Genomic DNA, 54,794 nt, shown 5'->3' with positions numbered 1-54,794 from the left:
GTTGGAGCCAGGTTTTGAAGGCCGGGTGGACAAACTGGGCAACCTCTTGGTGGAGCGCACAGCATGAACTTGAAAAATGCGAAATTGGGCATGGTCATTGTCGACTTGCAAAACGATTTTCTGGCCCCCGACGGTGCGTATGCCCGGGGCAATACCCTGAGCGCCGAAGCGGTGAAGTTGCCCGAGCGCATGGCACCGGTGGCGCGTGCCATCAAGGGGCGCGGTGGGTTGGTCACGGCCAGCCTGTTCACCCTGTGGCCAGATGCCCAGGGCGAGCCCATGATTTCGGCGCACCTCAAAGAGCGCCGCCCGTTTTTGCGTCAAGGCGACTTTGCACCGGGCAGCCGGGGCCAGGCCAATGTAGACATGCTCGCGCCCTTGGTCGATGTGTCGGTGTTCAAGGTGGCGTATTCGGCCTTCTTCAACACGCAACTTGATTGGGTACTCAAAAAATCGGGCATCGACACCTTGGTGGTGTGCGGCATCGTCACGAACGGCGGCGTGGCCAGCACGGTGCGTGATGCGCATGTGCGCGATTACCACGCCATTGTGTTGTCGGACGGTTGTGCGGCCTTCAGCGAAGCCGCACACCAAGCGGCTCTGGCCGACATGGCTTCGGTGGGTGATGTGATGGACAGCGCCACTTTTTTGAAGCATCTGGGCTGAAGGCATGGACGCGCCGTTGCCGCAAGTTCGCCCGGCTGCTGAACTTTCAGCCCATGTGCATGCCGACGACCACACACCGGTCGTGATCGTGGGTGCTGGCGCTTGTGGTCTGACCGCTGCGCTGGCTTTGCACCGCTTGGGTGTGGCCTGCGTGGTGCTGGAGCGTGACGCATTTGCCGCTGGATCCACGGCTTTGTCTTCGGGGTTCATTCCGGCGCCTTGCACACAGGCGCAAGAGGCCCAAGGCATCCAGGACAGCGTTGCAGCATTTGCCGCCGACATTCAGGCCAAGGCCCATGGTCAGGCTGCGCCGCATTTGGTGCAGGCCTATGCCCAGCACATCGGTCCGGCCATGGATGCTCTGGCCACCCACCACGGTCTGCCCTGGCAGGTGCTGGACAACTTTTTGTACCCCGGCCACAGCGCCCACCGCATGCACGCCGTACCCGAAAAAACCGGTGCTGGATTGATGAGTCGCCTGCAAGCGGCGGCCGATGCGGCAGGCGTGGTGGTTTTGACGCAAGCGCAGGTGACCGAGCTGTGGGCCGATGGTGTGCAACGCCTCCACGGGGTGGGTTTTGTGCGTCCTGATGGGCAAACCGAGCGCATCCGCTGTGATTTGGTGTTGCTGGCCTGCAATGGTTTTGGCGGGGCCACCGCGATGGTCCAAGACTTGTTGCCCGAGATGGCCGAGGCCACCTATGCGGGCCATGTGGGCAACGACGGCAGTGCCATTGCATGGGGCCAACAACTGGGCGCACGCCTGGCTGACTTGGGCGCGTACCAAGGGCATGGCTCTTGGGCGGTGCCCCAAGGCGCTTTGATTTCGTGGGCGCTCATCATGGAAGGTGGCGTGCAGATCAACGCCCAAGGCCAGCGCTTTCACGACGAAACCCAGGGCTACTCGGAAGCAGCCGTGCAGGTGCTGGCGCAGCCCGGTCGTGTGGCTTGGAATGTGTTCGACGGTGCACTCTTGAATTTTGTGCAGGAGTTCCCCGATTTTGTGGCGGCGCAAAACGCTGGTGCGGTGCAACATTCAGCCGATGCGGCTGAGTTGGCTCAACTGATCGGTTGCCCTTTGGAAGTTTTGCAGGCCACATTGAACGCAGTGAAACCGGGCACCGACACAGCCACGGGCCGCACATTCAAACGTGCACTGCAAGCGCCGTTTCATGCCGTCAAGGTGACCGGCGCTTTGTTCCACACCCAAGGCGGCCTGGACATTGACGCACAAGCCCGCGTGTTGCGTGGAGACGGCACCCCACTGCCCAATTTGCTGGCCGCAGGCGGCGCGGCCCGGGGCGTTTCCGGCCAAGCGGTGTGGGGCTATTTGTCGGGCAACGGCTTGCTCAGCGCCGTGGCGGGCGGGCATATCGCGGCGCACACCGCACAACAACTTTTGAAGGATTCGCCGCCATGAGCCAGCCCCACAATTTGGCCCAATGCCTTTTGGCCCAGCGCTTGCAACAAGAGCAGGCCTTGCTTGCGCCAGGTGTGTACGACGCGCTCACCGCGTTGGTCGCGCAGCAGGCGGGTTTTGAAGCCTTGTACCTGTCGGGCGCATCGATTGCTTACACACGCTTGGGGCGTTCAGACATCGGCCTGACCACCGCCACCGAAGTGGCGCAGACGCTGGCCCACATCACCGACCGGGTCAGCATTCCGGTCATCGTGGACGCGGACACGGGCTTTGGCAATGCGCTCAATACCCAGCGCACCGTGCGTGATTTTGAGCGGGCTGGGGCCGCGATGATCCAGATCGAAGACCAGACTTTCCCCAAACGCTGCGGCCACCTGGACGGCAAAGGTGTGGTGCCGGTGGCCGAGATGCAGGGCAAGCTGCGTGCAGCGCTGGATGCCCGCCATGACCCCAACACCTTGATTTTGGCCCGCACCGATGCGGTGGCTGTGGAAGGTCTGGACGCCGCCTTGGAGCGGGCCGAGCGCTATTTGGAATGCGGCGTTGATGCCTTGTTCATCGAAGCTTTGCGCTCGGATGAGCAGATGAACAGCGCCTGCGCACAGTTTGCCAACCGTGTACCGCTGTTGGCCAACATGGTCGAGGGCGGCAAGACGCCGGTGCAAAGTGCGGCCGAACTGGGTGAGCGCGGTTTCAAAATCGTGATCTTTCCCGGTGGCACAGCGCGTGCAGTGTTGCACATGCTGCAAGGCTATTACGCCAGCTTGCACACACACCAGACCACACGGCCTTGGCAAGCACAGATGCTGGACTTTGATGGCCTGAATGCGGTGATTGAAACGCCGCAGCTGCTGGCCTTGGGACAACGCTACGAAAGCGGGAACAATGCATGACCTCCGGCCTTGTTTTGCGTGGCCTCCAAGTGGGCGACATCGGCTGGATAGCCCACCGCCAGGGCATTTTGTATGCGCAGGAATACGGCTGGGACAGCACGTTCGAGGCCATGGTGGCCGAAATTGCCGCGCAATTTGTCAAAAACTTCGAGCCGGCCAAGGAAAACGCTTGGATCGCCGAGTGCGATGGACGGGTGGTGGGTTCGGTGTTTGTGGTCAAGGTTTCAGACACAGAGGCCAAGTTGCGTCTGTTGTATGTGGAGCCCGAGATGCGCGGCACTGGTTTGGGCCGGCGTTTGACGCAGACCTGCATCGCATTTGCCAAAGACCACGGCTATCAAAAATTGAGTTTGTGGACCAATGACATCTTGCATGCGGCCAGGCACATTTACCAAACGGCAGGTTTTGTCTTGCTGTCTGAAGAGCCGCACCATTCGTTCGGACACCATTTGGTGGGTCAGTATTGGGCGCTCGAACTTTAAATTCAACGACAGGAGACTTCCACGACATTCCCTTCACTTCGCCATGGTCTCAGATGGCTGATGGGCTTCACGGCCTTGGTGGTCATGGCTGCGTCGCAAGCCCAGACAGCTGTGTTTTACCCCACGCAGCCCATCAAAATCATTGTGCCTTTCATGCCAGGCAAAGGCATGGACACGATTGCCCGTGCCGTGGCGCCCCGGCTGAGTGAGCGTTTGGGCCAACCGGTGGTGGTGCAAAACCAGGCAGGTGCCAGCGACAATATAGGCTCGCATGTTGTGGCCAAGTCGGCGCCTGATGGCACACCTTGTTGATCACGGCCAACACCATGCTGATGGCCACGCAAATGACCGCCAAGAGCAGTTACAACCCGATCACCGACTTTGCACCGATTGGCATGACGGCCTAAGGTACCTTGATGTTGGTGGCCCATCCCAAAACGGGGATCAAATCGGCCAGCGACTTGGTGCGCATGGCCAAGGCGCAGCCTGGTCGTCGAGATGCGCCAAATTTTGGACAATTACAAAAAAATCATTGAATTTTCCGTGGAGGCTTTGACAAGCGCTCGTTGAATCTTGAGTTCACCGGTGCTGTCACAAGCGTGTGAAATGGGCACTGACCAGTTTCATTGGCCGGCTGGGCACCAGCCCATTTCAAGCCAGTGCGCATAGCCTGGCTTGAAATCCCAGGCGGTGTGCTGGACCGGTGTGCCCTTGGGCAAGACATGCTCGGTCAGGTGGTCCAGACAGGGGCTGATGGCCCCCATGCGATGCAGCCAGGTTTGGGCCGAAGGGCTGTCCATGGCCACGGGGGCAAGACCCTCTTGGGGTAATGGCAGTGCACCTTTGGGTGCGCAGCGCCCTGACATGCGGTCATGCACACTGCCCCATGCCACCGAGCGCATGTTTTTTTGAATTTGGTACAACTGCCACTCGACACTCGATAAATCCGGTCCTGTGAAGCGCAATTGCCCCAGCACATTGTCAAACCAGAAGAACGCATCGGAATGGGCTTGCACCAGTTGAGGAAGACGGGCCAGGCCATCGCCTGTGTGCATGTGCAATGCCACCCCAAGGTGCTTCAACGTGGTGCCATGGCGCCATCGAAACAAGGGCGCAGCCAAGGGGTCAATGTCCCAGGCGTGAATGGTTTTGAATTGTGCAAGCCAGGCCGTGGGCATCATCCACCCGGCGCTCGCACCGATCAGCACCAGTTGTTGGCGCGGCATGGTTTGCGCCAGCAGCCACGCTTCGATGTGAGCCGATGCCGAGGCCCAGCGCTGTTGAGATCGCCATGCGCGCCAGTGCCAGTGCCATCCACCTGTGAGGTTCATGCGTTACTTGAAATGCTGGGGGTCGTCTGCAACAAACAACTCAAATGATCTTGCCTCGACGCCACCAACCCATCGCTCCACCGCAGGCGACCAACAGCATGCCCAAAAGGGCACACAAAGCAGACACTTCTGTGAGGCGGTGTTTTTTGAGGACAATTTGGGTGCTGATCGAGTCGTAAATTTGCTTCAATTCTTGGGAGCTTTGGGCGCTGAAATACTCTGCCCGTGTGATCTCGGCGATCTTTTTCAAGGTGTCTTCATCGAGCTTGACACGCATTTGCATGCCTTGGGCTTTGAGGACTGTGCCTTGTGTTGTGCCCACACCCACGGTGTACACACGCACACCCAAATCGGCAGCCACTTTGGCCATTTTCAGGGCATCCGGACCGATGTTGCTTTGGCCATCGCTGAGCAAAACAATGGCCGCTGAGGTGTTGGAGCCTGGGGGCACTTTGGGCAAGGCAGGGTTTTTTTTCGTTTTTTCTGTCGCTGACGCAGAGCCACCCGCTGAACCGCCCAAGGGGGTACCGGTGTTCTCTGCGCGGTTTTCACCCTCGATCAGGCCAGGCACATCCAGGCCCGAGCCTGGCAGCATGGCTTGCAGTGCAATCACAATGCCACTGCCAATGGCAGAGCCCGGTTGCAAACTCAGGCTGTCGATGGCCTGCAGCACCAAATCGCGTTGATCGGTGGGCGCTTGCACCAAAGCCGCAGCGCCTGCCACACTGACCAGGCCCAATTTGACTTGGCCTGTTTGTCCCAAAACAAAATTCCTGGCGGCCGCTTGCGCCGCCTCGATCCGACTCGGTGGTACATCGCCGGCGCGCATGCTGCCAGAACTGTCGATGGCCAACATGACGGTGTCCATTCGGCTGGGCAACAACAAAATGGCTTGAGGCCTGGCAATGGCCACCAACAAGATTGTCAACCCCAGCCATTGCAGCGCCGCTGGGGCATGGCGGCGCCAGTTTTTGGCGCCTGTGACTTGGGCATCCAGGCCAAGCCAAGCGCTGGTGGGGCGTCTCTTATTTCGCAGCCAAGCCAGGTACAGTCCCCAGACCACCGGCATGATGGCCAGTGCCCAAAGCAGGCGGGGCCAGACAAATTGGACCGAGTGCCATTCAGGCATGCAAGCCCCCAGGGTTGCGTGCAGCCCAATCTACCGCGCCCGCAGGTGCCATGGCTCCCGAGCTGACGCTTGCGTTCACGCCCGCGCCCATTTGGCTGACGCGTTTGCGCAGTTGTGCAAACCGCAGCAAGGACAGGTCCAGCGCCTCGTCTGTGCGCAGCACCAAACCATCGACACCGGCTTGGGCCAAGCCCATGCGCAGCGCAGCCTCTCTTTTTTGGGCCAAATCGGCAAAGCGCTTGCGAAAACCGGCATCGTTGGCATCCACCAACAATTGATCACCGGTTTCCGCATCTTGTAACCACAGCATGCCCACATTGGGCAATTCCAGCTCCAAGGGGTCTTGCAAGCGCAGCGCCACGACATCATGGCGCCGTGCCAACATGGCCAGTGGTTTTTCCCAGCCGGGCTCGCTGATGAAGTCAGAGACCACAAACACCACCGAGCGACGCCGCACCACCGACAGGGTTTGTGCCAACCACAGGGACAGTGCGGAGCACTGTGCAGAGGTCGATGCATCCTTTGACGGGGTGGTCTTGAGCAAGGTGTGGACCAGGTGCAGCAGGTGACGCCGCCCGCTTCGCGCTGGCAACACGCAGTGGGCTTGGGTTTGGCCATTGAAGACCAAAGCGCCCACGCGGTTGCCATGCCTTGTCAGCATCTGGCCTAAAAGGGCCACCGCTTCGCAGGCCCGTTCGCGTTTGCTGGTGCCGCCGGAGCCGAAACTTGTCGATCCCGACAAATCCACCACAAACCAAGCCGCCACTTCGCGGTCTTCTTGGTGCTCTCGGACATAGGGCGTTTGCATGCGCGCGGTCACGTTCCAGTCGATGTGACGCACATCGTCGTGAGCTTGGTATTCACGCAGATCGGCCAATATCAAGCCTGTACCGCGAAAGAGGCTTCGGTAATCGCCTTGCAATTGGCCATCCAGCCGCTTGAGCACCGTCCATTCCAGCCTTTGCAGCCATTGCGTGGCATCAGACATGGCCGCAAGCCCCGATGGGGGGGTCCCCTGCTGCCCAGCGGTCTTGGGCGGGGTGGGCGTTTCAGTGCGTTTGCGAAACAGGAATTTGAACATGGCGGTCCAAAGGTTTCTCGGGTGCAGGCACAGCCTGCAATATTTTCAGAATCAGTCCATCGGCCGTCATGCCTTCAGACAGTGCTTCATAAGACAGCACCAAGCGATGACGCAGCACGTCAGGCACCAGGTCGATCAGGTCTTGTGGCAAGGCGTAAGGTCGCCCACGCAAGAATGCCAATGCCCGTGCCCCTTCAATCAGGCTGATGGTGGCGCGCGGGCTGGCGCCAAAGGTCAAGTAAGAGGCCAATTGCGGCAAACCGCAGCGCACCGGATCGCGTGTGGCCGAGACCAGTTTGACCGCGTACTGCACCAAGGCGGGGTCCACATAACCTTGACGGCACTGGGCTTGCAAGGCCATCAGCTGGTCGGTGTCGACCACCGCGGCGGCTGTCGCCGGCATGCCGGTGACGCGTTGCACGATTACAAACTCCTCTTCTTCAGTGGGGTAGCCCACCAGCACTTTCATCATGAAGCGGTCCACCTGCGCTTCTGGCAAGGGGTAGGTGCCTTCGGTCTCGATCGGGTTTTGGGTGGCCATGACCAAAAAAGGCCGTGGTACAGCGTGGGTTTCGCCGGCAATCGTGACCTGTCTTTCCTGCATCACCTCGAGCAAGGCGCTTTGCACTTTGGCGGGGGCGCGGTTGATCTCGTCGGCCAACAGTAAATTGGCAAAAACCGGTCCTAAAACGGTGCTGAACTCGCTGGTTTTTTGGTTGTACATGCGCGTGCCCACCAGATCAGCCGGTAGCAAGTCAGGGGTGAACTGGATTCTTTTGAAGCTGCCGCGCACGGCCTTCGCCAGGGTGTTGACGGTCAGGGTTTTGGCCAGCCCGGGCACCCCTTCGATGAGAAGATGCCCCTGTGCCAAGATGGCCACCAAGATCCTTTCCAAAAACGCGTCCTGGCCGACCACCACGCGTTTGACTTCGTAGAGCACACGCTCCATGAGTGCAGCATTCACGCTGGAAGTGGGGGGCGTCTGGCCCTGGTTCCAAGCCAATTCAGAGGGGTTCATGCACAAGGCCTTTCAAGATCGGGGGGTTGAGAAGGGTCATCCATCGGGGCGATCAAAATGGGGGAATGCCCAGGCTGGACCCCGCGCTTTCAATGGTGGCCGCAAACACAATGCCGATGAAAGTGCGGTCCGATGTGGGGTTCAAGATGGCGGTGACAATGCCCACCACTTCGCCGGCCATGTTGATGAGGGGGCCACCGGAATTGCCCGGGTTGGCTGCGGCATCGGCTTGGATCAAACCGCGCATCATGGTTTTGCCTTCCGAGCCGAATTGTCGGTTCAGGCCCGAAACCACGCCGGCCGACACCGAAGGGCCAATACCAAATGGAAAACCAACCGCCGCCACTTCGTCTCCCGGCTGCAGATTTTGGCTGCTGCCCAAGGTGGCGGGCTGCAAGTCATCGGGCAGGCGACTGGCCTTGATCACGGCCAGGTCGTTGTGGGGTTGAACGGCGATCACCTGTGCATCCGACTCCAGACCATCGGCAAAAGTCACTTGAATGCGCTTGGCCCCTTGAACCACATGCAAGTTGGTCAGGATGATGCCTTCTTCAGAGATGACCACGCCCGAGCCGACCCCGCTGTCTTGCAATCCACCCTGTGGATTTTTCTTGTCTTCGTCTTGCGTGCGCACGCGCACCACGGCAGGTGCGATCCGCAGCGCTGCGCGGGCTGCGCGGGAGGGCAACTCTTGCGTGTTCAAGGTGTGCAATACCGCGGCATGGATGTCGTCTTGCGTGATGGCCTGTGCAGGTTGGGCAAGGCGGGTCAAGGCCCAGGTGAGCACGGCCGAGACCACCGCCATCCAGAAAAAAGCCACCCACAAAGGCAAACGTTGAATTGTTGCTGCATGCCAAAACGACTTGGGCAGGGCAGCGGACCCTTGGCCGGTCAAGGGTGCAGGGGGTGGTCGGCTGTAAAGTGCGGCGCGTTTCATGGGTGGCGTGGCCTTCGGTGATACAGTGACAAATCTGCATCCATCCTGCCACACAACATGCACTTTATCTGGCCCGAGGGGCTTTGGCTATTGCTGTTGATCCCCCTGTTGGTGGCGGGGTACATCTGGGCTTTGCGCCGCCAACGTACCGTGACGGTGCAGTACCCGAGCTTGGGATTGATTCGACCCGCATTGGGTGCCAGCAGCCGGATTCGGCGACACATCCCCCCTGCGTTGTTGCTCGTCGCATTGACCCTTGTTCTTTTAGGGGCAGCCCGCCCCAGTGCGCGGGTGAGTTTGCCCGCCGATTACATGACGTTGGTCTTGGCCATGGATGTCTCGCGCAGCATGCGGGCCGAGGATGTGCCACCGAGCCGAATTGTGGCGGCACAACAGGCAGCCAAAACGTTTTTGCAAGATTTGCCTGCCCATGTGCGTGTGGCCGTGGTGACTTTTGCGGCCAATGCGCAATTGGTGCAATCGGCCACGGACCAAAAAGAAAGTTTGTTGGCGGCCATCGACGGTTTTCAGCTGCAACGGGGCACGGCCACCGGCAGTGGCTTGCTGGTAGCGCTCAACACCTTGTTGCCCGAATCGGCCATTGATCTGGAGACGGTGTTGTACGGTGCCGAGTTCAAGTTGGGGCAATTGCGTCCACAAGGCGGCCCAGGTGCAGGACGTTCATTGGACCAACGCTCAGACAAAGCAGCGCCCGCCACTGACAAACCAGCGCCGGTCGGCTCGTACACCGCGGGGGCGGTGATTTTGCTGTCAGACGGACGGCGAACCGTCGGTCCAGACCCTTCAGAGGTGGCCAAGTGGGCCGCATCCAAAGGGGTGCGTGTTTACACCGTGGCCTTTGGCACCCCCAATGGTTTCATTCCGGGTTTGGAGGGTTTTTCTTTTTATGCCAAGGTGGATGAAGAAGCCCTGCAAGATGTGGCTGCCACCACCGGCGCAGAGTTTTTTCGGGCCACCAACGCCAGTGAACTTGCTTCCATCTACCAGCATCTCTCCTCCAAATTCACATTGGAGCGCCGTGACACCGAAATCACCGCCTTGTTCGCTGCTTTGGCCTTTGCGTTGACCCTGTTGGCGCTGGCCTTGTCCATGCGGTGGTTCCGCCACTGAGTTCGTTGTCAAGCAGTCATGTGGGTGACTGGAAGGGCTCAGCCATGCGGTTAACTTTGTCGCTTCTTGCCAACCCCATTTCCTATAGATCAGACGCTCCCATGACCGAAAGATTCACCCAAATTGCCTACGAATCCTTGGCGCCTGAGGTGCGGCCGTTGGCCGATGACATTTTGCGGGTCTCCAGTGCTGGCTTGGGTGGGCCCTACAACGCTTTGTTGCGCAGCCCCGAAATGGCCAGGCGTGCCTTTGATTTTCTGGATTACTTGCGTTTCAAGACCTCGGTCAATCTGCGCCTGAACGAATTGGCGATCTTGATTCAGGCACGCATTGCCAATGCGCAATTCGAGTGGTGGGCGCATGAGCGAATTGCCCGCAAAGCCGGCTTGTCCGACGCCTTGATGCGCGAATTGCAGCAATGCCAACGCCCCCAAAGCATGCAGGCCGATGAGCGCCTGGTGTATGACTATTGCGTTCAGTTGTCGCTCAACCACCGCGTCCCCGACGATCTTTGGCAAGAAGCCGTGGCCCAGATGGGTGAACAAGCTGTGGTGGACCTGACGGTGTTGTCGGGCACCTATGTCATGGTGTCCATGTTGCTCAATGCCACGCAGGTGGGCATTCCGGATGGCAACGCCGAGCCCTTGCAGGTCTTGAGCCCGCTGGAAATTCGCCAGCGCTTGCTGGCTTGAACAGACATGTCGATCGTTTCAAGGGAAAAGGAGACCCCCATGGGCATGCGTTTCATTCGTTCGGGTTTGGCCTTTTTGCTGGCCGCCAGTGTCTTGCAGATTTCGGCGCAGGACTTTCCAAGCCGCGCCATCACCATGGTCATGCCCTATGCCCCGGGTGGACCGGGTGACACCATCACCCGCGTGTTTGCCGGGGCCATGCAAAAGCATTTGGGCCAGCAAATTGTGGTGGACAACACCGCAGGCGCATCGGGCTCGATCGGAACGGCCAAGGTGGCCCGTGCCAAACCCGACGGATACACTTTGCTGATGATCCATGTAAGCCATGCCACCAACGTGGCCATGTACAAAAGCCTGCCCTACCACCCGGTGGATGACTTCGACCCGATTGGTCGGGCCACCAGCGGCCCGATGGTCATTGTGACGCGCAACGATTTCCCTGCCAAAAATCTCAACGAGTTTGTGGCCTACGTGAAAGCCAATGGTCCCAAGGTCAGCTTGGCCCATGCGGGTGTGGGATCGGCTTCGCACCTGTGTGGCTTGATGATGATGAACGCCCTGAACGTCAAGCTCAACGAAATTCCCTACAAAGGCACAGGTCCAGCCCTCACCGATTTGATGGGCGGGCAAGTGGATATCTTGTGTGATCAAACTTCGGGCACGGTGCCTTCGGTCAAAACCGGCAAGATCAAGGCTTATGCTTCGGCGGGCAAAGCGCGCCTGCCGCAATTGCCAGATGTGCCGGCCATTTCAGAAGCGGGCGTGGAGGGCTTTGACATCAATATTTCTTTTGGCTTGTACGCCCCCAAAGGTTTGCCCAAACCTGTGATCGAGCAGTTGACCTCGGCTTTGCAAAAGTCAGTGGGTGATGCCGAGGTGCGTCAGCGCCTGGAGGCCATGGGCATCACGGCGGTGAACCTGGACCAGGCCAGACCCGATGCGCTGAGGGCCCATTTGAAATACGAAATCGATACCTTGGGAGGCTTGTTGGTCAAGGCGGGCGTCAAAGCCAATTGACAGCCCGCTCAGTGGTTGGGGCCCATGGGTGTGAGTCTCGCTTGTTCAGGAGATGAAACGATGAAAAACTGGTGGCCCTTGCTGCTGACTTTGGTGATCCAGGCCATGGTGGCCATGGCCTTGCTGACTTTACCGGTCATGGCCCCTGTGGTGGCCCAAGCCCTGGCGGTGTCGCCTGCGCTGGTGGGCTTGTATGTCTCGGTGACCTATGCCGGGGCCATGGTGGCCACCTTGATGGGCGGTGCCACGGTGGCCCGCATGGGGGCGATACGTGTCAGTCAGTGGGGCTTGGTCTTGTGCGCTTTGGGCTTGATTTTGTGTGCTGTACCTTGGCTACCCGCCATGTTTTTAGGAGCAGTACTGATCGGTTTGGGTTACGGCCCGATCACCCCGGCCAGCTCGCACTTGCTGGCACGCACCACGCCCAAGAACCAGATGTCGCTGGTGTTTTCGATCAAGCAAACGGGCGTGCCACTGGGCAGCATGCTCGCGGGCGCAGTGGTGCCGCCTTTGGCCTTGTTCATCCAATGGCAGCTGAGCATGGTGTTTGTGGCAGCGCTGTGCCTGGTGTGCGCTGCAGTGTCACAGTCTTTGCGGCTTGAACTCGACAGTGACCGTCAAGCCGGGGCAACCATCCATTGGGGCAGTTGGATCCAGCCCATTCGTTTGGTGGTGGCGCACCGCGCTTTGTTCACCATGGCGTCTTGCTCGTTCATGTTTGCCATGGTCCAGCTGTCTTTGACCACTTACCTGGTCACTTTTTTGCATGAAGACTTGTCATATGGTTTGGTGGCCGCAGGTTTGGCCCTGTCAGTGACGCAGTTGGGCGGCATTGGCGGGCGCGTGGTGTGGGGTTATGTGGCCGACCGTTGGCTGGGGGCAGGGCGCATGCTGCTGCTGTTGGCCAGCATGATGGCTTTGGGGGCCATGGCCTCGGCATTTTTGACCCCCGATACACCGCAAAGCGTGGTGGTCGCCATTTTGGTGGCTTTTGGCGCTTCGGCCATCGGCTGGAATGGCGTGTACCTTGCCGAAGTGGCTCGCCGTGCGCCTGCAGGACTGGCCAGTATGGCCACAGGCGGCACATTGGCCTTCACTTTTTTGGGCGTCGTTTTGGGTCCGCCCATGTTCGGGGCTTTGTCGAGCCTGTTTGGCACTTACCGTGCGGGTTTTGTCGGTCTGATGGTGATGGCCTGCATCAGCGGCACCGTTTTGTTTTGGACTCAAAGACCCGCTCGCCTGGCCCTTTAGCCGGGCCAGAGGTTCGCTTGGCCAGCAAGGTGCTGGGCCTAGACCGAAAAATGCATGCTGACTTGACCCAACTCCCCGAAGTCCGCCTTCGCCGAGTCTGCGGGGACCAACTCCAACGGGACCATGCAGGTGCCCGTGGTGACCACATGCCCTTTTTCCAAGGTGATGCTCAAACTCGAAAGTTGGTTCGCTAGCCAAGTCAAGGCGATGCGCGGATCACCGAGTACCCAAGCGCCGGAGCCTGTTCGGCTGTAACGAACGTTTGCGCCTTGATGGACTTGTGCCTCAACCGCATGGGTGCTCAAGTCCAACTGGCGCCAACTCTCCGGTGCTGGAGGACCCAGCACGAAATGACGGGCACAGGCATTGTCGGCCAACAATTGGGCTTCTCCCGCTTCTGTGAAGGGCGCGAGTCGCGAGTCAGGGATTTCGATGGCCGGGTGCAGTGTGGCCACAGCGGCCATGACTTCAGGCAGGCTGAAAGGGGTGGTTTGTGGCAGCAAATCTTGCCCCATGGTGAAGGCGAACTCCGGTTCGGCCACGCGCATGCGGTTGCCCGCTGAAGGCACGGTGGCACCGCTTTCAAACACTTGGCCTGACAACAAGCGCCCCGCCAAAGGGCCGCTGACGTTGATGTGGGCTTGCCCATTGCGGCTGGTGGCAGCGATTTTCCAACCGATGACCTGGCGGCCCGACACAGCAGGCAAATGCGCCTGCGCTTGGTAGCCTTGCATCGGCGTCAAAGGCCTGCAGTTTTCTGGAAAACTGGGGAAGACCTGCTCTGACTGCCATTGCGCCCAAACCATTTGGGCCGCTTGTTGGCTTGGAGAGGCGGCACTGGATGTCGGATTTGTGGGTGTTGTCATTTGTGTATTGTTGCGTCTTTCAAAGAAAGGCGCACTGAATTTTGTGTATAATTTCGGGCTTGGTGACGCTGGTCATCCACTTCAAACAATGGGTTTGAAAGTGAACAGTTCTTGGTGATATAGCTCAGTTGGTTAGAGCGCAGCATTCATAATGCTGATGTCGGTGGTTCAAATCCACCTATCACCACCAAATCAAAAGCCCACAGTTTTGCGACTGTGGGTTTTTTGGTTTTTGGCCTTTGCCAGAATGTCTCAACGGTTGACAAATTGTGGCGCGCGTTTGTTCAAAAATGCGTCCATGCCTTCTTTTTGGTCGGTCGTGGCGAACAAGCCGTGAAACAGTCGGCGCTCAAACATCACCCCATCGGTCAGTCCGCTTTCAAAGGCGCGGTTGACGCTTTCCTTGGCCGCCATCACCGACAGTTGGCCGTAGCCACAGACCATCAGGGCGGCACCCAGGGCTTCGTCCATCAATTTGTCCAGCGGCACCACGCGGCTGACCAAGCCACCGCGTTCGGCCTCGGCGGCGTCCATCATGCGGCCAGTCAGTACCAGGTCCATGGCCTTGGACTTGCCCAAGGCCCGCGGCAAGCGCTGCGTACCACCTGCGCCGGGAATGATGCCGATTTTGATTTCCGGTTGACCGAACTTGGCGTTGTCGGCAGCGATGATGAAGTCGCACATCATGGCCAGTTCGCAGCCGCCACCCAGTGCGAACCCACTCACGGCCGCGATCACAGGTTTGCGGATGCTGCGGATGGTTTCCCAATTGCGGGTGATGAAGTCTTGCTTGTAGACCTCGTTGAAGTTGTACTTGGCCATGGCCGAGATGTCGGCCCCAGCGGCAAAGGCTTTTTCACTGCCTGTGATGATCATGCAGCCAATCGCCTCGTCGGCGTCGAAGGCCTTCAGTGCGCTGCCCAGCTCGTCCATGAGCTGGCTGTTCAGGGCATTGAGTGCCTTGGGACGGTTCAAAGTGATGATGCCGACTTGGCCGCCTTCGGTGCGGACTTCGATGGTTTCGTAGCTCACGGACTTCTCCAAAAAAGGATTTCAAATTCAAAAGCCACTATAACCAGAGCACAGGCCGCGTTGCTGTCAAACAAAGCGCAGTCCAGGGCTCAAAAAAGTGGCCCACTAGGGGAAAACATTAGCCAACCGATCGGTCGGTTAATGGTAAATTCACCAGCTAAGGAGAAATGCCATGACCGAATCTGCGATGCCCACTGTGCTGTACGAAGAGCGCGGTGCTGTTGCCGTGATCACCTTCAACCGGCCCGCAGCGCTCAACAGTTTCACGCGCCAGATGCACAAGGACCTGTGGGCGGCCTTGGACAAGGCCGAAGCCAATCCTCTTGTGCGCGCCGCCGTGATCACGGGTGCTGGTCGTGGTTTTTGCGCAGGTGCTGATTTGTCGGACTTTGATTTCACGCCCGGCCCCGATCGTGTCCAACGGGCCGATCCTGGCCCCATCATCGAGCAGGCCTTCAACCCGAGCACACGCCGTTTGCAATCGCTGCGCATGCCCACCATCGCCGCCGTCAATGGTGTGGCCGCAGGTGCGGGCGCTTCAATGGCCATGGCGTGTGACATCGTGGTTGCCGCGCCAGGTGCCAGTTTCATTCAGGCCTTCAGCAAGATCGGCTTGATTCCCGACGCGGGGGGGAGTTGGCTGCTGGTCGAGCGCTTGGGCCTGGCCCGCGCCATGGCGCTGGCCATGACAGGCGACAAACTCACAGCTGAAAAAGCCAAGGAGTGGGGCATGATTTGGGAGGTGGCTGACGACGCATTGGCGGCCAGTTTGGCGATGGCCGAGCGCTTGGCACAAATGCCCACCAAGGCCTTGGTGGCTACTCGCGCCCTGCTGCAATCGGCCACCACCCGCACGCTGTCCCAGCAGTTGGATGCTGAGCGGGACACCCAGTCAGACTTGGGCCGCACACACGATTACTTTGAGGGGGTGCAAGCCTTCCTTGAAAAGCGTCCGGCTCAATTCAAAGGCGAGTGATGAGCGACCCCAAAGCACTGGCCCAGTTGGTGGGCGAGACCATGTTCGCGGTGGACGTGGCTTCCAAGGACACCATGGGCATGGAACTGCTGGCCTGCGAGCCTGGCCGCGCTGTGATCCGCATGGAGATCAAAGCACTGCATCTGAACGGGCATCAAATCTGCCACGGCGGCTTCATCTTCACCCTGGCCGACTCGACCTTTGCCTTCGCCTGCAACAGCTACAACAAGAACGCGGTGGCGGCGGGCTGCAGCATTGAGTTTTTGAAGCCCGGCAAGCTGGGCGACGTGTTGACCTGCGAAGGCAGGGAGCAGACCCTGAGCGGACGCCACGGCATTTACGACATGAAAGTCACCAACCAAAACGGCGAGGTGATCGCGATGTTCCGTGGCAAGAGCGCCCAGATCGCGGGCACTGTGGTCCCGCAATAAACCCATCAATTGGAAGTCGGGTGTCCAGCGCCGTCTTTCGCTGATCAAGTGGAGTGTTGAATGAGCCCCAAAGCTTTCCCCCTGGAGCCGATTGAAAAGGCCAGCATCGACGAGTTGCGCAGCCTGCAGCTCAAGCGTCTGCAGCAGACCTTGCAGCACGCTTATGCCCATTCGCCGGTGTACCGCGCCAAGTTCGACGCGGCAGGTGTGCACCCGAGTGATTGCAAAACGCTGGCCGATATCGCCAAGTTCCCTTTCACCACCAAGTCGGATCTGCGTGACAGTTATCCCTTTGGCATGTTGGCCGTGCCGCGCGAAAACTGCGCCCGCATTCATGCCTCGAGTGGCACCACGGGTAAGCCCACGGTGGTGGCTTACACCTTGAAAGACATCGACACCTGGTCAACCGTGGTCGCCCGCAGCATCCGCGCTGGTGGTGCCAAACCGGGGGACATGGTCCATGTGAGCTATGGCTATGGCCTGTTCACGGGGGGCATGGGCGCGCACTATGGCGCCGAAAAACTCGGCCTCACGGTCGTGCCCTTTGGCGGTGGCCAGACCGAACGCCAGGTTCAGTTGATCCAGGATTTCAAGTCCAACATCATCATGGTCACCCCCAGCTACATGCTGGCCATTGCCGATGAGTTCGAGCGGCAAGGCATCGACCCCCAGACCAGTTCGCTGCGCATCGGCATTTTCGGGGCCGAGCCCTGGACGAACGACATGCGCACCGCGATTGAAAAGCGCATGGCCATTGATGCGGTGGACATTTATGGCCTGTCTGAAGTGATGGGCCCAGGTGTGGCCAGTGAGTGCATCGAGACCAAAGACGGCCCGACCATCTGGGAAGACCATTTTTACCCCGAAATCATCCACCCCGAAACAGGCGAATCCGTGGCCGACGGCGAGATGGGGGAGTTGGTCTTCACCAGCCTCACCAAAGAAGCGCTGCCCATCATCCGCTACCGCACGCGCGACCTGACGCGCCTTTTACCCGGCACCGCGCGCACCATGCGCCGCATGGAAAAGATCACCGGCCGCAGCGACGACATGATGATCATTCGCGGCGTGAACGTGTTTCCCAGCCAGATTGAAGAACTGATCTTGAAGCGCATCGAACTGGCCCCGCACTACCAGTGCGTGCTCACCCGTGACGGACCGATGGACGATCTGAGGGTGCTGGTCGAGACCAAGCCCGGCGTGTCACCCGACAGCACCGAAGCCTGCGCTGCGGCCAAAATGCTGCAGCACGAGATCAAGGTCTACATCGGCTCGAGCGTGGCGATCGAGCTCAAGGGGGAGGGTGGCGTGGAGCGTAGCCAAGGCAAGGCCAAACGCGTGGTCGACTTGCGCGGGCAGCATTAAGCCGCAGGCCATCCCTTTTTCCGGTCAGCAGGCATCGCCAATGTCCAGCCGCTGGCCTGCGCAGGCACTTGGAGCGGCAGGCGCAACAACCGTTTGTCGCGTGAAACCAGTGCCGTGAGCTTGTGCTCTTGGCCCAGCAGGGCGGGCAAATCGTCCAGTTTGCCCAGTCGCCAGCTGCCGCCTTGGCCTTTGGCACCCACCTCCAGCCCCAGCCATTCGTCGCCTGCCGCCAGTCCTGCTGCTTCGGCGGCGCTGCCCCGCAACACGCCTCTGATCTGCACAATGCTCCCGGCTTCGCTCACGCGCAGGCCCAAACGTTGGGACATGGTGGCGATTTCGGCGCTGATCTTGACGCCTTGCCCGGACAGCAATTCGCGCAGGGGCAGGTCATGCGTGCTGTGCACCCAGTCGTGAATTTCGGTTTGCCAGTTGCGGCCGGTCAGGGCTTGGAGCTCGTCCAACAGGTCTTGCTCAAGCACCGGCCCCGCTTGACAGCGCTTCCAGAGACCACGCATCACAGCGTCCAGCGAATGGTGTTCCTGGCGCAACTTCAGATCCAGACACAGCGCCACCAGTGAGCCCTTGGTGTAGTAACTCACTGTGGCGTTGACGGTGTTTTCATCTTGTCGGTAGTACTTCACCCAAGCATCCAAGCTGGCTTGCGCCACGCTTTGCACATGGCGGCCCGGGGTTTGCTGGACTTGGGCGATGGTTTTGCCCAGCAGCTTGAGGTAAGTGGCGTCGTTGATCAGTTCTGCACGGCGCAGCAGCAAATCGTCGTAGTAACTGGTGAAACCCTCAAAAAACCAGAGCAGCTGCGTGTAGTTTTCCTGGGTGTAGTCGTAGCGCGCAAACGCATCGGGGCGCAGTTGCTTGACGTTCCAGGTGTGGAAGTATTCGTGGCTGATCAGGCCCAGCAGCGTGGTGTAGCCTTCGCCCGTGCGTGGGCTGGTTTGCCGCGGTAAGTCGGCGCGGTTGCAAATCAAGGCGGTGCTGTTGCGGTGCTCCAACCCGCCGTAGCCGTCGTGCACGGCGTTGAGCATGAAAAGATAATGTCTGTGTGGGGCTTTCTTTCCCGCCTGGGGACCCTTGCCGTGCCAAAAGCGGATTGCTGCCTCGCATATTTTTTGCGTGTCGGCCAACAGGCGTTTGCCGTCAAACGAGGGCAAGGCACCCGCCGCCACAAATCGGTGGGGAATGCCGCAGGCCGTGAAGCTGCCTGACCAGAACGTGCCCAATTCCACCGGGCAATCCACCAATTCGTCGTAGTCGCTCGCTTGGTAAAGGCCGAAGCCTTTTGGGTCGGTTTTGACCGGTTGCAAGCTTGTGGCGACCTGCCAGTCGGCATGGCCTTTCACCGGGGGCAATTGCAATTGATGAGGCAGCTGTTCTTGCCCGTGCACCCGCAAGCACAGGCTGGTGCCATTGAAAAAACCGCGCTGGCTGTCCAGCCATGCGGTGCGCACCGAGTTGTCGAAGGCGTAGACCTGGTAGCTCAAGACCAGAGCTTCGCCTCTCTTGCAGACCATGACCCAGGTGCATTTGTCACGCTGTGTCAGGTTGACCTTGCGTCGGCCTTGTTGGGCACGCAGGTTTTGCAGGTTTTTGGAAAACTCACGCACCAGATAGCTGCCCGGAATCCAAACGGGCAAGGACACGGTTTGCTCTGCGGCCGGTTGAGCAACCGTCAGGGTGACCTGGAACAGGTGCGCATGCAGGTCACTGGCTTCAATGCGGTAGTGGAGGGTGGTCATGGGTGTGGTGGGTCAGGTGGCGCCAGCCGCCAAAAAGCAGCTCAGGCTGGCCACGGTGGTCAGTTGCAAACGCATGTGCAACCAGGGGGCCAGGCCCGCTGCGGGCCAGGTTCGGCGGTCCATCACATAGCAGCCGATCAACACAAAGCCCAAGAGCGGTAAGCCTGCGAAGGCCGGCATCATCACGCCCACCCAGGCCAGCAAGGACGGGACCACACCCCAGGTGAAGTGGATGCGCGGTGCGCTGGGCGTGACCAAGGCATTGCGAAAACCCACACCCCAATGGATACCGCCCAAAAACGACACGATCACTGCGCCGTAGCCCTGCATCGACAGCGCCACATAGGGGTGCAAGTCCGGGCCCACCAGCCAAAGGCACAGCGCAAAAAACACAAACGGGATCAGACCGGCATAGCCCAGGCGACGGATCAGGTGCCAGGTGGGGTCTTCGGCTTGGGGGGTGTTCATCATTTGATTTCAGCCAGCATTTTTTCGACTTGGGCCATGGAGACAGCGCCGGGTACGCGGGTGCCATCGGCGAACAAGATCATCGGCGTGCCGGTGATGCGCATTTTTTGGCCAAAAGCCACGATGGTGTCTACAGCCGTTGCGTCGCAGTTGGCCGTAGCCGGTGTCGTGCCATGGATCATCCAGTCGTTCCAGACTTTGGCCTTGTCTTTGGCGCACCAAATATTTTTGGATTTCGTTTTCGAGTCTTCGCCCAAGATGGGGTAAAGAAAGTGGTAAATGGTCACGTTGTCCAGTTTTTGCAGGTCTTTTTCAAACCTTTTGCAATAGCCGCAATTGGGGTCGGCAAACACGGCCAGCTTGCGCTTGCCGTTGCCACGCACCTGGGTGAAGGCGGTTTTCAGAGGCAGTTGGTCGAAGGGGATGGACGAGAGCTTGTCGATGCGCTCTTCGGTCAGATTGCGTTTTTGTTTGACGTCAATCAGCGAGCCTTGGATCAAAAAGTTGCCTTCGGCATCGCTGTACATCACCTCGTTGCCCATGCGGACTTCGTACAGGCCATTCATGGGCGTTTTGCTGATTTCGTCGATTTTGGGTAAATTGCTCAGGCGTTCGCTCAGGTTTTTCCGGATGGTGGCCTCTTGTGCCATCAGGGCACCCCAAGACAATGTGATGGCCACCATCAGGGCCATTTTGGAGAGTGCAGGCTTCATCGGGGGCGCTTTCGGGTTCAAAGTTGTGTCAGTAGGGATCAGCTGTGGTTTTTGGCAGAAGGGCGATTGGCACTTTCACCCATGGCGCGCTGCGTCATCCAGTGTTTCAAGGGGCCGCTGCGGTCAAAGCCGCGCATGCCCCAGTTGCGCAAGTTTTGCCACACAGGGCCGGGCTGGGCAAACAGGCGCTGCAGGCCATCGGTCACCAAGCCCATGGCCTGCACATCGGTTTGACGGGCCCGCTCGTAACGGCGCAGCAGTTTGAGGTCGTGCAGGGGCCGCCAAAACTCTTTGGCCCGGATCACTTTCACCAGTTCGGCCACATCGGCCAAGCCCACGTTCAGGCCCTGGCCTGCCAGAGGGTGCAACGTGTGCGCAGCGTCCCCGGCCAAGGCGAACGACTGTTTGTTTACGCCAGGCATGGGCCCAGTCCAGCCTTTGGCACGTGCCAGTTGAAGTGGCCAAACCGACCGATCTGCCGACAGCTGCATGGGGCCCAAAGCTTGGCCGCAGGCTTGTGCTAACTCGTCGACAAACGCTTGAGCAGGCATATCGACAAGCGCTTGAGCCCGAAGCGGGTGCACCGACCAAACCAGCGCGACTTCCCGTCCGCCTTCACCGCCCAAAGGGAGCAAGGCCAACACTTCGGCCTGGGGCTTGGTCAATCCTGGTGCCTGGCTCCAGCCAAACCATTGCCTTGCCATGCCCTCGTGTGGGCGTTCGCACTGCAGGCGGGTGGCCACCGCGTGTTGTTCGTAATGCGTGATCTCGAAATGCACGCCCAGCTCGGTGCGAGTCTGGCTGGCACGGCCTTCGCACACCACGGTGAGCGGTACGGCGACCGGCGCTTGCACCACCTCAATTTGCGGCTGAAATTGCACGGCTTGTGCCAAAAGGGATTGGAGCACCGGAACGTCCACCATCCAATTGAGCTCGCCCACGCCCTGTTCGCGGGCATCGAATTTCAAATGGCCGCCGTGGTCACCCCAAATCTGCATCTGGTGCACCGGCGTGACAGCGGGACGGTCGGGCCAGCAACGGAGGTCTTGCAGCAGGGCCATGGCCTCGCCGTTGAGCGAGTAGGCGCGCACATCGACGCCCGGCGTGGAGGGCGAATCGACCAGAGCCACCTTGAACCTTTCGCGGGCCAACAAAAGGGCCAAGGTCCGGCCCACAATGCCAGCGCCACGGATGCAGATATCGTGTTGAGATGCCATGGGGGCATTGTAAGGAGGCCGGCCATCTCGCCCGGTGGCAGAGGACTTTGGGGTGGCGCCAGGGCTGGGTGGGCCAGCCGTTAAAATCGCTGGTTACCTTCCGAATCACCGAAAGTCTTCCATGAGCCTCAAATGTGGCATTGTGGGTTTGCCCAATGTGGGCAAGTCCACCCTTTTCAACGCCCTGACCAAAGCCGGTATTGCTGCGGAAAATTACCCCTTTTGCACGATCGAACCCAACACTGGCGTGGTCGAGGTGCCCGACCCGCGCCTGCAGCAATTGGCCGACATCATCACGCCAGAGCGCATCGTGCCTGCCATTGTCGAATTTGTGGATATTGCAGGTTTGGTGGCAGGGGCCAGCACGGGTGAAGGCCTGGGCAACAAGTTTTTGGCCCACATCCGAGAAACCGACGCCATCGTCAACGTGGTGCGCTGTTTTGAAGACGACAACGTGATCCACGTGGCCAACAAGGTGGACCCGATTGCCGACATCGAGGTGATCCAGACCGAGTTGTGCCTGGCCGATTTGGCCGCTGTCGAAAAAGCCATTCACCGCGTGAGCAAGATTGCCCGTTCTGGCGACAAGGAAGCCGTCAAGCAAATGGCGATTTTGGAGAAATGCCAGACCGCCCTGAACGACACCCAGCCGGTGCGCACCATCGACTTCAGCAAAGAAGAACGTGTCGAACTCAAACAGTTCTTCTTCATCACGGCCAAGCCCGCCATGTTTGTGGCCAACGTGTCGGAAGACGGCTTTGAGAACAACCCTTTCCTGGACCGCTTGAAGGCGTTTGCTGCCAAGCAAAACGCCCCCGTGGTGGCCATTTGCGCCAAGATTGAAGCCGAATTGTCCGAGATGGAGGATGCTGACCGGCTGGAGTTTTTGAAGGAATTGGGCCAGGACGAGCCCGGCTTGAACCGCCTGATCCGATCGGCTTACACCTTGCTGGGTTTGCAAACCTATTTCACCGCTGGCGTGAAAGAGGTGCGCGCCTGGACCATTCATGTGGGCGACACCGGTCCCCAAGCGGCTGGCGTGATCCACACCGACTTTGAAAAAGGCTACATCCGCGCCCAGACCATTGCGTTTGACGACTTCATCACCTTCAAGGGTGAGCAAGGCGCCAAGGACGCGGGCAAGATGCGCGCTGAAGGCAAGGACTATGTTGTGAAAGATGGTGACGTGATGAACTTTTTGTTCAGCTCTTGAAGACCGCGCATTGGCCCTCTGCCCCAAGAAAAAACCGCTCAACAGAGCGGTTTTTTCATGTGCAGCGCACACCCATTGGCCTCAAAGACCGGAGAGGTGGTTTTCGTTGTTCATGTTGCTCAAAAGCCGTTCTCGGCCTTTGAGCACATGGCGTTCTGCCGTTGATTTGGCTTTGGCCTTGGCACCTTTGGCGATGGCTTCATACAAAGTGCGGTGTTCGGCGTTGGACTGGCGCATATTGCCCGGCGCATTGAAATACGCTCGCCTGAAGAGGTGCATTTCCTTGATGTAATCGTCATAGGCGGCTTGGGCCCGCTGGTTGTTGGCCAACAACAGCACCAGCGTATGGAATTTCAGGTTCAGCTCGTAATAGAGATTGGCGTTCTCGGTCTCGCAGGCCATGTCCATGCTGTCAAGCAGTTGCTCAAACTGGGCTTTGTGGCTCTCGCCCAAGTGGTCGGTGGCGCGTTCTGCGGCAAAACCAAACACCAAGGCGCGCAGGTCGTACAGCTCGAGCATTTCACGCACCGATATTTGGCGCACAAACACCCCTCGATTGAGAACCGCCCTGACCAGTCCCCAACCCGTCAGCATGCGGATCGCTTCTCGCACCGGGCCTCGGCTGGTGCCCATGCGCAGCGCCAAGGCCGCTTCGTTCAGGCGATCACCAGGCTTGAGTTCACCGCTGAAAATCAGTTGCTTGAGTTGGTCTGCCACAAAAACGGGCAAACCCTGCTCGGGCTTTTCTCGGGCTGCGTTCATGGCTGGCGTGGTCGCTGGGAAAGGGCCTCATTAATCATGAAGTCATCCTACCTGAAGATCGCCGAAATCAGTCCCAATACGTCGCCAATGTGTCAACAATTATTGGAAATTGTTGACACTTTTATGGCTCCCGTCCACACTGGACAGATCACCAACCGTTGCCAATCTGCCAGTGTTTGTGCAAGTCGCGCTCATTTAGCCAGGATTTTCCCCATGCCACACCAACCCGCTTCTGAAGCGCTGTCTCGTTTTCGGGTGATCGACTTGACCCAAGTGCGTGCTGGCCCCACCGCCTGCCGCCAGTTGGCCGACTGGGGTGCCGATGTGGTGCAGGTGCAAATGCCCGAGCACATGCGTGGGGACGACACGCTGGGCGGGCAAGAAGGCTCTGACTACCAATACACCCACCGCAACAAGCGCTCGATCACACTCAACCTGAAAGAGCCCGAGGGCATTGCGTTGCTCAAACAATTGATTGCCAAGGCCGATGTGGTCGTCGAAAACTTTCGCCCCGACGTGAAATTCCGTTTGGGCATTGACTACGACAGCTTGAAACACGACAACCCCGGTCTGGTCTATGCCAGCATTTCGGGTTTTGGCCAAACCGGTCCTTTGGCCAGTCGGCCGGGCTTTGACCAGATTGCGCAGGGCATGGGCGGGCTGATGTCGGTCACCGGCATGGCCGAGCAAGGCCCCATGCGCGTGGGCATTCCGATTGCCGATTTGTGTGCGGGCATTTTTGCAGCGCAAGGCATTTTGGTGGCCTTGCTGGAGCGTGAAAAATCAGGACAAGGCCAGTGGCTGCACACCTCGCTGCTCGAGTCCATGGTTTACATGATGGATTTCCAGACCTCGCGCTGGCTGATCGACGAAGAGGTGGCGAAGCAGGCGGGTAACTTTCACCCCACCAGCATCCCCACTGGGGTCTACAAGGCGCGTGACGGTTACATGAACATCGCGGTGTTTGGCTCCAAGATCTGGGAGCGGTTTTGCGACATCCTGGAAGCACCGCAATGGGTCACCGACCCCCGTTACCGCGACAAGCCCAGCCGTTCTGTTCACCGCGACGCGTTGAACGCCGAGATCAACGAGCGTTTGGCCCACCGTGACCGGGCCTATTGGATCGAACGACTCAACGACGGTGGCGTCGCCTGCGGCCTCATCAACAGCATGGATGAGGTGTTCAATGAGCCGCAAATTCAGCACCTGAAAATGGTGAAACAAGTGGAGTCGGTGCACCAAGGCAGGCAGCGCTTGGTGGGACAGCCCATGCAGCTGGAGCGCACCCCCAGCACCATTGCCCGCGCCGCGCCGCGCCGCGGCGAGCACAGCGAAGAAATTTTGGGCGAATTGGGGCTGGATGCCCAGTCGCTCCAACAACTCAAATCCAAAGGAGTGTTCTGAATGTCTGATGTGGTCTACACCTCGCCCACCGAACGGGTCAACACCTGGCTGGAGGGCAGTACGCTCTTTGTCCAATTCAACAATGTGGTGCGGCACAACGCGCTCTCGGTGGACATGTGGGAGGCTGTGCCCGTGCTGCTGAATCAGGCCGAACACGACCCCCGTGTTCGCTTGGTGGTGTTCTCGGGTGCAGGCGAGAAAGCCTTTGTTTCGGGTGCCGATATTTCGCAATTTGAAGACATGCGCGCCGCACGCGAGGCCGTCACGCGCTACGAGCACATGGCCGAGACGGCGCTCATGGGGATTTACAATTTTTCCAAGCCCACGCTGGCCTGCATCCGGGGCTTTTGCATCGGTGGTGGCGTCAACGTGGCCATCAGCTGTGACATGCGCATTGCGGCCAGCGATGCGGTGTTCTCGGTCCCTGCCGCCCGTCTGGGCCTGGGTTACCGTTATTCGGCCATGAAAAACCTGGTCGACCTGATCGGCCCTGGTGCGGCCAAAGACCTGTTTTTCACGGCACGAAAAATCCATGCTCAAGAAGCACAAAGCTTGGGGTTGGTCACGCGGGTCTGTGCGCCCGAGGCCTTGCCCGATTTGCTGGCGGAATACACCAGCGCCTTGGCTGCCAACGCGCCCTTGACCATTCAGGCGGCCAAGGCCATCACCCGGGAAATCCTCAAACCCTCGACCGAGCTGGACATGGAGGTGTGCACCCAGCTCATTCGCGGCTGTTTTGACAGTGCCGACTATGCCGAAGGCCGCAAGGCCTTCATGGAAAAACGCCAACCCGTCTTCAAAGGCGAATGAAGTCCTCATGAAATCGTATTGGATGAACATCAACGAGGGTCTGGGCACCATGGACCTGCGCGAGGTGGACTTGCCCATGCCCGGCGCAGGCCAGGTGTTGGTCAAGCTGCACGCCGCTGCCCTGAATCGGGGCGAGTTGATTGTGGGCCATGGCCTGCTCGGCAAAGGGGGCAGCAAGCCCGCAGGCATGGAAGGGGCCGGGCAGATCGCTCAGCTGGGCAGCGACACCGGTGCTTGGCAGCTGGGCGATCGGGTGATGGGCAGATGCCCTGGTGCTTTTGCCGAATACGCCTTGATGGATGTGCGCGAAATCATGCGCGTGCCAGACAACTTGAGCTTGGAACAAGCGGCCGCCATTCCGCTGACTTTTTTGGTGACCTACGACCTTCTGGTGTTGCAAGGTCACTTGCAAGCCGATCAATGGCTTTTGATCAACGGGGTGTCTTCGGGGGTGGGGGTGGCCAGTTTGCAAATGGCCAAGGTCTTGGGGGCCAAGGTGATTGGCACCTCGGGCTCGCAGGCCAAGCTGGACCCATTGAAACCGCTGGGCTTGGATGTGGGCTTGTGCACCCGTGCGCCTGATTTTCACCAAGCGGTGTTGCAAGCGACGGATCAAAAAGGGGCCAACCTGGTGGTCAACACCGTCGGCGGAAGTGTTTTTTCCGAGAGCATGCGCTGCATGGCTTTTCAGGGCCGTCTGGGTTTTGTGGGCTATGTCGACAACACGTTGAGTGCCACCATTGACCTGGAAGCCCTGCACGCCAAGCGGCTGTGTCTTTTTGGCGTGTCCAACAAAAACCGCACACCCGCCCAGCGAGCCGATGGCATAGCCCAATTCACGGCGCAAATACTGCCCGCCTTTGCCGATGGCCGCATCCAGCCCCTGTTGGATCAAGTGTTTGAATTTGAGCAATTGGCCCAAGCCAAGGCCCGCATGGAAAGCAACCAGCACACCGGTAAGATCGTGCTGCGCATCGCCAAGCGGGATTGAAATTTCCTGAAAACTTTCAAATTGGAGACAACACCATGAACAAAAGAAATCTGATGTCCGCCTTGCTCATTTCATGCCTGACTTGGGGTGCGCACGCCCAGGGTACGGCTTATCCGAACAAACCCATTCGGCTGGTGGTGGGCTTTGCGCCAGGCGGGGCGGCCGACTATGTGGCCCGTGCCATCAGCGATGCCATGGGCAAGTCCTTGGGTCAAACCGTCATTGTCGAGAACAGGGCCGGTGCCGGCTCCAGCATCGCCGCTGAAAACGTGGCCAAGGCGGCACCGGATGGTTACAGCGTGTTGTTGGCCAGCCCCAGCAGCATCTCGGTCAATCCGGCGCTCAACCCCAAGCTGACCTACACCCCCAAAGATTTGGTGCCGATCACCAAAGTCACCGCATCGCCCTTGGTGATTGCGGTCAATCCCAACATCGGCATCAACTCGGTGCAAGACCTGATTTCGCGTGCGAAACAGGCGCCTGGAAAAATCAATTACGCCACCTCGGGCAACGGCTCTGCCCCCCATTTGGGCGCGGCTTTGTTCATCCAATTGACTGGTGTGGACATGGTGCACATCCCGTTTCGCGGGGGTGCGCCGGCCATTCAGTCGGTGATTGCCGGGGACACCCAAGTGACCTTCGGTACCCCCCCTTCGGTCTTGCCTATGATCCAGGCCGCTCGCTTGAAAGGCTTGGCCGTCAGCACCAAAAACAGCACGCCCTTGGTTCCCGGTCTGCCGGGCATGCAAGAGGCCAAACTGCCCGAATATGCGATTGAATTTTGGTATGGTTTGTTTGTACCGGTGGGCACACCGCCTGCTGTGATCAAAAAGATTTTTGATGCCACCCAAACGGCCATGGCGCAGCCGTCTGTGAAAGCGGCTTTGGCGCGAGAAGGAACCGATGTGTCCGTATCCGCCTCGCCGGATCAATTTGCCACTTTTTTGGACGAAGACGCCAAATTCTGGGTGAACCTTGTCAAGAGCGCCGGTGTCAAACTCGACTGACCCGATGGAGCTGCCATGTCTGAAAACGGAATGTTAAAAATCGAATCGATGCAGTCCCGTTGCACCCCTGCAGAGTGGCAAGCGCGTGTCAATTTGGCGGCCTGCTATCGCTTGGTGGACCACTATGGCATGTCGGACATGATGGCCAACCACATCTCCTCTCGTGTGCCTGGCGAAGACGGCGCTTTTCTCATCAACGCCTACGGCATGATGTACGAGGAGATCACGGCGTCGAGCCTGATCAAGATCGACCACGAAGGGAACATCCTGTCCAAGCCCGATTTTGGTGATTTGAATTACGGCATCAACAAGGCCGGCTATGTGATCCACAGTGCTGTGCACGCTGCCCGAGCCGAAGTCGATTGCGTCATCCACACGCACAGTTGGGCCTCCATGGCGGTGTCTGCTCTTGAGTGCGGCCTGCTGCCACTGACACAAACAGCCATGCGATTTTTGAAAATCGGCTACCACGACTACCAAGGGGTGGTGCTCGATCTGGCCGAGCAGGCGTCATTGGTTCAAGATTTGGGGCAGGGCGAAGCCCTTATTTTGCGCAACCACGGAGCCATGACAGTGGGCCGCAGCGTGGGTGAGGCCTTCAATTGGATGCACCGCTTGGAGTTGGCATGCCGCTCCCAACTCGCGGCCATGGCTTGCAATGCACCTTTCGTCCAATTGGCCTCTGATGTGCTGGAAGAAACCTGGAACAACTACCAACCCAGTACCCGCAGACCCTATGGCTTGATGGAGTGGCCGGCCTTGCTGCGCAAACTCGATCGCATGGACCCCAGTTACAAAACCTGAACCCATTGCCCCTTGACCTCCATCGAAAGTTCCGCATGACGTCTCCATCTTTTTGGCTTGCCGCCACCCTCTCTGCCTTGGCCATGACGGTGCCGTCTTGGGCGCAGGCGCAGGCTTATCCCCAAAAACCAGTCAAAGTGGTGGTGGCCTTCACGGCCGGCGGCACCACCGACATCTTGGCGCGCACCGTCACCCAGCAGTTGTCCGAAAAACTCAAGCAGCCTTTTGTCATCGACAACAAGCCCGGCGCGGGTGGCAATTTGGGCACCGAGTTGGTGGTCCGCTCTGCGCCTGATGGGTACACCTTGATCGTCAATTCTGTGGGACCCATTGCCGTCAACCCCACCTTGTACGGCAAGTTGCCCTACAACCCTCTGACCGATCTGGTGCCCATTGTCCAGATCGCGGATGTTCCCAATGTGTTGGTCATTCACCCTTCGGTGCCAGCCAACACCATGGAGGAGCTGGTCGCCTACGCCAAGGCCAATCCTGGCAAGCTCAACTACGGATCGACCGGCATTGGCACTTCGTCCCATTTGTCCAGCTTCATGCTGTCCAAACGGGTGGGGTTTGAGGCGACGCACATTCCCTACAAGGGTGCCGATGCACTGAAAGACCTGTTGGCGGGCCGCATCCAGTTCATGTTTGCCACGATCCCATCGGTCATGCCCCACATCACAGCGGGCAAACTCAAGCCGATCGCGGTCAGTTCACTCAAGCGTTCACGTTCCATGCCCGATGTGCCCACTGTGGTGGAAAAAGGATTCCCACAATTTGAAGCCGGTTCGTGGTTTGGGTTTTTTGCCCCCAAGGGCACGCCAGATGCGGTGATCACCTTGGTGAACAAAGCCGTCAATGACATTTTGCAAGTGCCGGCCATTGAGCAGCAAATGGTGGCGCAGGGCGCAGACCCGGCGGGGGGGACGCCGGCACAGTTTGGACAATTTGTTCAGCGCGAGCATGACAAGTGGCGCGTGATTGTCCGTGAATCGGGTGCCAAAGCCGAGTGATTGCCATCTGGCCACGTCCTATTCATGACCTCGACAGTGCGCATCCTCATGTCCCAGCAGTCCATTGACCGTTTGGGGGCAGCGGTCTCGGCTTTGATGGGCCAGCGTCCGTATCAGCTGATTTCATTGGAAGAAGCGGTGGCCACGCAACGCACCGATGCCGATGTGGCCTTCATCTCGCGAGAGGTCACGGGTGCTTCGACCAAACACGAAATCCACCCGGCTTTGCAGAAAGTCTATGAATTGCTGAGGATGTCGTCTGGCTTGCAATGGGTGCACATCCATTCGGCGGGTGCGGATCGCCAAATTTACCTGGACCTTCAGGCCAGAGGTGTCAAAGTGCTCACCTCATCTGGGGCCAACGCCCAAGTGGTCGCCAGTGTCGCGTTGGCGGGCATCTTGGCACTGGCCCGCCGATTCCCCCTGTTGTGGGCCGAGCAGCAAGCCAGGCAGTGGCGTCCGATGTTGGGCGAACGCATGCCTCGGGATTTGCCCGGCCAGACGGCCACCATCGTGGGTTGGGGGCCCATTGGTCAGAAGCTGGGCAGTTTGCTGCAGGCCTTGGGGATGCATGTGGTGGCGGTACGGCAGCAGTTGGACACCAAGCCCGACCAAGCGCAGGCGCGTGTGGCGATGGTGACTTTTGCGGATTGGCACCAGGTCTTGCCTCAAACCGACTGGTTGGTCTTGGCGTGTCCTTTGACGCACAAAACGCGGCAATTGGTCAATGCGCATGCTTTGTCCTTGTTGCCACAAGGCGCGCACCTGATCAATGTGGCGCGGGGTGAAGTGGTCGATGAGCCTGCTTTGGTCGCTGCCTTGCAAAGCGGTCACTTGGGCGGTGCGTTTTTGGATGTCTTCACCCACGAGCCTTTGCCAGTGGATTCGGCCTTGTGGGCAATGCCTCAGGTGATGGTGACGCCGCACGCGGCTGGGCATTCTGACGGCAATGAGCAACGCGTGGGCCAGATGTTTTTAGACAACCTCCGGCACTGGGCAGGCCCGGATGCGTTGACACATGGAGCGGCTTAAGCCAGTGGCCATTGCGCAGGAAAAACCCAGAGCAGTGCAGCGGTCATGATCAGGTAGCGTAAAAATTTGCCAATGGCCATGTAAATGCTGCAGTGCCAAAACGGCATGTGGAGCCAACCTGCCAGCGCGCAAATCGGGTCGCCCACCACGGGCAGCCAAGACAGCAGGCAAGCTTTGGGCCCCAGCTTTTCAAGCCATTTCAGGGCTTGCTTGTCAGAGCTGGAGGGCCGCAGGCGGTTGACGGCCTGGTGTGTTCCCCAGCCCATCCACCAACTGAACATGCCGCCCAAGGTGTTGCCCGCCGTCGCCACCAAGATCGCTGGCCAAAACAAGTCGGGGTTGAGTTTGACCAGGCCAAACAGCACCGGCTCTGAACCCATGGGCAGCAAGGTGGCCGATATGAAGGCCACCACAAACACGGTGCTCAAGCCATGTTGAGGCAACGCCAACCATTGCAGCCATTGATCCATCCAGAGGTCCATCCAAGCAGTTTAGCGCTTGTCATGTGGCACGCGGTCGCCGACGACCTGCGCTGCCATTTCTTAGCACATTCCCGTGTCAGGTGCTGAAATATTAAGCAACTACAATCTCTCCTCTCCAACCGCAAACCCCCTGAAATACCCGCCTCCCAGTCATGCAGATTGGCCCTCACCCATTGCCGAACAATTTGTTTGCTGCCCCTATGGCGGGGGTGACCGATCGGCCGTTTCGCCAATTGTGCAGGCAGTTTGGTGCGGGCTATGCGGTGAGCGAAATGGTGACCTCTCGCCCTGATTTGTGGGCTTCGCTCAAAACTTCGCGCCGCGCCAACCATGAGGGTGAACCCGGTCCTATCGCGGTGCAGATCGCGGGCACCGAGCCGCAGATGATGGCCGACGCCACGCGCTACAACATCGATCGGGGTGCGCAGATCATCGACATCAACATGGGTTGCCCCGCCAAAAAAGTTTGCAACAAATGGGCCGGCTCGGCCCTGATGCAAGACGAACCGCTGGCGCTTCAGATCATCAGCGCGGTGGTCGAGGCGGCTTTGCCCCATGGTGTGCCCGTCACATTGAAAATGCGCACGGGCTGGTGTGACAGCGAAAAGAATGCCCTGAGTCTGGCCCGCGCCGCTGAAGCCGCAGGGGTTCAGATGGTCACTGTGCATGGTCGCACCCGCGAGCAGGGTTACAGAGGCTTGGCCGAATACAACACTGTCGCCTCCGTGAAAGCCGCATTGCGTATTCCTGTGGTGGCCAATGGCGACATCGACTCGCCTGAAAAAGCCCGTGACGTGCTCATGTTCACCAAGGCCGATGCGGTCATGATCGGCCGCGCTGCACAAGGCAGCCCTTGGATCTTTCGGGAAATTGGCCACTTCTTGGCCACGGGCGAACACCTGGCCCCGCCCTTGGTGGCCGAGGTGCGCCGTGCCCTGCTCGAGCACCTGCAAGACCACTATGGTTTGTACGGCGAATACACCGGCGTGCGCTCGGCCCGCAAGCATATCGGCTGGTATGTGCGTGACCTGCCGGGTGGCGATGCATTTCGTGAACACATGAACACGTTGGACACGGCCCCGCTGCAACTGGCCGCGGTGGCCCATTACCTGGACGAATTGGCCAGTCAGATGGACCGCTTGCCCGCGCAGCGTGCGCAGACGGTATGGGAGACACTGCAATGAGCGAACCTCAATCGATAGAAAACTGCATCCGCGACAACCTGGAAACCTATTTCCGTGACCTGGACGGCACCGAGCCGACGGACATGTACGACATGCTGGTCAAGCTGGTCGAAAAGCCCTTGCTCGAGGTGGTGATGATCCAGTCGGGTCAAAACCAGTCACGTGCGGCCGAATGGCTGGGGCTGAACCGCAACACCTTGCGCAAAAAGTTGCTTGAGCACGATTTGCTGAAATGAATTTTGAAGAAAGTATGTCCATGAGAGCCCTCATTTCCGTCTTTGACAAAACCGGCATCGTTGACCTGGCCAAAGCACTGCACGCCCTGGGCGTGGGCTTGATCTCTACTGGCGGTACCGCCAAACTCTTGGCCGAACAAGGTTTGCCCGTGACCGAAGTGGCCGAGGTCACCGGTTTCCCCGAAATGCTCGACGGCCGTGTGAAAACCTTGCACCCCAAAGTGCACGGTGGCCTGCTGGCGCGACGCGACACGCCCGAACACATGGCGGCTTTGAAAGCGCACCACATCGATACCATTGACTTGCTCATTGTCAACCTCTACCCCTTTGAAGCCTCCGTGGCCAAGCCCGGTTGCACGCTGGCCGATGCGATTGAAAACATCGACATTGGTGGCCCTGCCATGGTGCGCTCCGCCGCCAAGAACTGGAAAGACGTGGGCATCGTCACCGACGCCAGCCAATACGCAGACGTGATGGCCGAATTGAAGGCATCACACGCTCAAGGCCAATGCAAACTGAGCGACCCACTGCGTTTCGCTTTGGCTGTGGCGGCGTTCAACCGCATCAGCCAATACGACGGCGCGATCAGCAACTACCTCTCCAGCGTGAACTTCGAAGCCGAGAAGCTGAGCGAAACCTACGTGCCCGAGCGCGCCCAATTCAGCGGCCAGTTCAACGAGCAGTACGTGAAGGTGCAAGACCTGCGCTATGGTGAAAACAGCCACCAGCAAGCGGCTTGGTACAGCGATCTGGCCCCTGCCGCCGGCTCTTTGGCCACAGGCGTGCAACTGCAAGGCAAAGAACTCAGCTACAACAACATCGCCGATGCGGACGCGGCTTGGGAATGTGTCAAGAGTTTTGACACCGCTGCCTGTGTCATCGTCAAACACGCCAACCCTTGCGGTGTGGCCGTGGGTGCCAACCCGCTCGAGGCCTACAGCAAAGCCTTCCAGACCGACCCCACCAGCGCGTTTGGCGGCATCATCGCCTTCAACCGACCCGTGGACAAAGCCGCGGCTGAAGCTGTGAGCAAGCAATTCGTCGAGGTGCTGATGGCCCCCGACTTCAGCGCCGAAGCCCTCGAAGTGTTCAAGAGCAAAGTCAACGTGCGCTTGATGAAAATCGCGCTGCCTGCCCATTACAGCGATGTGCGCAACGCCTTGGAAACCAAACGCGTGGGCTCAGGTCTGCTGTTGCAAAGCGCGGACAACCACGAGTTGGCTTTGGCCGATTTGAAAATCGTCACCTTCAAACAGCCCACCCCTGAAGAACTCAACGATTTGTTGTTCGCCTGGAAAGTGGCCAAGTTTGTCAAATCCAACGCCATCGTGTTCTGTAAAAACGGCATGACCATGGGTGTGGGCGCAGGCCAAATGAGCCGCTTGGATTCTGCCCGCATCGCCAGCATCAAGGCCGAAGCTGCCCAACTCAGCCTGCAAAACACCGTGGTCGCCAGCGACGCCTTCTTCCCCTTCCGCGACGGCCTCGACGTGGTGGTAGATGCGGGCGCCACCTGCGTGGCCCAGCCCGGTGGCTCGATGCGCGACCAAGAAGTCATTGACGCTGCCAACGAGCATGGCGTGGCGATGGTGTTTACCGGCGTGCGCCACTTCCGCCATTGATAGGATTGTTTTGAACTTTGAACAACTGGGACTGGCTCCGGCGCTCTTGCGCGCTGTGGGTGACATGGGCTTGTATGCCCCCACCCCCATCCAGGCCGAGGCGATTCCGGCCGTCCTGAAGTCCACCGATGTCTGGGCCACTGCGCCCACCGGTTCGGGCAAGACACTCGCCTTTGCTTTGCCGCTTTTGCAGCATTTACTGGCCGCACCGCGTCAGACCAATTTCCGTCGTCCCATACGCACCTTGGTGCTGGTGCCCACGCGCGAGCTGGCGGTGCAAGTGGGCGATGTGTTGGCCCATCTGGCCTACAAACTGCCGCAGTCATTGAAGGTGAACACCGTGTTTGGCGGCGTCTCGGTCAACCCGCAAATGATGGCGCTGCGCGGCGGCGCCGACATCGTGGTGGCCACGCCAGGGCGTTTGCTTGACCTGGTGGACCAAAACGCTTTACGCCTGGCCGATGTGCAACACCTGGTGCTGGACGAAGCCGACCGCCTGCTGGATCTGGGCTTTGCCGAGGAACTGCAGCGCGTGCTGGCCCTTTTGCCCTCGAAGCGCCAAACCTTGTTGTTCTCGGCCACCTTCGCCCCCGAAGTTCAAGCACTGGCCGCCAAGTTGCTGCGCGAGCCGGTGCGCATCACCGTGGAAGCCTTTGAAGGCCACAAGCCCGATATCACCCAACGCGCCATTGCCGTGGACGAGAAAAGCCGTACAGCCTTGCTGCGCCACCTGATCACTGAAAACGGCTGGAAACAAGTGCTGGTGTTTGTGGCCACGCGCTATGCGTGTGAGCATGTGGCGGGCAAGCTGTACAAAGCAGGTGTGTTTGCCACGCCTTTTCACGGCGAGATGAGCCAGGGCGCGAGGCAAGAGGTGTTGAGCGAATTCAAGGCCGGCCGCTGGGACGTGTTGGTCACCACCGACCTGGCCTCACGCGGCATTGACATCGCCATGTTGCCCGTGGTGGTGAACTACGACTTGCCGCGCTCGGCCACCGACTACACCCACCGCATCGGTCGCACGGGCAGGGCAGGGGCGCATGGCGACGCGCTGAGTTTTGTGACCGCCGCCGCATTGGCGCATTGGCAGCTGATTCAGAAACGCGAAAGCCTGGTGCTGCCCTTGGAGCAAGTGTCGGGCTTTGAGCCCACCGAAACCCCGCCACCACCGTCGCCCGGCAACGGCGGCATCAAGGGTTCACGGCTGAGCAAGAAGGACAAGTTGAGGGCAGCGGCTGCAAACGATGGACCTTAAGCCATCCAGCCCGGCAACCAGGTGGCGATGCCGGGCACCAAGAAGACAGCCACCAGCAGCAACACGCTCATCGCCAAATAAGGCGTGACCGCCAAGAAAATGTGCGTCATGGTGACCGAGGGCGGGGCCACGCCACGCATGGTCATGAGCAGCAAGCCATGGGGCGGCAAGAGCAGACCCATTTGCATGCAGATGAGGAACAGCACACCAAACCATACGGGGTCGATGCCCAGGGCATTCACGATGGGCATGAAGATGGGCAGGGTGATCATCATCATGCTGACCTGGTCGACAAAAATGCCCAGAAAAATCAGAAAGACCATCATGCCAAGCAGGATCTGGTTGGCAGACAACCCTTGATCAGTGATGAGTTGTACCAAACCAGAGCTGGCACCCGAAAAAGACAAAATCTGCGCAAAGGTGGTGGCTCCCAAAATGATGAACAAAATCATGCCAGAAATGCCCGCCGTGCCCTTGAGGGCCTTGAGCACCGCTTCCCAGCGCAGGGCGCGGTAAAGCGCGGCCAGCAGCATGGTGGCAAACGCTCCAAGCGCCGCGCACTCGGTGGGCGTGGCCCAACCCGCTGCGAGTGCCCCCACCACCACACCAAAAATCGATAAGGTGGGCAAGACGTAGGCACACAGCGGTTGCCAGCGGTCCCAGCCTTGGTGCTGAACGGCCTCGGTGTCGGTGGGTGCCAGGTGGGGACTGATGCGCACCCGCACAATGATCCAGGCCACAAACGCCACGGACAGCAGCAATCCAGGAACAACGCCGCCTAAAAGCAGCTTTGAAATCGATATGCCCGAGAGCGAACCCAGCAAAACGGTCAGGGCCGAAGGTGGAATCAGCATGTCCACCGCGCCGATGGCCATGATCGGACCTGTGGCCATGGTGGGCTGGTAGCCGCGTGCCAGCATCACAGGCAGCATCAGGGCGCCCAGCATGGCCGTGGTGGCAATGGTGGAGCCCGAGATGGCTGAAAACACCGTGCCCGCCACCACCGCGACCACCGCCAAGCGCCCAGGCACCCGAACGATCAAACGCTCCACCCCGTCGATCACCCTCACGGCCAAACCGGTGTGGAACAAAATTTCGCCCATCAGCACAAAGAGGGGGATGGGCGTGAGCGCAAAGGCCGTGACCGAACTCACGCTGTTGCGCACCAACTGCACCAAACCAGGCTCGCCACCCATGTAAAGCACGGCCCCGATGATGTTGACCCCCAAAAACGTGAGGGCCACGGGCATGCCCATGAACAGCAGCAAGGTGGAGCCGCCCAGCATCAACCAGGCTGCGATTGGCCAACTGCTCATGTGCAGACTCCAGACGAGAAAAATAAAAACATTTGGAACAGATTCAAGCGGCGCTCACAGCATCCTGACGCGGACCGCGCTCGGCATGCAGCAGGCGGTGCATGCGAAACACCATCTCGATGGACAGCAGCACAAACACCACCGGCAAAGGCGCCAGTGACCACCACTCGGGGGTGACCAAGGTCTTGATGCTCAGAGACCCTGCCGCGTAACTGGCCCAGGTGGCTTGTGTGCCGTACCAGGCCAGCACCAGGCAGCACAGCAAGCCCAGCACATCACCCACCCACTCCAGCGCCCAGGCGAAGCGAGGGGGAATGGCTTGCAACAAGATGTCCACCCGGATGTGCTGGCCTTGGCGCAGCAGCCAGGGGGCCACACACATGGTGATCAGGTAGAGCATGAGTTCGGACACCTCGTTGCTCCAGGACAAGCCCAGTGGCAAGCCTGGGATGGCCAAATTGCGCAGCGCCACATCGGCCACGATGATGAGCATCATGGCCAGCAGCAGCAGGCAGCCGAACAGGGCCAGTGAGGACATCCACCGACCAAACCGTTCCGACATTGCCTCCATCATTTGGAGAACAGCGACTTGAAGCGCGCAGCCACTTCAGGGCTTTGTTTGGTTGCAGATGCCCAACCGATCTCGTAAGCCTTGTCTTTGAAGGCCTTGGTGGTGGCTGCATCAAACGCGATGGTTTGAATGCCTGCCTTGGCCTGACGGGCGATTTCATCGGCCGAGTAGCGTGCCCAGAAGGTGTTTTCGGCTTCCAGTGCCAACAACTGTTTTTGCAGGTAAATGCGTTGAGTGTCCGTGAGCTTTTTGTAAGCGGGCAGGTTCATGATCAGCGAGACCTCGGCGTCGTAAAAGCCTGGGTCGATGCGGAACTTGGTTTTCTCGTGCCAGTTCAAGTCAAAAATGCCGCCGATGGGCCAGCCATAGCCGTCCACCACTCCGCGCTCAAGGGCGGTGTAGACCTCGCCAGGTGGCGTGGTGATCACGCTGGCGTTCAGGGCCTGAAAGAAGTCCCTGTAAACCGGGGTGATGCGGATTTTTTGACCCGCCAGATCGGGTTTGTCGACTTTCTTGTTGGTGTAGATGTGAAAAGGCTGGTTTTCGACCATGCGGGCCAAGTACTGCATATTGCCTTTTTCATTCCAGACTTTGTTGATGGCATCGAAAGCGCCGTTTTTGCGCTGCTCGGCGACCGGGATCTGGGTCAGCTTCAGGAAATCGGCCTCGGGCATCACGTTGGTGTAAAAAGCACCGGTGTTCAAGGCCATGTCGACCACCCCGGTCTTGACCGCGTTGCCCAATTCAAATGAGGGAATGGCACGGGGGCCACCGATGAAGTTGATTTGCAAAACACCTTTGCCTTCGGCGTTGACCTTGTTGATCCAGGGCTGAAGGCGTTGAACATAAATGCCGTTTTCCGCAAAGCCGCTGATCAGGCGCAAAGTGACCTCTTGGGCCATGGAGGCAGATGTGACGCCGAGCGCCAAAACCAGTGCGGTGGCCTGGGTGAGTAAACGTCTTTTCATGGGCAAGTCTCCTGTTGTGGTTGGGGGTCGGTGGGGAAATTTGAAGCTTAGTCCTGGATGCCACGGTGTGGGCGTCACGCAGGTGCCAGTTGCTTCACGGCTTGATCAAGCGCCTGGCCACTGTCGTCTGCCAAGGCCGCTTTGCGCAAGGCACTGAGGCGGTTGGCCGCATCGGGCAGCGTTTGCAACCGAGGCAAGGTGGTCATGAGTATTTCAAAATGCCGCCATCCCCGCGCATGCGTGTCCCCATAGCCTTTGACCAGCTGTTGAGCGCGCAGCACCTCAAGGGCCAAATCTGCGTGGCGTGGCAACAAGGCCAGTGCCTGTGCCCACCAGTGGTCGATGCGTTTTTGTTCGGTCTGAAAGCGCAAGGACACAGGGCGAATGCGGCGCAAGCTGGCCACCCCATACAGCAGCAAAAACCCCCGCAAGGAGCTGGTTTCCACCACACGCCCTTTTTGGGTGAAGCGACCCACCACGGCACGGGCGGTGCGTGAGGCCAGTAACCAGCGGCCAAGACCCGCGGGCAGTGTGTCCGCGATTTCTTCCAGCCGGGGGTGCATGAATTCGTGGATGCCCACCATCTGTGTGTGGGCCACATTCACTTCTTGGCTGACGCGCTCAAAGCGTGTGCGCCGTGTTTTCAAGTCGGCCACGCGCACTGTGTCCTCGTAACTCATCCACAAGGCCAGGTACCTGGCACCTTCACGCAAGATGTCTTCAGACAAGGGCGATGCCGTCACCGCCGAAGCCAAGGCACGGGCCAGGTCCTGCAAACGCTGGGCATACCGTTTGGCGTAGTCCACATCCTGGTAATCGGCCAGACGCACCAAACCCGTGGCAATGACTTCGTGGGCCGAGGAGGCGAATGCGCCTTCCAGACTTCTGGCCAGGACCTTGAGCTTGGGGCCGACGCCCGTGTGCAAAGGCCGGTTGGCTAGAGTGATGCCTGCAGTAGCAGGGACAGCAGGCGGCTTGAGCACTTGCAGGGCGGCCTCAAACCCGGCCGCAAATGCCTTCAGGCTGGGTTGAACGCCCACACCGCTGCGTTCGATGCTGGCTTCGAACTGCGCCCGTGAAAACGGCAAACGTTCGCTGCCGGCCAAAGCGCCGTACAGGGCTGGCGCAATCAAACTGCCGGCTTGCTCGGCCAGTTTGGCAAAGTCTGCAGCGATGAATTGCCGCGCAGCAGCCTGCGCTCCAGCCAAGAGCTTGGCCGCGTCCACCCGCCCATCACCCATGGCGGTTCTTTCTGTCATGGAGTAGACGCGGTGCGAGGAGGCAATGAAGGTGGTTTTGTGGGCGTCCACCAGACCGCGTTGCAAGGCGCGGCCCGCTTCCATCAATTCCGAGGCCAATACGATGTCGACTTCGCCTGGGAAAGGACTGAGCGCCATCACGGGCATTTGTGCAGACGGCGATGCCGATTTCGGGTACATCTCTATGTAATAGACCGTGGCGCCGGTGCGTTGTGCCACACCGGGCACCGAAGTGGTCTGTGCCCAGTAGCCGTTGTGTTCGGCCAGGTCCACCAGCCAGTCGGCCAGCACACCACCGCCTTCACCGCCCATGGCCAAAATGGCCAGGCTGATGATGCCTTGGGCTTGGGGGGTGTCGTTCATGCGGCAATGCCTTCGAGTCGCTGCTCAATGCGGGTTTGCAACCAGCCAATCACACGTTGGCGCAGACCTTGTTTGAACCGGTCCCATGTGCTGGGGTTGTGGATGATTTCCGCCCTGTAAAACGAGGGGCACAACACCGCAGCATGAGAGACCTCACCACAAAGCCCACAGCCCACACAGCTGTCGGACACAGCCGCCACAGGGTCCTGGCGCAGTGGATCCGGGTTGGGCTTGATGCTCAGTGAGGGGCAGCCCGAGAGGCGGATGCAGGAGTGATCACCCGTGCAGGTGTCCGGGTCGATGCCAAAGCGCTCGCGCACCACGCGTTCTCCATTTTGAATGCTTTGGCGAATCAAGGGCTTCACGCGGCGCTGGCGGTTGAGCATGCACTCGCTTTGCGCCACGATGACCTTCGGGCCTTTTTGCTGGGTCGTCAATGCTTCCCGCAAGGACTGGCGCATCTGGTCCAGGCTGTAGGTGTGGGTCACGGTTTGGACCCATTCGACCCCCACCCCGCGCACGGCTTTTTCAATCGGGTTGTTGGTGTTGCGAATCGGGTTGATGGCTTTAGACGAGAGCACGTCCTGACCGCCCGTCGCCGCCGAGTAGCCGTTGTCCACCAGCAGCAGCAGGTTATCCGATTGGTTGAACACGGCGTTGCCCACGCCGCTGGTCAGGCCGTTGTGCCAGAAGCCACCGTCTCCCATGATGGAAATGGTGCGTTTGCTGGTTTCGCTGGTGTTGAAGGCCGAAGCGCCCGCCCAGCCCAGGCCATAACCCATGGTGGTGGCACCGATGTTGAAGGGCGGCAGGATCGAAAACAGGTGGCAGCCGATGTCGCAGCTCACATGGTGCTGGCCCAGTTCTTTCTCGATCATCTTGATGGCCGTGAAAATCGGCCTTTCCGGGCAACCGGTACAAAACGAAGGTGGACGGGGGTGAACCTGGGCCACCGCTTCAAGAATCGCCAGACGCTTATCGGTTTGGGCCAGGTCTTGGTTTTGGTCCTGGGTTGCAGGCAGCAGATGCGGCGCAAATTGACCGACGAAGGCCCGGATGCCTTGCAGCAAAACACCGCCGGTGTATTCACCGCCCATGGGCAACACATCCTTGCCGTGCACTTGGGTCTTCAGTTCAGCCTTGTGCAGGATGCTGCGGATGTTTTGTTCGATGAAATCGGGCTGGCCTTCTTCCACCACCAGCAGGCCGCGCTTGCCAGCGCAAAAGCGCTTGAATTCATCGTCCACCAACGGGTAGGTGATGTTCAGCACATACAGCGGGATGTCGGTTTGCCCGAAGTCGTCGGCCAAGCCCAGCAATTGCAGTGCACGCACCACACCGTTGTACAGGCCACCTTGCATCACGATGCCCAAGTCGTTCGCGTCTTCTGAGAAAAATTCGTTGAGATGGTGTTCCTGAATGAACTTGAGGGCCGCGGGCCAGCGTTTGTGGGTTTTTTCCTGTTCGTGCAGGTAACTGGCGGGCGGCAACACGATGCGGTTGACATCGCGCTTGGGGTTTTCGATGGCGTCTTTGAGCGTGAAGCTGGGCCGCACATTGTTGCGGGTTGGAAAGCGGCCATGCACATGGCAGGCGCGGATGCGCAACTCCAGCATCACCGGTGTGTGGCTGGCCTCAGACAACTCAAAGGCTTTTTCCACCGCATGCACGATGCTCGGCAGGTTGGGGCGCGGGTCGATCAACCAAATTTGCGACTTCATGGCGAAAGCGTGCGACCGCTCTTGCATGATGCTCGAGCCTTCGCCGTAGTCTTCGCCCACGATCAGCAAGGCACCACCGGTGACCCCGCCTGAAGCCAAATTGGCCAGCGCGTCAGAGGCCACATTGGTGCCCACGGTGGATTTGAAAGTGACCGCGCCGCGCAAGGGGTAGTTGACCGATGCGGCCAAGGTGGCCGCCGCCGTGGCCTCCGAGGCGCTGTGTTCAAAGTGCACGCCCAACTCTTGCAAGATGTCGTTCGCGTCGGTCAGAACATCCATCAGGTGTGAGATGGGCGCGCCTTGGTAGCCCGCCACATACGACACGCCCGACTGCAGCAAAGCCTTGGTGACGGCCAAAATGCCTTCGCCATGGAACTCATCGCCATCGCCCAAGCGCAGCTTTTGCACTTCTTGCAAAAATGACCGTTCAGCCATGCACAAAACCTTTCATGGGCATTTGTCCCCATAGAGCCATCTGACGTTGAGACCCAATTTAGGTCAGCACAGGCGCAGCTGCAAATGGATTCTTTCAATGCGGTACATTGATGTCGTGAATGATTAGTAGGAACCCTTATTCATTTCAAACATGGCTGAGCGATGATTTTTCGACAACTCGACTTGAATCTGTTGCGCGTGTTGGTGGCGATTCACCGCACCCGCTCTGTCACGGCGGCAGGTAAAGCGCTGGCTTTGTCGCAACCCGCCACCAGCAACGCTTTGGCCCGCTTGCGTGAATTTTTCGCCGATGAGTTGTTTGTGCGTTCACCGGCAGGATTGCAGCCCACCCGCCTGTGCGAGCAGCTGGCGCCGGCCATGCAGGCACAGTTACTGGCCATGGAAAGCCTGGTGCTGAACCACCAGCCTTTTGACGCTCTGAGCAGTCAACGTCATTGGCGGCTGTCGCTGTCAGACTTGGGTGAGATTTTGTTTTTGCCGCGCTTGGCTTCTGCCTTGCGCCACGAATCTCCGCAGGCGCGCCTGTCCAATGTGTCTGTGGATGCCGCCCAGGTGGCTGCAGCACTTGAAGCGCGTGACATCGATATGGCCATTGGCATTTTGAAACCGCAACACCGGGGCATTCGCAGCCAGTTGCTGTTCAAGGAGCGTTATATGGCGATTTCTTCTCAAGACTGGTCACCATCGCCTCCAGGTCGTGGCAACACCCTCAGTCAGATGCAACTGGTCCAGGCCCGATTCGTGGTGGTATCGCCAACGGCCACCTTTCACGGCAGCGTCGAAAAAATGCTGATGGCCATGAAATTGCAAGACCGCATCCAGGTGAGACCTCGGCATTTTGGATCGATTGCAGAATTGGCCCAAAACACCGATTTGCTGTGCATCGTGCCCGAGATGTATGCCCGCGATTTGAGTCAGCGCTTTCAGCTGCAAATGTGGGCATTGGAAGATGCCCCGGTGTATGAGGTCCACATGGTCTGGCACAGCAGCACTGAGCAAGATTCCGATCAGCAGTGGATGCGGGGCTTGATCGAGCGCTTATTCACAAGAAGACGCCAAACACCAGAGGGTGTCTTCATCGCCTGAAGCAATTCATGGGACTTGGGACGAGTCCACATCACCCTGTTCGGCATCGCTGGGTGCCGGGGATGCGCCAAGCACGCGCACCCCATGTTTGCTCAATATTTCAACGTACACCGAGGTGGCACCCGTTTTGGCCGCAGCGTCCACCGCTTCGATCACGGCGCTCACGCGCACGACTTCAGCGGTGTCGGCGCTCAGGCCCACTTTGCAGTCAAAGTCCCAAAAATCCACGCCCTTGGGCACATCGCGGTTGCGTTCGCGTTTGAAGTATTTGCGGATGTCGTGCTTGACAGCTTCGAGCACGCGGTCGGGGTGCTTGCCTTCGGCTTGCAGGAGGAAGTTCTTTTTCATGGGGTTCTCGGTCACTGGGCAATCGCCCGGTCCGGACGTCAATGCAGGGGCGGATTATCGCTGGTTTGCTGGGGATCACTGCACAGATTGAAAGCGGTACTTGAGCTGAAAGCTCACCGCACCGTACAAGCGATCTTTGAGGGGTGGCACAAGCGCTACATTCAGGCCCCAGTGCCCACGTTCCAGACTGGCGGTGGGAATAAGGGCTGGAAACCAGCCACCATTTTTGGCATTGGGGTAGCCGTTGAAAGCGCCGGCCACCACGCCCAGCTTCATGCCCGCCCAGGTCCAGGGCTGGCAGTAGACGCCCACATAACTTGAATTGGCGTCGTTGCTGTTGCGAAATCGCCCAGCTGTCGCAGACCAGGTGTCGTCCAGTCGGTATTCAAAGCCGATGCCGGGGTTGGCGTTGCGCAAGCCTTTGTCGGTGTCAAAGTGCGCCGAGTAAAAACCGGCATTCACCCACAGACGATCTGCTTGCAAGTCGGCATGGGCCGACAGGCTCAGTCCCAGCAAACCAAGGCCAATCCAGCGTTTCATGTGACGTGTCATAGTGTTTTGAACACGTCCGCCGCCACCTGTACTGTCTCGGCGATGTCGGCTTCGGTATGGGCTGCGCTGACAAAACCGGCTTCGTACAAAGCGGGCGCAATGTAAACGCCCCCGTCCAGCAGGCCGTGGAACAGTTGGTTGAACTTGGGGCTGTCGCTGGTCATGACCTTGGCGTAGTTTTGTGGCAATTCGGGCAGCAGGAAAAAGCCAAACATCCCGCCCTGGCAATCGCCCACAAAGGGCACGCCTGCCGCCGCAGCAGCACCCGTCAGGCCATTCACCAAGCTTTGCGTGCGAGCACTCAGCGCATCAAAAAAGCCAGGTTTGGCGATCTCACGCAGCGTGGTCAGGCCGCAGGCGGTGGCCACCGGGTTGCCACTCAAGGTGCCCGCTTGGTAAACCGGGCCAGTGGGCGCCCAGTGGCGCATGATCTCACGGGGGCCCCCGAAAGCGGCCAGCGGCATGCCGCCGCCAATCACCTTGCCCAGCACCGTCATGTCGGGTTTGAAGCCAGGAATGGCCTTGGCGTACACACTTTGAGCGCTGCCCAATGCCACGCGAAAGCCGGACATGACTTCGTCAAACACCAGCAAAGCGCCGTATTCGGTGCACAGCTCGCGGCAGCGCTTCATGAAGGGCACGCTGGCCCGGACAAAGTTCATGTTGCCCGCAATCGGCTCGATCATCACGCAGGCCAGTTCCTTGCCGTGCAGGGCAAAGGCTTCTTCGAGTTGCGTGATGTTGTTGTACTCCAGCACCAAGGTGTCGCGCACCACTTCAGGTGGAACACCTGCACTGGTCGGGTTGCCAAAGGTGGCCAGGCCCGAGCCGGCCTTGACCAACAGGGCGTCGGCGTGGCCGTGGTAGCAGCCTTCAAACTTGATGAACTTGCTGCGGCCCGTCGCACCCCGTGCCAAGCGCAGAGCACTCATGCCCGCTTCGGTGCCCGAGCTGACCAAACGCACCATTTCCATTGAGGGCACATGCTTCAGAATTTCTTCGGCCAACTCGATCTCGCGTTCGGTGGGGGCACCGAAAGAGAAGCCATCCAGTGCCGCTTTTTGCACCGCTTCGAGCACGGCAGGGTGGCCGTGTCCCAGGATCATGGGGCCCCAAGAGCCGATGTAGTCGATGTATTTTTGGCCGTTCGCGTCCCAAAAATAAGCGCCTTGTGCGCGCTGCACAAAGCGGGGTGTTCCCCCCACGGCGCGAAACGCACGCACAGGGGAGTTCACGCCGCCAGGGATCACTTGGGCAGCACGGTCAAACAGTTCTTGGTTGCGGTTGGTCATGGCAGTTCTCAGTGTTTCGTTTCGTTGAAGGGCACTTCAAAGTGGTCGAGGCCGGGATGCGCATCGGGCTGATCTTCAGTGTCCATGTCTTCTTCATCCGGTAAAGCCCAGAACAAGCGGTCAGGAATGACTTGACCCATGCCGGGCCTGAAGCCTTCGTCCAAGCAACGGTCAAGGTAGTTCAAGGCTTCGCTGGTGGCTTCGGGCAGGTCCATGCCTGTGGCCAACAGAGCCGCCAAAGCGGCGGCGAGGGTATCGCCTGCGCCGGCAAAAACCGCTTCGATGCGCTCGAATTTTTCGTGGGCCAACACGGTTTCGGGTGAGGCCAGCACGTTGTCGATGTGTTGGTCTGGCAGTGGCAGGCCAGTGACCAAGGTGAATGGCACACCCAACTCTGCGGCGGCTTTGGCGATGTCGCGGGGTCCGGGGTTGCGCTGGCCGGTCCATTCGGGCAAAAGCCATCGCCGCAGGGTGCTGTGGTGACCCACCAGAACGCTGGTTTGCGGGAGTAACAGTTCGCGAAAGGCGTCCAGATAGGCGTCGATCTTGTCGTCTTCCCACCATGACAAATTGGGCATGTAGGCCACCACCGGCACGCCGTCGTAGTCGTCGGCGAGTGCGGCAACGATGGCCAGGCTCTCGGGGGTGCCCACAAAGCCGACCTTGATGACTTGAACAGGCACATCTTCGGCCACGGCGCGGGCCTGGTCATTCACCGCTTCATCGTCGAGAGGGAAAAAGTCGGTGATGCTGCTGGTGTCTCGCACATAGGCACCGGTGCAGACCGGCAGACAATGCGCGCCAACCGAGGCCATGGCGGTGGCGTCGCAGGTCAAACCGCCCGCGCCGCTGGGGTCGTTGGCATTGAAGGATAAGACGCAAGCCAAGCTGGCGGATGCTTCAGCGTCATCGGCGATGCCGTTTTCAGGTGGCAATTCGGGGTTGTGATCGGTCATGAAAGGCGAATGGCAGGAGGCTTCAGAACATCTTAAGCCGGGCACTCGACGGGGCCCGATACAATCAAATCATTCTATTCGACTCTCTGATTGCGACACTGTGATGGAACACAAAACCTGGATGTGCCTGATTTGCGGCTGGATCTACGACGAAGCCACTGGCGACCCCGAGCACGGACTTGCGCCCGGCACCAAATGGGAAGACGTGCCCATGAACTGGACCTGTCCCGAGTGCGCAGCCCGAAAAGAAGACTTTGAGATGGTGGCCATCTGATCACGCACTGCTTTTTTTGACCACCGCATAGCGCAAGAGTGTTTTTTCGCGGGCTTGGGCATGGTCGACCACAGGTGCTGGATAGGTTTTACCAATGACCACGCCTGCCTCTTGCAACGCCAGAGGCTTGGCCAACCAAGGTGCGTGCAGGTCTTGGTTCGATAAAGCGGCCAGTTCGGGCAAGTACCGGCGAACGAATTTGCCCTCAGGGTCGAACTTTTCGCTTTGGCTGATGGGGTTGAAGATGCGGAAATAGGGCTGCGCATCGCACCCGCTGGAACTGGCCCATTGCCAGCCGCCATTGTTGGCCGACAAGTCAAAGTCGTTCAGGTGGGTGGCAAAGTACTTTTCACCCCAGCGCCAGTCTATCCCCAAGTCCTTGACCAAAAAGCTGGCCACCACCATGCGCAGCCGGTTGTGCATGTAGCCCGTTTGGTTGAGTTGTCGCATGGCCGCGTCCACCAGTGGGTAACCGGTGCGGGCCTCGCACCAAGCGTCAAAAAGCTTGTGGGCATGCGGGCCGTGCTCCCACTGGATGGCGTCGTAGTCGGGTTTGAAGCTCTTGCCCTGACCCACATGGGCATAGTTGTGCAGCACCTGCACATAAAAGTCGCGCCAAATCAGCTCAGACAACCAAACCGCTGCTCCCGGGCTGCCCGCCAACATGCGCGCGTGGGCCTCCCGGGCCAACTGCCGGACCGACACGGTGCCAAAGCGCAAATGCACGCTGAGGTAACTGGGACCTTTGATGGCCGGAAAATTGCGGGTGTCTTCGTACTGGTCAATGCGCTTCAAAAAGTCTTGCAGCAGGGCTTGGGCACCGGATTCGCCAGTCGGGATTTTCAGGGCCTTGAGGTTGCTGGCTGCAAAGTCCAGGTCCTGCAATTCGGGAACGGGTTGGGCCAGGTCATCGGGTCGAGCAGCCAAACGCGAGGCCAAGGGGGCGATGGGCCAAGCTTGCAGGTCTTGTTGCGTGAGTTTTTTCAGCCAAGCGTTTTTGTAGGGCGTGAACACACTGAAGGGCTTGGCCATCTGGGTCAGCACCTCATTGCGCTCAAACACCACATGGTCCTTGTAGGTGTGCAGCACGATGCCGTGGTCGGCCAGGTGGCCGCGCACCTGGATGTCCCTGGCCAAAGCCATCGGCTCGTCATCGTGGTTGGCGAACACGGCTTGGGCCTGCAAATGCTGGGCCAGTTTCACGATTTTGTCTTTGGCCACGCCGTGGCGCACGATCAGACCCGCTTGGGGGTGACCTGCCAATTCACGCAGTTGTTGGTTCACCTCGACCAGCGATTCCCGGATGAATTCCACCCGGCGGTCGACTCTGGGCAGGGCATCCAGAATGTCGGTGTCAAAAACGAACACCACATGCACACGTTGGCAGTGCGTGAGGGCTTGGTGCAGTGCCGCATGGTCGCTCACGCGCAAATCGCGCCGCAACCAGACCAGGCCACAAGAAAAAGGGGTTTGCATCAGGGTTTGAGGGTTTGGGTCTGTCCATGCACCTGGGCTCGAACCCCACGGGGCCAAAACGCTAAAATCGATGCATGACAGATTGTGCCTCTATCGACCTCAAGCATCATTTTCTGATCGCCATGCCCGGGTTAGAGGACGAGACTTTTTCCCGCAGCGTCATTTACATGTGCGAACACAGTGCCCGTGGGGCGATGGGCCTGATCATCAACAAGCCTGCCGACATCAGCATGCGCCTGTTGTTTGACAAAGTGGATTTGCCGCTGCTTCGAGAGGACCTGGCGCACAACTTGGTGTCAAACGGTGGTCCAGTGCAGACCGATCGCGGTTTTGTCTTGCACGATCCAGTCCGCATGGAGATACCCCAGGAAGGCGATGGTTCGATTTACGCCTCAACCCTGGCGGTGCCGGGTGGGCTGGAGATGACCACCTCGCGTGACGTCCTCGAAGCGTTGTCATCTGGGGCAGGCCCGCGCCGGGTGCTGGTCACCTTGGGCTATTCCTCCTGGGGGGAGGGGCAGCTCGAGTCGGAACTGGGAGAAAACACATGGCTCACGGTACCGGCCTCTGCCGATGTGATTTTTGATGTGCCCATGGCCGAGCGTTATGACCGCGCCTTGGACTTGTTGGGGCTCAAAAGCTGGATGCTTTCGCCAGAAGCGGGGCACGGATGAGCTCTGTGCCCCACCTGTCTGCCGACATGGCGGTGCCAGCCACTCAGCAAACTTTTTTGGCCTTTGACTATGGACTCAAGCGAACGGGTGTGGCCGTGGGCAACCGGCTGATGAAGTCGGCCACACCACAAGGCACGATTGCCGCCGAGGGCGACGCTCGGTTTGAGCACATCGCCAAACGCATCCAGGAATGGCAACCCGATGCACTGGTCATCGGTGTGCCCACCCACCCCGATGGCGGCGAGCACGAAAACACCTTGCGCGCGCGCAAGTTCGGCCGCCAATTGCGTGGTCGCTTTGGCTTGGCAGTGTACGAGGTGGATGAGCGCTACACCACGACCGAAGCGCATTCGCAAGGGGCGAAAGACGCCGACGCGGCGGCTGCGGCCATCATTCTTGAACAATTTTTAAGGAACCTCCCATGAGTGCCCTCGCTCTCAACGCCGAGGCGTTGTACCAAGAACTGCTGCGCGGCGTGCGCAGCCTCTGCCAGGCGGATACACGATTGGTGGGCATCACTTCGGGCGGTGCTTGGCTGGCCGAGCGACTGCAGCGCGACCTGGGCCTGGCGGGTCATTCGGGCCAAGTGTCTTCGGTCATGCACCGTGACGATTTTGCTCAGCGCGGTCTCTCGGCAGGTGGCCAAACCAGCTTGCCCTTCGAGGTCGATGGTGCTGACATTTTGGTGCTCGACGACGTGCTTTACACAGGGCGTACGATCCGCGCCGTGCTGAACGAAATTTTTGATTACGGCCGTCCCGATCGCGTGCAGCTGGCTGTGCTGGTGGACCGCGGCGGGCGTCAGTTGCCCGTGCAAGCCGACTACGCTGCTGCCCGTGTGACCCTGCCAGAGACGCAATCGCTGGCGCTGGCCCGCGACGCAGAGGGTCGTTTCAGTTTTGAAGTGGAGACCAAAGCCCCACTTTCTTGAAAGCGCAGCCCAAAGCCACGAGGTGAGAACAACATGCTCTACAAACGCAACAACCCCCAACTCAACAAGAACGGCGAGCTGATCCACCTGCTCTCCACAGAAGGCTTGTCCAAAGACATCCTCACGCACATCCTCGATACCGCGTCGAGTTTTGTCAGCGTGAGCGATCGCGAAGTGAAAAAAGTGCCCCTCTTGCGCGGCAAGAGCGTGTTCAACCTGTTTTTCGAGAACAGCACCCGCACCCGCACCACTTTCGACATCGCGGCCACCCGCCTATCGGCCGACGTCTACACGCTCGACATCGCGCGATCTTCAGCCAGCAAGGGGGAATCGCTGCTCGACACCATCGCCAATCTGAGCGCCATGGCCGCCGACATTTTTGTGGTTCGGCACAGCGAATCGGGTGCTCCGTACCTGATCGCACAGCATGTCGCGCCCCATGTGCATGTGGTCAACGCGGGAGACGGACGCCACGCCCACCCCACCCAGGCGCTGCTGGACATGTACACCATCCGGCACTACAAAAAAGACTTTGCCAACCTCACCGTGGCCATCGTGGGCGATGTGTTGCACTCGCGTGTGGCGCGTTCGGACATCCATGCGCTGACCACGCTGGGCTGCGCCGAGGTGCGGGTGGTCGGGCCTAAAACCTTGGTGCCCGCCGACATGGCCCAGATGGGCGTGCGGGTCTTCAACAATCTCGAAGAAGGCATTCAGGGCTGCGACGTGGTGATCATGCTGCGCCTGCAAAATGAGCGCATGAGCGGCGCGCTGCTGCCCTCCAGTCAGGAATACTTTGAGAGTTTTGGCCTCACGCCCGAAAAACTGCAGTTGGCCAAACCCGACGCCATCGTCATGCACCCGGGCCCGATCAACCGCGGGGTCGAGATCGACTCGGCGGTGGTCGATGGCCAGCAAAGCGTGATCTTGCCGCAAGTGACTTTTGGCATCGCTGTGCGCATGGCGGTGATGAGCATCGTGGCCGGTAACGAGGCTTGAGGGGAATAAGCAACATGAAAATCCTGATTCAAAACGGCCGTGTGCTGGACCCCGCCAGCGGCTTTGACCAAATGGCCGATGTGGCCGTCGCTGCGGGACGCATTGTGGCGGTGGGCCAAGTGCCTGCCGACTTCACCCCTAACCGTGTGATCGATGCAACAGGCTGTATCGTGGCCCCTGGCTTGGTCGACTTGGCGGCGCGCCTGCGCGAACCCGGGCAGGAGCACGCGGGCATGCTCGAGAGTGAAATGGCGGCCGCGGTTGCCGGTGGCGTGACCAGCCTGGTGTGTCCGCCCGACACCGAGCCGGTGCTCGACGAGCCCGGTCTGGTGGAGATGCTGCGCTACCGCGCTGAAAAACTGCACCAGGCCCGTGTGCTGCCCTTGGGCGCACTCACCGTGGGTCTGAAAGGCGATGTGCTGACTGAAATGGGCCAGCTGACTGCCGCCGGTTGCGTGGGCTTCAGCCAAGCCGAGGTGCCGATCCCCAGCACACAAGTGCTGCAGCGCGCACTGCAATACGCCAGCACCTTTGGCTATGCCGTGTGGCTGCGCCCACAAGAGCTGCACCTGGGCAAAGGTGTGGCCGCCAGCGGCCCGCTGGCCACGCGCATGGGGTTGTCCAGTGTGTCGGTGGCTGCCGAGACCATCGCCTTGCACACCATTTTTGAACTGGTTCGGTCCACGCAAGCCCGAGTGCATTTGTGCCGCATCAGCAGTGCTGCGGGTGTGGCACTGGTGCGCCAGGCCAAGGCCGAGGGTCTGCCTGTTACCGCCGATGTGAGCATCAACTCGTTGCACCTGACCGATGCCGACATGGGCTACTTTGACAGCCGTGCGCGCCTCACGCCGGTGCTTCGGCAGCAGCGCGACCGAGATGCGCTGCGTGCAGGCTTGGCCGACGGCACCCTGGATGTGCTGGTATCGGACCACGCCCCGGTCGATTCGGATGCCAAGGCCTTGCCTTTTGCTGAGGCCCAGCCCGGTGCCACGGGCGTGGAACTGCTCTGGAGCCTGGCGCTCAAATGGGGCCAAGAAGCCGGTCTGCCACTGCCACAAGTGCTCTCGCGCATCACGTCCGATCCAGCCCGGGTGTTGGGCACCGCTTTGGGTCCATTGCAGGACTCGGTGGGCCATTTGGCCCTGGGCGGCTTGGCCGACGTGTGTGTCTTGTCGACCGAAGGCCACTGGCCCGTGACGGCGGCGGCCTTACACAGTCAGGGCAAGAGCACGCCGTTTTCGGGCTATGAACTGCCCGGCCGGGTTCTGACCACGTTGGTTGGTGGGCAAGTGGCCTTCGAAGCCCCTTAAGCGCTCTCAATGAGAGGGTTGCTCAGGTATGCATTCTTTCAAAGCCATCTGGAAATTCCTGCGCGGTCTTTGGCATGTCTTCATGGGCATGTGGGTGATTTATATGCGCTTTCCACAGCTCAATCCCGAGCATCGAGAAATGCACGTGCAAGCCTGGGCGCTGCAATTTTTGGCGCTTTGGAAAATTCACCTGAAGGTGATGGGCCAGCCCGTGCGCCAGGGTCCGGCGCTTTTGGTGGCCAACCACATCTCGTGGCTGGATATCGTGGTCATCCACTCGGCGCGGCACTGCCGCTTCGTCTCCAAGTCTGACATCCGAGATTGGCCCTTGGTGGGCATGTTGGCCACGGGGGCTGGCACGCTGTACATTGAACGGACCAATCGAAAAGATGCGCTGCGCATGGTCAAAGACATGGCCAGTGCCATGCAAGAAGGCGATGTGGTAGCCATTTTCCCGGAGGGAACCACCAGTGATGGCCTGGACTTGCTGCCTTTTCATGCCAATTTGATCCAGTCAGCGATCCATGCTCAAGCCCCTGTCCAGCCCATGTCACTTCAATTTCTGGACGCACAAACAGGTGAAACCACTTTGGCGCCTTGTTACATTGGCGATGACACCTTGCTGGGCTCCATGTGGCGAACCCTGAAAGCCCCCAGCATCATTGCAGTGGTTCATTTTGGTGATTTACAACATGCCAACGGGCGCGATCGCCGTCAATGGGCCCAGGATCTGCGCACAGAGGTGATCCGTTTGCGTGATGCCAGTGGCTGGCGCTTGCCAAGTTAAGCCATCACTCAGCAAATCTTTCGTGCAATTTTGTGAATGGGAGAACTTGGATCGATCGCCATCCACTCGTGCAACATGCCTTGGCGGTAGACCGTTTGCCCCGTCAGCATGGCGCCGGAGAAATAGGTCATGTGCAAAACACGGGCCATCTTCTTTTTGCAATCGACTTCAACTTGGGACTGCAACGACAGGTAATTCTTCCCCTTGCTGGTGGTCTGAGGTTTTTTGTAATCCAGGACGCTCTGCACCGTTTTTCGACCGTCTTCTTGGGTGACCGAATTGGTGTCGATGTAAAACAAACCTTGGTCGTTGGTCATGATGGGCTCCCACTTGGGCTTGGCATTGGCCAAGGAGCCCGCAACAAAAGACCAAGTTAAAACTGCCAAAGAAATGAATGGGCTGAGCTTCATGGTTGGAGTGGAAAAAAAAGAGGCTGAGCCAGACCTGTGATGCCGAAAGTGGTCAAGGTCTATCAAGTCCTGCGGCCCAGCAGTTGAGAAGCCAGTGCCACCATGGCTTGGCGGTGGACGTTGTCTGGCAATTTCATGGCTGAATCAATGGCCCGCTGCGCCTCTGATGCAGCGGCATCACGCGTTGCCTCCAAGGCCCCTGTTTCACGAACGATGGTCACGATCTCGCTCAAACGGGCCACGCTGCCGGTTTCTATCGCTTCACGCAAAGTCCGGCTTTGGGCTTCGCTGCCGCGCTGCATGGCCAAAATCAGGGGCAGTGTGGCCTTGCCTTCGCGCAAGTCGTCGCCTAGGTTTTTGCCCATTTCGACGGCATTGCCGTCGTAGTCCAGCACATCGTCGATCACCTGAAAAGCGGTACCAAGGGCTTGGCCGTAATCTGCGCAGGCGTTCTCGATGTCTGTGGGGCTGCCCGCCAAAATGGCACCCAGGCGAGCACTGGCTTCAAACAATTTGGCGGTTTTGGATCGAATGACACGCAAATAGCCTTCTTCGTCCAGTGAGGCGTCGTGCATGTTCATCAGTTGCAGAACCTCGCCTTCAGCGATCACGTTGGTGGCATCGGCCAAGGTTTGCATCACCCGCATGCTCTGGGCATCCACCATCATCTGAAAGGCGCGCGAGTACAAAAAGTCGCCGACCAACACACTGGCCGGGTTGCCAAAGCTTTCGTTGGCGGTGGGGCGGCCGCGCCGCAGGGTGGATTCATCCACCACATCGTCGTGCAGCAAAGTCGCGGTGTGAATGAATTCAACGACAGCCGCCAAATTGTGGCGCTGGCTGCCGGTGTAAGCCAAAGCACCGCAGGTCAGCAGCAAAAGGACGGGCCGAATGCGTTTACCCCCAGCAGAAATGATGTAGCGAGCCACTTCACCCACCAAGGGCACACCGGAATCGAGCCGTTGGGCAATCACCCGATCGACTTCGGCCATGTCGGGGGCCACCAATGCGAGAACGGTGGCAGTGCTGTTGTGAGAAGCAGACAAATGGAGTATCCGGCTGGGTTGCCCGGCTGAACCGGAGCGACAAGAGCACTGTTTCAAGCGCCAATAACAAGTGAAGCCATTATAGGGACCGTGCCCGTCAGCGCTGCTGTTCGCGGCGAAGATTGCCTGTCCATTTGTCTGCTGGCCATGCCTCATGCTAGAATCTCCGGTTCCTTGGGGATTAGCCCTTGGAAACTTCCATTCAAAGAGGTCATTTATGTACGCGGTCATAAAAACCGGTGGCAAACAGTATCGTGTTGTCGCTGGCGAAAAAATTAAAGTAGAACAGATTGCTGCGGACGTTGGCCAGGAAATCG

The 54,794-nt window shown here is 59.2% G+C and carries 59 protein-coding genes and 1 tRNA gene (1 of these 60 running past the window's edge); 35 read left to right on the top strand and 25 right to left on the bottom strand.

Annotated features, from left to right (window positions below):
* The 6 genes in view from Q0O19_RS02055 to Q0O19_RS02030 are tightly spaced (at most 60 nt apart) and all read left to right on the top strand, a layout consistent with a single transcriptional unit that may run on beyond the window.
* On the top strand, positions 1-67 hold the end of the coding sequence (locus tag Q0O19_RS02055) for a hydantoinase/oxoprolinase family protein (RefSeq protein WP_295519631.1). Its footprint begins 2,006 nt before the window's first position; the window shows 67 of its 2,073 coding nt (coding positions 2,007-2,073); the start codon falls outside the window, past its left edge; the stop codon is at positions 65-67.
* The gene (locus Q0O19_RS02050) at positions 64-666 is read left to right on the top strand and encodes a cysteine hydrolase (RefSeq protein ID WP_295519629.1); all 603 of its coding nucleotides are present in this window, start codon (positions 64-66) and stop codon (positions 664-666) included. The genes Q0O19_RS02055 and Q0O19_RS02050 overlap by 4 nt, the downstream gene beginning before the upstream one ends.
* 4 nt (positions 667-670) lie before the next feature.
* Positions 671-2,086 (top strand): FAD-dependent oxidoreductase, encoded by a 1,416-nt coding sequence (locus tag Q0O19_RS02045; RefSeq protein ID WP_295519627.1) that lies wholly within the window; start codon positions 671-673, stop codon positions 2,084-2,086.
* A complete protein-coding gene (locus Q0O19_RS02040; protein WP_295519626.1) occupies positions 2,083-2,979 on the top strand; it encodes an isocitrate lyase/PEP mutase family protein in 897 nt (298 codons plus the stop codon). Before Q0O19_RS02045 ends, Q0O19_RS02040 begins: the two co-directional genes overlap by 4 nt.
* Positions 2,976-3,461, top strand: a complete 486-nt coding sequence (locus tag Q0O19_RS02035; RefSeq protein WP_295519625.1) for a GNAT family N-acetyltransferase — start codon at positions 2,976-2,978, stop codon at positions 3,459-3,461. Before Q0O19_RS02040 ends, Q0O19_RS02035 begins: the two co-directional genes overlap by 4 nt.
* 60 nt (positions 3,462-3,521) lie before the next feature.
* Positions 3,522-3,773 carry a tripartite tricarboxylate transporter substrate-binding protein gene (locus Q0O19_RS02030; protein ID WP_295519624.1) on the top strand — a complete coding sequence of 84 codons (252 nt, stop codon included), beginning with the start codon at positions 3,522-3,524 and terminating at the stop codon, positions 3,771-3,773.
* A gap of 311 nt (positions 3,774-4,084) precedes the next feature.
* On the opposite strand, the gene Q0O19_RS02025 is transcribed toward Q0O19_RS02030, so the two are convergent.
* The 5 genes from Q0O19_RS02025 to Q0O19_RS02005 all read right to left on the bottom strand — a co-directional run bounded on the left by Q0O19_RS02025 (position 4,085) and on the right by Q0O19_RS02005 (position 8,957).
* Entirely contained in the window at positions 4,085-4,792 is a 708-nt protein-coding gene (locus Q0O19_RS02025) for a hypothetical protein (protein WP_295519623.1), read from the bottom strand.
* Positions 4,793-4,832: 40 nt separating this feature from the next.
* A complete protein-coding gene (locus Q0O19_RS02020) occupies positions 4,833-5,921 on the bottom strand; it encodes a VWA domain-containing protein (RefSeq protein WP_295519621.1) in 1,089 nt (362 codons plus the stop codon).
* Positions 5,914-6,909: a DUF58 domain-containing protein gene (locus tag Q0O19_RS02015; RefSeq protein ID WP_295519651.1), complete on the bottom strand. Its 996-nt coding sequence runs from the start codon at positions 6,907-6,909 to the stop codon at positions 5,914-5,916. Before Q0O19_RS02015 ends, Q0O19_RS02020 begins: the two co-directional genes overlap by 8 nt.
* A 61-nt stretch (positions 6,910-6,970) precedes the next feature.
* A complete protein-coding gene (locus Q0O19_RS02010; RefSeq protein ID WP_295519650.1) occupies positions 6,971-7,951 on the bottom strand; it encodes a MoxR family ATPase in 981 nt (326 codons plus the stop codon).
* 121 nt (positions 7,952-8,072) lie between these two features.
* The gene (locus Q0O19_RS02005; protein ID WP_295519620.1) at positions 8,073-8,957 is read right to left on the bottom strand and encodes a trypsin-like peptidase domain-containing protein; all 885 of its coding nucleotides are present in this window, start codon (positions 8,955-8,957) and stop codon (positions 8,073-8,075) included.
* A 57-nt stretch (positions 8,958-9,014) separates the two neighbouring features.
* Between Q0O19_RS02005 and Q0O19_RS02000 the strand changes: the two genes are divergently transcribed.
* The 4 genes from Q0O19_RS02000 (at position 9,015) to Q0O19_RS01985 (ending at position 13,048) form a co-directional block, all read left to right on the top strand.
* Positions 9,015-10,088 (top strand): VWA domain-containing protein, encoded by a 1,074-nt coding sequence (locus Q0O19_RS02000; protein ID WP_295519618.1) that lies wholly within the window; start codon positions 9,015-9,017, stop codon positions 10,086-10,088.
* Positions 10,089-10,189: 101 nt separating this feature from the next.
* Positions 10,190-10,780: a carboxymuconolactone decarboxylase family protein gene (locus Q0O19_RS01995; RefSeq protein WP_295519616.1), complete on the top strand. Its 591-nt coding sequence runs from the start codon at positions 10,190-10,192 to the stop codon at positions 10,778-10,780.
* Between the two features lie 39 nt (positions 10,781-10,819).
* Positions 10,820-11,797, top strand: coding sequence for a tripartite tricarboxylate transporter substrate-binding protein (locus tag Q0O19_RS01990; RefSeq protein WP_295519614.1), 978 nt, complete (start codon positions 10,820-10,822; stop codon positions 11,795-11,797).
* Between the two features lie 60 nt (positions 11,798-11,857).
* Positions 11,858-13,048 carry an MFS transporter gene (locus Q0O19_RS01985; protein WP_295519612.1) on the top strand — a complete coding sequence of 397 codons (1,191 nt, stop codon included), beginning with the start codon at positions 11,858-11,860 and terminating at the stop codon, positions 13,046-13,048.
* A 38-nt stretch (positions 13,049-13,086) separates the two neighbouring features.
* On the opposite strand, the gene Q0O19_RS01980 is transcribed toward Q0O19_RS01985, so the two are convergent.
* The gene (locus Q0O19_RS01980) at positions 13,087-13,914 is read right to left on the bottom strand and encodes a hydratase (protein ID WP_295519611.1); all 828 of its coding nucleotides are present in this window, start codon (positions 13,912-13,914) and stop codon (positions 13,087-13,089) included.
* A gap of 113 nt (positions 13,915-14,027) precedes the next feature.
* Here Q0O19_RS01980 and Q0O19_RS01975 point away from each other — a divergent pair.
* Positions 14,028-14,104 (top strand) — tRNA-Met (locus tag Q0O19_RS01975).
* A gap of 62 nt (positions 14,105-14,166) precedes the next feature.
* Here Q0O19_RS01975 and Q0O19_RS01970 read toward each other — a convergent pair.
* A complete protein-coding gene (locus Q0O19_RS01970) occupies positions 14,167-14,946 on the bottom strand; it encodes an enoyl-CoA hydratase (protein ID WP_295519610.1) in 780 nt (259 codons plus the stop codon).
* A gap of 172 nt (positions 14,947-15,118) precedes the next feature.
* Here Q0O19_RS01970 and Q0O19_RS01965 point away from each other — a divergent pair, with 172 nt between their 5' ends.
* The 3 genes from Q0O19_RS01965 to paaK are packed head-to-tail and all read left to right on the top strand — an operon-like array spanning position 15,119 to position 17,718.
* Complete coding sequence (locus tag Q0O19_RS01965; RefSeq protein ID WP_295519609.1) at positions 15,119-15,922, top strand: enoyl-CoA hydratase-related protein; 804 nt, start codon at positions 15,119-15,121, stop codon at positions 15,920-15,922.
* On the top strand, positions 15,922-16,353 hold the full coding sequence (gene paaI / locus Q0O19_RS01960) for a hydroxyphenylacetyl-CoA thioesterase PaaI (RefSeq protein ID WP_295519608.1): 432 nt from the start codon (positions 15,922-15,924) through the stop codon (positions 16,351-16,353). Before Q0O19_RS01965 ends, paaI begins: the two co-directional genes overlap by 1 nt.
* A 60-nt stretch (positions 16,354-16,413) precedes the next feature.
* Positions 16,414-17,718, top strand: coding sequence for a phenylacetate--CoA ligase PaaK (gene paaK / locus Q0O19_RS01955; protein ID WP_295519607.1), 1,305 nt, complete (start codon positions 16,414-16,416; stop codon positions 17,716-17,718).
* Here paaK and Q0O19_RS01950 read toward each other — a convergent pair.
* The 4 genes from Q0O19_RS01950 to Q0O19_RS01935 are packed head-to-tail and all read right to left on the bottom strand — an operon-like array spanning position 17,715 to position 21,870.
* On the bottom strand, positions 17,715-19,472 hold the full coding sequence (locus tag Q0O19_RS01950) for a peptidase M61 (protein ID WP_295519606.1): 1,758 nt from the start codon (positions 19,470-19,472) through the stop codon (positions 17,715-17,717). The genes paaK and Q0O19_RS01950 overlap by 4 nt on opposite strands.
* Before the next feature lie 12 nt (positions 19,473-19,484).
* Positions 19,485-19,940, bottom strand: coding sequence for a DUF3429 domain-containing protein (locus tag Q0O19_RS01945; RefSeq protein WP_295519605.1), 456 nt, complete (start codon positions 19,938-19,940; stop codon positions 19,485-19,487).
* A complete protein-coding gene (locus Q0O19_RS01940; RefSeq protein WP_295519604.1) occupies positions 19,940-20,653 on the bottom strand; it encodes a DsbC family protein in 714 nt (237 codons plus the stop codon). Before Q0O19_RS01940 ends, Q0O19_RS01945 begins: the two co-directional genes overlap by 1 nt.
* Before the next feature lie 38 nt (positions 20,654-20,691).
* On the bottom strand, positions 20,692-21,870 hold the full coding sequence (locus Q0O19_RS01935) for an FAD-dependent monooxygenase (RefSeq protein ID WP_295519603.1): 1,179 nt from the start codon (positions 21,868-21,870) through the stop codon (positions 20,692-20,694).
* Positions 21,871-21,991: 121 nt separating this feature from the next.
* Between Q0O19_RS01935 and ychF the strand changes: the two genes are divergently transcribed.
* A complete protein-coding gene (gene ychF / locus Q0O19_RS01930; RefSeq protein ID WP_295519602.1) occupies positions 21,992-23,083 on the top strand; it encodes a redox-regulated ATPase YchF in 1,092 nt (363 codons plus the stop codon).
* Positions 23,084-23,164: 81 nt separating this feature from the next.
* On the opposite strand, the gene Q0O19_RS01925 is transcribed toward ychF, so the two are convergent.
* Positions 23,165-23,845 carry an FCD domain-containing protein gene (locus tag Q0O19_RS01925; RefSeq protein ID WP_295519601.1) on the bottom strand — a complete coding sequence of 227 codons (681 nt, stop codon included), beginning with the start codon at positions 23,843-23,845 and terminating at the stop codon, positions 23,165-23,167.
* Positions 23,846-24,058: 213 nt separating this feature from the next.
* Here Q0O19_RS01925 and Q0O19_RS01920 point away from each other — a divergent pair, with 213 nt between their 5' ends.
* The 7 genes from Q0O19_RS01920 (at position 24,059) to Q0O19_RS01890 (ending at position 30,903) form a co-directional block, all read left to right on the top strand.
* Positions 24,059-25,249, top strand: coding sequence for a CaiB/BaiF CoA-transferase family protein (locus tag Q0O19_RS01920; protein WP_295519600.1), 1,191 nt, complete (start codon positions 24,059-24,061; stop codon positions 25,247-25,249).
* Positions 25,250-26,059: an enoyl-CoA hydratase gene (locus tag Q0O19_RS01915; RefSeq protein ID WP_295519599.1), complete on the top strand. Its 810-nt coding sequence runs from the start codon at positions 25,250-25,252 to the stop codon at positions 26,057-26,059. It begins immediately after the preceding gene.
* 7 nt (positions 26,060-26,066) lie between these two features.
* Positions 26,067-27,050 (top strand): zinc-binding dehydrogenase, encoded by a 984-nt coding sequence (locus Q0O19_RS01910; protein WP_295519598.1) that lies wholly within the window; start codon positions 26,067-26,069, stop codon positions 27,048-27,050.
* 35 nt (positions 27,051-27,085) lie between these two features.
* The gene (locus tag Q0O19_RS01905; protein ID WP_295519597.1) at positions 27,086-28,057 is read left to right on the top strand and encodes a tripartite tricarboxylate transporter substrate binding protein; all 972 of its coding nucleotides are present in this window, start codon (positions 27,086-27,088) and stop codon (positions 28,055-28,057) included.
* 15 nt (positions 28,058-28,072) lie between these two features.
* Positions 28,073-28,861 (top strand): class II aldolase/adducin family protein, encoded by a 789-nt coding sequence (locus Q0O19_RS01900; RefSeq protein WP_295519596.1) that lies wholly within the window; start codon positions 28,073-28,075, stop codon positions 28,859-28,861.
* A gap of 83 nt (positions 28,862-28,944) precedes the next feature.
* A complete protein-coding gene (locus Q0O19_RS01895; RefSeq protein WP_295519648.1) occupies positions 28,945-29,871 on the top strand; it encodes a tripartite tricarboxylate transporter substrate binding protein in 927 nt (308 codons plus the stop codon).
* A 24-nt stretch (positions 29,872-29,895) separates the two neighbouring features.
* On the top strand, positions 29,896-30,903 hold the full coding sequence (locus tag Q0O19_RS01890) for a D-2-hydroxyacid dehydrogenase (RefSeq protein WP_295519595.1): 1,008 nt from the start codon (positions 29,896-29,898) through the stop codon (positions 30,901-30,903).
* On the opposite strand, the gene Q0O19_RS01885 is transcribed toward Q0O19_RS01890, so the two are convergent.
* Positions 30,900-31,373: a YqaA family protein gene (locus tag Q0O19_RS01885; RefSeq protein ID WP_295519594.1), complete on the bottom strand. Its 474-nt coding sequence runs from the start codon at positions 31,371-31,373 to the stop codon at positions 30,900-30,902. The two genes, Q0O19_RS01890 and Q0O19_RS01885, sit on opposite strands and share 4 nt — an antisense overlap.
* 164 nt (positions 31,374-31,537) lie before the next feature.
* On the opposite strand from Q0O19_RS01885, the gene dusB reads away from it, so the two are divergent.
* From dusB to Q0O19_RS01865, 4 genes are read left to right on the top strand one after another with little or no spacing between them, the layout of a single operon-like run.
* Complete coding sequence (dusB, locus tag Q0O19_RS01880) at positions 31,538-32,569, top strand: tRNA dihydrouridine synthase DusB (protein ID WP_295519593.1); 1,032 nt, start codon at positions 31,538-31,540, stop codon at positions 32,567-32,569.
* The gene (locus tag Q0O19_RS01875) at positions 32,566-32,805 is read left to right on the top strand and encodes a Fis family transcriptional regulator (protein WP_295519592.1); all 240 of its coding nucleotides are present in this window, start codon (positions 32,566-32,568) and stop codon (positions 32,803-32,805) included. Before dusB ends, Q0O19_RS01875 begins: the two co-directional genes overlap by 4 nt.
* A gap of 20 nt (positions 32,806-32,825) precedes the next feature.
* Positions 32,826-34,427: a bifunctional phosphoribosylaminoimidazolecarboxamide formyltransferase/IMP cyclohydrolase gene (purH, locus tag Q0O19_RS01870; RefSeq protein WP_295519590.1), complete on the top strand. Its 1,602-nt coding sequence runs from the start codon at positions 32,826-32,828 to the stop codon at positions 34,425-34,427.
* Between the two features lie 10 nt (positions 34,428-34,437).
* Complete coding sequence (locus tag Q0O19_RS01865) at positions 34,438-35,682, top strand: DEAD/DEAH box helicase (RefSeq protein WP_295519588.1); 1,245 nt, start codon at positions 34,438-34,440, stop codon at positions 35,680-35,682.
* Here the strand turns inward: Q0O19_RS01865 and Q0O19_RS01860 are convergent.
* From Q0O19_RS01860 to Q0O19_RS01840, 5 genes are all read right to left on the bottom strand, one after another.
* The gene (locus Q0O19_RS01860; RefSeq protein WP_295519586.1) at positions 35,679-36,998 is read right to left on the bottom strand and encodes a TRAP transporter large permease subunit; all 1,320 of its coding nucleotides are present in this window, start codon (positions 36,996-36,998) and stop codon (positions 35,679-35,681) included. The genes Q0O19_RS01865 and Q0O19_RS01860 overlap by 4 nt on opposite strands.
* A 43-nt stretch (positions 36,999-37,041) precedes the next feature.
* On the bottom strand, positions 37,042-37,536 hold the full coding sequence (locus Q0O19_RS01855) for a TRAP transporter small permease (RefSeq protein ID WP_295519584.1): 495 nt from the start codon (positions 37,534-37,536) through the stop codon (positions 37,042-37,044).
* A gap of 32 nt (positions 37,537-37,568) precedes the next feature.
* Positions 37,569-38,537 (bottom strand): TRAP transporter substrate-binding protein DctP, encoded by a 969-nt coding sequence (gene dctP, locus Q0O19_RS01850; protein WP_295519583.1) that lies wholly within the window; start codon positions 38,535-38,537, stop codon positions 37,569-37,571.
* Positions 38,538-38,611: 74 nt separating this feature from the next.
* On the bottom strand, positions 38,612-40,159 hold the full coding sequence (locus Q0O19_RS01845) for an indolepyruvate oxidoreductase subunit beta family protein (protein WP_295519581.1): 1,548 nt from the start codon (positions 40,157-40,159) through the stop codon (positions 38,612-38,614).
* Entirely contained in the window at positions 40,156-42,315 is a 2,160-nt protein-coding gene (locus tag Q0O19_RS01840) for an indolepyruvate ferredoxin oxidoreductase subunit alpha (RefSeq protein WP_295519580.1), read from the bottom strand. The genes Q0O19_RS01845 and Q0O19_RS01840 overlap by 4 nt, the downstream gene beginning before the upstream one ends.
* Before the next feature lie 162 nt (positions 42,316-42,477).
* On the opposite strand from Q0O19_RS01840, the gene Q0O19_RS01835 reads away from it, so the two are divergent.
* Positions 42,478-43,422: a LysR family transcriptional regulator gene (locus tag Q0O19_RS01835; protein ID WP_295519578.1), complete on the top strand. Its 945-nt coding sequence runs from the start codon at positions 42,478-42,480 to the stop codon at positions 43,420-43,422.
* A 6-nt stretch (positions 43,423-43,428) separates the two neighbouring features.
* Here the strand turns inward: Q0O19_RS01835 and Q0O19_RS01830 are convergent, their stop codons facing one another.
* The 4 genes from Q0O19_RS01830 to Q0O19_RS01815 form a co-directional block, all read right to left on the bottom strand.
* On the bottom strand, positions 43,429-43,770 hold the full coding sequence (locus Q0O19_RS01830; protein ID WP_295519576.1) for a DUF6172 family protein: 342 nt from the start codon (positions 43,768-43,770) through the stop codon (positions 43,429-43,431).
* 75 nt (positions 43,771-43,845) lie between these two features.
* A complete protein-coding gene (locus Q0O19_RS01825; protein ID WP_295519575.1) occupies positions 43,846-44,310 on the bottom strand; it encodes a hypothetical protein in 465 nt (154 codons plus the stop codon).
* 8 nt (positions 44,311-44,318) lie between these two features.
* Positions 44,319-45,614, bottom strand: a complete 1,296-nt coding sequence (gene hemL, locus Q0O19_RS01820; RefSeq protein WP_295519574.1) for a glutamate-1-semialdehyde 2,1-aminomutase — start codon at positions 45,612-45,614, stop codon at positions 44,319-44,321.
* An 8-nt stretch (positions 45,615-45,622) separates the two neighbouring features.
* A complete protein-coding gene (locus Q0O19_RS01815; protein WP_295519573.1) occupies positions 45,623-46,570 on the bottom strand; it encodes a bifunctional hydroxymethylpyrimidine kinase/phosphomethylpyrimidine kinase in 948 nt (315 codons plus the stop codon).
* A 103-nt stretch (positions 46,571-46,673) separates the two neighbouring features.
* On the opposite strand from Q0O19_RS01815, the gene Q0O19_RS01810 reads away from it, so the two are divergent.
* The gene (locus tag Q0O19_RS01810; RefSeq protein WP_295519572.1) at positions 46,674-46,844 is read left to right on the top strand and encodes a rubredoxin; all 171 of its coding nucleotides are present in this window, start codon (positions 46,674-46,676) and stop codon (positions 46,842-46,844) included.
* Here the strand turns inward: Q0O19_RS01810 and Q0O19_RS01805 are convergent, their stop codons facing one another.
* Positions 46,845-48,320, bottom strand: a complete 1,476-nt coding sequence (locus Q0O19_RS01805) for a deoxyribodipyrimidine photo-lyase (protein WP_295519571.1) — start codon at positions 48,318-48,320, stop codon at positions 46,845-46,847.
* A gap of 74 nt (positions 48,321-48,394) precedes the next feature.
* Between Q0O19_RS01805 and Q0O19_RS01800 the strand changes: the two genes are divergently transcribed.
* Genes Q0O19_RS01800 through Q0O19_RS01775 form a run of 6 tightly spaced genes read left to right on the top strand, consistent with a single transcriptional unit; the run spans position 48,395 to position 53,021 of the window.
* The gene (locus Q0O19_RS01800; protein ID WP_295519569.1) at positions 48,395-48,994 is read left to right on the top strand and encodes a YqgE/AlgH family protein; all 600 of its coding nucleotides are present in this window, start codon (positions 48,395-48,397) and stop codon (positions 48,992-48,994) included.
* On the top strand, positions 48,991-49,419 hold the full coding sequence (ruvX, locus tag Q0O19_RS01795; RefSeq protein WP_295519568.1) for a Holliday junction resolvase RuvX: 429 nt from the start codon (positions 48,991-48,993) through the stop codon (positions 49,417-49,419). The genes Q0O19_RS01800 and ruvX overlap by 4 nt, the downstream gene beginning before the upstream one ends.
* The gene (gene pyrR, locus Q0O19_RS01790; protein WP_295519567.1) at positions 49,416-49,925 is read left to right on the top strand and encodes a bifunctional pyr operon transcriptional regulator/uracil phosphoribosyltransferase PyrR; all 510 of its coding nucleotides are present in this window, start codon (positions 49,416-49,418) and stop codon (positions 49,923-49,925) included. Before ruvX ends, pyrR begins: the two co-directional genes overlap by 4 nt.
* Before the next feature lie 33 nt (positions 49,926-49,958).
* Positions 49,959-50,924: an aspartate carbamoyltransferase catalytic subunit gene (locus Q0O19_RS01785; protein ID WP_108374389.1), complete on the top strand. Its 966-nt coding sequence runs from the start codon at positions 49,959-49,961 to the stop codon at positions 50,922-50,924.
* 14 nt (positions 50,925-50,938) lie between these two features.
* Positions 50,939-52,234, top strand: a complete 1,296-nt coding sequence (locus Q0O19_RS01780) for a dihydroorotase (protein ID WP_295519562.1) — start codon at positions 50,939-50,941, stop codon at positions 52,232-52,234.
* Between the two features lie 28 nt (positions 52,235-52,262).
* Positions 52,263-53,021 (top strand): 1-acyl-sn-glycerol-3-phosphate acyltransferase, encoded by a 759-nt coding sequence (locus tag Q0O19_RS01775; RefSeq protein WP_295519559.1) that lies wholly within the window; start codon positions 52,263-52,265, stop codon positions 53,019-53,021.
* Positions 53,022-53,029: 8 nt separating this feature from the next.
* Here Q0O19_RS01775 and Q0O19_RS01770 read toward each other — a convergent pair whose 3' ends face one another.
* Both Q0O19_RS01770 and Q0O19_RS01765 read right to left on the bottom strand, forming a co-directional pair.
* Positions 53,030-53,431 carry a surface-adhesin E family protein gene (locus tag Q0O19_RS01770; RefSeq protein ID WP_295519556.1) on the bottom strand — a complete coding sequence of 134 codons (402 nt, stop codon included), beginning with the start codon at positions 53,429-53,431 and terminating at the stop codon, positions 53,030-53,032.
* A 62-nt stretch (positions 53,432-53,493) separates the two neighbouring features.
* Positions 53,494-54,477, bottom strand: a complete 984-nt coding sequence (locus Q0O19_RS01765) for a polyprenyl synthetase family protein (RefSeq protein WP_295519553.1) — start codon at positions 54,475-54,477, stop codon at positions 53,494-53,496.
* Positions 54,478-54,694: 217 nt separating this feature from the next.
* Between Q0O19_RS01765 and Q0O19_RS01760 the strand changes: the two genes are divergently transcribed.
* The coding region (locus Q0O19_RS01760) for a bL21 family ribosomal protein (protein WP_295519647.1) at positions 54,695-54,794 on the top strand (100 nt) is incomplete at its 3' end.

Origin of the sequence: Limnohabitans sp. Rim8 (assembly GCF_945869175.1) — a bacterium.
Classification (GTDB): domain Bacteria; phylum Pseudomonadota; class Gammaproteobacteria; order Burkholderiales; family Burkholderiaceae_C; genus Limnohabitans_A.
The sequence above is the reverse complement of the archived record's forward strand: the minus strand, read 5'-3'. Positions and strand labels throughout refer to the sequence as shown.

Coding starts and splice junctions, on each gene's coding strand:
- Q0O19_RS02050 (WP_295519629.1), top strand. CDS start 64: ATGAACTTGAAAAATGCGAAATTGGGCATGGTCATTGTCGACTTGCAA.
- Q0O19_RS02045 (WP_295519627.1), top strand. CDS start 671: ATGGACGCGCCGTTGCCGCAAGTTCGCCCGGCTGCTGAACTTTCAGCC.
- Q0O19_RS02040 (WP_295519626.1), top strand. CDS start 2,083: ATGAGCCAGCCCCACAATTTGGCCCAATGCCTTTTGGCCCAGCGCTTG.
- Q0O19_RS02035 (WP_295519625.1), top strand. CDS start 2,976: ATGACCTCCGGCCTTGTTTTGCGTGGCCTCCAAGTGGGCGACATCGGC.
- Q0O19_RS02030 (WP_295519624.1), top strand. CDS start 3,522: ATGGGCTTCACGGCCTTGGTGGTCATGGCTGCGTCGCAAGCCCAGACA.
- Q0O19_RS02025 (WP_295519623.1), bottom strand. CDS start 4,792: ATGAACCTCACAGGTGGATGGCACTGGCACTGGCGCGCATGGCGATCT.
- Q0O19_RS02020 (WP_295519621.1), bottom strand. CDS start 5,921: ATGCCTGAATGGCACTCGGTCCAATTTGTCTGGCCCCGCCTGCTTTGG.
- Q0O19_RS02015 (WP_295519651.1), bottom strand. CDS start 6,909: ATGTCTGATGCCACGCAATGGCTGCAAAGGCTGGAATGGACGGTGCTC.
- Q0O19_RS02010 (WP_295519650.1), bottom strand. CDS start 7,951: ATGGAGCGTGTGCTCTACGAAGTCAAACGCGTGGTGGTCGGCCAGGAC.
- Q0O19_RS02005 (WP_295519620.1), bottom strand. CDS start 8,957: ATGAAACGCGCCGCACTTTACAGCCGACCACCCCCTGCACCCTTGACC.
- Q0O19_RS02000 (WP_295519618.1), top strand. CDS start 9,015: ATGCACTTTATCTGGCCCGAGGGGCTTTGGCTATTGCTGTTGATCCCC.
- Q0O19_RS01995 (WP_295519616.1), top strand. CDS start 10,190: ATGACCGAAAGATTCACCCAAATTGCCTACGAATCCTTGGCGCCTGAG.
- Q0O19_RS01990 (WP_295519614.1), top strand. CDS start 10,820: ATGGGCATGCGTTTCATTCGTTCGGGTTTGGCCTTTTTGCTGGCCGCC.
- Q0O19_RS01985 (WP_295519612.1), top strand. CDS start 11,858: ATGAAAAACTGGTGGCCCTTGCTGCTGACTTTGGTGATCCAGGCCATG.
- Q0O19_RS01980 (WP_295519611.1), bottom strand. CDS start 13,914: ATGACAACACCCACAAATCCGACATCCAGTGCCGCCTCTCCAAGCCAA.
- Q0O19_RS01965 (WP_295519609.1), top strand. CDS start 15,119: ATGACCGAATCTGCGATGCCCACTGTGCTGTACGAAGAGCGCGGTGCT.
- paaI (WP_295519608.1), top strand. CDS start 15,922: ATGAGCGACCCCAAAGCACTGGCCCAGTTGGTGGGCGAGACCATGTTC.
- paaK (WP_295519607.1), top strand. CDS start 16,414: ATGAGCCCCAAAGCTTTCCCCCTGGAGCCGATTGAAAAGGCCAGCATC.
- Q0O19_RS01950 (WP_295519606.1), bottom strand. CDS start 19,472: ATGACCACCCTCCACTACCGCATTGAAGCCAGTGACCTGCATGCGCAC.
- Q0O19_RS01945 (WP_295519605.1), bottom strand. CDS start 19,940: ATGAACACCCCCCAAGCCGAAGACCCCACCTGGCACCTGATCCGTCGC.
- Q0O19_RS01940 (WP_295519604.1), bottom strand. CDS start 20,653: ATGAAGCCTGCACTCTCCAAAATGGCCCTGATGGTGGCCATCACATTG.
- Q0O19_RS01935 (WP_295519603.1), bottom strand. CDS start 21,870: ATGGCATCTCAACACGATATCTGCATCCGTGGCGCTGGCATTGTGGGC.
- ychF (WP_295519602.1), top strand. CDS start 21,992: ATGAGCCTCAAATGTGGCATTGTGGGTTTGCCCAATGTGGGCAAGTCC.
- Q0O19_RS01925 (WP_295519601.1), bottom strand. CDS start 23,845: ATGAACGCAGCCCGAGAAAAGCCCGAGCAGGGTTTGCCCGTTTTTGTG.
- Q0O19_RS01920 (WP_295519600.1), top strand. CDS start 24,059: ATGCCACACCAACCCGCTTCTGAAGCGCTGTCTCGTTTTCGGGTGATC.
- Q0O19_RS01915 (WP_295519599.1), top strand. CDS start 25,250: ATGTCTGATGTGGTCTACACCTCGCCCACCGAACGGGTCAACACCTGG.
- Q0O19_RS01910 (WP_295519598.1), top strand. CDS start 26,067: ATGAAATCGTATTGGATGAACATCAACGAGGGTCTGGGCACCATGGAC.
- Q0O19_RS01905 (WP_295519597.1), top strand. CDS start 27,086: ATGAACAAAAGAAATCTGATGTCCGCCTTGCTCATTTCATGCCTGACT.
- Q0O19_RS01900 (WP_295519596.1), top strand. CDS start 28,073: ATGTCTGAAAACGGAATGTTAAAAATCGAATCGATGCAGTCCCGTTGC.
- Q0O19_RS01895 (WP_295519648.1), top strand. CDS start 28,945: ATGACGGTGCCGTCTTGGGCGCAGGCGCAGGCTTATCCCCAAAAACCA.
- Q0O19_RS01890 (WP_295519595.1), top strand. CDS start 29,896: ATGACCTCGACAGTGCGCATCCTCATGTCCCAGCAGTCCATTGACCGT.
- Q0O19_RS01885 (WP_295519594.1), bottom strand. CDS start 31,373: ATGGATCAATGGCTGCAATGGTTGGCGTTGCCTCAACATGGCTTGAGC.
- dusB (WP_295519593.1), top strand. CDS start 31,538: ATGCAGATTGGCCCTCACCCATTGCCGAACAATTTGTTTGCTGCCCCT.
- Q0O19_RS01875 (WP_295519592.1), top strand. CDS start 32,566: ATGAGCGAACCTCAATCGATAGAAAACTGCATCCGCGACAACCTGGAA.
- purH (WP_295519590.1), top strand. CDS start 32,826: ATGAGAGCCCTCATTTCCGTCTTTGACAAAACCGGCATCGTTGACCTG.
- Q0O19_RS01860 (WP_295519586.1), bottom strand. CDS start 36,998: ATGAGCAGTTGGCCAATCGCAGCCTGGTTGATGCTGGGCGGCTCCACC.
- Q0O19_RS01855 (WP_295519584.1), bottom strand. CDS start 37,536: ATGTCCTCACTGGCCCTGTTCGGCTGCCTGCTGCTGCTGGCCATGATG.
- dctP (WP_295519583.1), bottom strand. CDS start 38,537: ATGAAAAGACGTTTACTCACCCAGGCCACCGCACTGGTTTTGGCGCTC.
- Q0O19_RS01845 (WP_295519581.1), bottom strand. CDS start 40,159: ATGAACGACACCCCCCAAGCCCAAGGCATCATCAGCCTGGCCATTTTG.
- Q0O19_RS01840 (WP_295519580.1), bottom strand. CDS start 42,315: ATGGCTGAACGGTCATTTTTGCAAGAAGTGCAAAAGCTGCGCTTGGGC.
- Q0O19_RS01835 (WP_295519578.1), top strand. CDS start 42,478: ATGATTTTTCGACAACTCGACTTGAATCTGTTGCGCGTGTTGGTGGCG.
- Q0O19_RS01830 (WP_295519576.1), bottom strand. CDS start 43,770: ATGAAAAAGAACTTCCTCCTGCAAGCCGAAGGCAAGCACCCCGACCGC.
- Q0O19_RS01825 (WP_295519575.1), bottom strand. CDS start 44,310: ATGAAACGCTGGATTGGCCTTGGTTTGCTGGGACTGAGCCTGTCGGCC.
- hemL (WP_295519574.1), bottom strand. CDS start 45,614: ATGACCAACCGCAACCAAGAACTGTTTGACCGTGCTGCCCAAGTGATC.
- Q0O19_RS01815 (WP_295519573.1), bottom strand. CDS start 46,570: ATGACCGATCACAACCCCGAATTGCCACCTGAAAACGGCATCGCCGAT.
- Q0O19_RS01810 (WP_295519572.1), top strand. CDS start 46,674: ATGGAACACAAAACCTGGATGTGCCTGATTTGCGGCTGGATCTACGAC.
- Q0O19_RS01805 (WP_295519571.1), bottom strand. CDS start 48,320: ATGCAAACCCCTTTTTCTTGTGGCCTGGTCTGGTTGCGGCGCGATTTG.
- Q0O19_RS01800 (WP_295519569.1), top strand. CDS start 48,395: ATGACAGATTGTGCCTCTATCGACCTCAAGCATCATTTTCTGATCGCC.
- ruvX (WP_295519568.1), top strand. CDS start 48,991: ATGAGCTCTGTGCCCCACCTGTCTGCCGACATGGCGGTGCCAGCCACT.
- pyrR (WP_295519567.1), top strand. CDS start 49,416: ATGAGTGCCCTCGCTCTCAACGCCGAGGCGTTGTACCAAGAACTGCTG.
- Q0O19_RS01785 (WP_108374389.1), top strand. CDS start 49,959: ATGCTCTACAAACGCAACAACCCCCAACTCAACAAGAACGGCGAGCTG.
- Q0O19_RS01780 (WP_295519562.1), top strand. CDS start 50,939: ATGAAAATCCTGATTCAAAACGGCCGTGTGCTGGACCCCGCCAGCGGC.
- Q0O19_RS01775 (WP_295519559.1), top strand. CDS start 52,263: ATGCATTCTTTCAAAGCCATCTGGAAATTCCTGCGCGGTCTTTGGCAT.
- Q0O19_RS01770 (WP_295519556.1), bottom strand. CDS start 53,431: ATGAAGCTCAGCCCATTCATTTCTTTGGCAGTTTTAACTTGGTCTTTT.